Raw genomic sequence first — 56,773 nt, 5'->3', positions numbered from 1 at the left:
TGGAAGGTGGAGAAGTGACCCTGGAAGAGTCAAACACCTTCACACATACTCTGAAACAGCATCAGCCTTTTACCTTTGCCGGTGACAAGGTGGTAAAAGCGAAGCTGACAGAAGGGCAGATGTCGATGGATTTCAATATCATGACCCGACGGGATGTCTGCCAGGCGAAAGTCAGAGTTGCCGACCGTACGTTTACGACTTTTGGTTCGCGCGGCGGCGTGGTATTTGTTATCAGCGGTGCCTGGCAACTGGGCGATAAGCTACTGACCGCCGATCAAGGTGCAAGCTGGCACGACGGTAAACACACCTTACGACTGCTGGAGCGCGAGGGAAAACTGCTGTTCAGCGAGATTAACTGGATGCCGGGCCATTCTCCGGACGCAGTTCAATAATGTCATATTGACCAGACAGAACAGGCCGGCAGAGAATTTTGTAGCCATCATGGTCAAAGCCGGCCGGCATACGCGCCAGGGTAGCCGCCTCATCCAGCGTTGAAACGGCTCCCAGCCACAGCCAGTTGTTGATGATATGGTACTGTGTCATTTCAGCGCGGGTTTCCTGCAGCGCAATGGCATTGCTCCATGGCCAGCAAATCACTCTCACTCTTTCCAGCGCCTCTAACAGACGCAAATGATGGGCTTCATGACTCTCTTTCCCGCAGCACGCTCCGGCGCATCGCTTAAGCGCGGAGCGAAAACAGGCGCGCCCGCGACTCAGGGGTTCCAGCCCCAGCAGGCCGTAGCACAGCTGCTGTTCATCCGCGAGGCTTTGCAACGCTTGTAGCGCTGCGCGACGATTGGCAAACAGGCCAAACAGATTGGGGGCATGGGAGAAATCAATATCTCGTGCGTAGACAACCTGAACAGTTCGGTCGGTAAGCTGCAAGGCGCAAAGCTGGCGATTGCGCCGCAGTCGTTTATTAAACAACGGCTGTTGTTCTTTGATCAATCGCGCTTCCAGCAGCAGGGCACCAATTTCTCCCGCGGTACAAATCCAGCTAATGCGTTTGGCCTGACGCAGCATTGCTGCTTCGTTTGCGGTACGCAGGTGTGCCATCACGCGGCTGCGAATATTGACGCTTTTACCAATATAGAGCGGCATAGTGTCGCTTTCACTGTGAAACAGATAGACGCCTGGCACGGCGGGAAGCGCACTCAAAAATGGACGCAGGTGCTCAGGATATTCATAGATTGCCGCTGCCTCAAATGTCAGGCGCGGGGCTGATTGACGCCGTACCACTTCTCACTCCGGATGCTGGTTATCCATCCAGTATAACAGTTTGGAACCGATTAAAAAAGCGGCATCAGATCAGGAGGAGGGACCGGACAGCGGTGATCCCAGTGCTATCCGGCAATATGTGACTAAAAGAATTACGCTTTTTTCCAGAAGTCATCAAACACCGTAATCGGTGTGCGACGTTTATGCTCGGTCTTCAGATACCAGCCTTCAATTTTTTTCGCGACGTCGGCAGTCAGCGTTTTTCCCTCCAGATAATCGTCGATGTTGTCATAGGTGACGCCTAATGCGGCTTCATCCGGCAGAGAAGGACGATCGTCTTCGAGATCGGCGGTTGGTGCTTTCTTATATAAATGTTCCGGGCAACCCAGCGCGGCAAGCAACTGCTTACCCTGACGCTTGTTCAAACGGAAAATAGGGTTAATGTCAGTACCGCCATCGCCGTATTTGGTGAAAAATCCGGTGATAGCTTCTGCTGCATGATCGGTTCCCACGACAACGCCGCTGGTCATACCGGCGATACTGTACTGAGCCTTCATACGTTCGCGGGCTTTTTCATTGCCACGGACAAAATCGCTCAGTTCAATACCCGCTTCACGCAGGGCCAGTTCACTGGCCAGTACCGCACCCTTAATATTGACGGTGAGTACGCGGTCCGGTTGGATAAAGGCGATGGCATCCTGACAGTCCTGTTCATCAGCCTGAACGCCATATGGCAGACGTACGGCAATAAACTGCAGCGCGTCATTCCCCGTTTCTTCGCGAAGCTCGGAAATAGCCATCTGGCATAGTTTTCCCGCGAGCGTTGAGTCCTGCCCGCCGCTAATCCCTAATACCAGTGATTTCAGAAAGGGGTAGGTCTGCAGATAAGATTTAAGGAAATCCACGCTGCGGCGAATTTCTTCTTCTGCATTGATGTGCGGTTTTGCGCCAAGCGCCTGGATTATCTCTTGCTGCAGAGTCATTTAACCCCCTATGGAAAATAAAATGATCAAAAAAATGATGTGTTAAAATTATCGCGTTGAGGCCCAAACGACAAGGGATGCGAGCATCATTTTGTTTTAATAGAATTTTCCGAAACTGCCTAAGTATCATCTGATTGCTTGAAAAATGCGTTGTTGTGCTCCAGGCTTATATAACACGCTGAAATACAAGAGGACGGAATATGAACAAGAACCTAACAGGAATTCTGAGTGCAGCGGCTGTTTTGACTATGCTGGCAGGGTGTACGGCTTACGATCGTACCAAAGACCAATTTGTTCAGCCCGTGGTGAAAGATGTGAAGAAAGGGATGAGCCGGGCGCAGGTGGCGCAGATTGCCGGTAAACCTTCTTCTGAAGTCAGCATGATTCATGCGCGAGGGACATGCCAGACCTACATCCTGGGTCAACGAGATGGTAAAGCTGAAACCTATTTTGTTGCTTTAGATGACACCGGACATGTGATTAACTCCGGTTACCAGACCTGCGCAGAGTACGACACCGACCCGCAGGCGGCGAAGAAGTAACAACTGCTTATTGCCTGAGCATTCAGACGAACCGGCCATCGTGCCGGTTTTTTTGTGCCGAACGATCTTATTTATTGCCGCGAATTATTTGCCCGAAATGTGAGGGGGGTCATAACGATAGGTCAAGGAGAGACAATTTAGTTGGTCAAGGAAATACCATCCACTGGTGCAATCCCGTATACTCATTTCAGCCACCTAAAAAAGTAATTTAGCTGACGCAAGTTACCCAGAGCATGGATGCAGGTTATGGCTTGCGGAGTGTCTGGTTGACAGATAATCGCATATGAGGATCGTTTTAATGGAAAAGAAACACATTTATCTGTTTTGTTCTGCGGGCATGTCGACTTCATTGTTGGTTTCGAAGATGCGTGCTCAGGCCGAAAAATACGAAGTGCCGGTTATTATTGAAGCGTTTCCTGAAACGCTGGCCGGAGAAAAAGGTCCAACGGCCGATGTCGTGTTATTAGGTCCACAAATTGCTTATATGTTGCCCGAAATTCAGCGTTTGTTACCCAACAAGCCTGTGGAAGTGATTGACTCGCTGCTGTATGGCAAAGTCGATGGTTTAGGCGTGCTTAAGGCTGCTGTTGCAGCAATTAAAAAAGCCGCAGCAAATTAATTATTTTATTTTAATTTTTCCCGTCAAAGAGTTATTTCATTAACATTCACCGCAATTTTTAATTGCGGTATTTAAGGGTATTTTTCTATGAGTAACGCTATTGCTTCACTTGAAAAGGTACTCCTTCCTTTTGCTGTAAAAATTGGAAAGCAGCCACACGTTAATGCAATCAAGAACGGTTTTATTCGTTTAATGCCGTTAACCCTCGCAGGGGCCATGTTTGTATTAATCAATAACGTTTTCCTGAGCTTTGGGGAGGGGTCGTTTTTTTATTCAATGGGCATTCGACTTGATGCTTCAACTATTGAAACGCTGAATAGCTTGAAAGGCATTGGTGGAAACGTCTATAACGGTACGCTGGGTATCATGTCATTGATGGCACCGTTCTTTATCGGCATGGCGCTGGCAGAAGAACGTAAAGTCGACTCACTGGCTGCCGGGCTGTTATCTGTCGCCGCGTTTATGACCGTAACACCTTATAGCGTGGGTGAAGCCTATGCCGTTGGTGCGAACTGGCTCGGCGGTGCCAATATTATTTCCGGTATCATTATCGGCCTCGCGGTCGCGGAAATGTTCACCTTTGTGGTTCGTCGCAATTGGGTCATTAAATTACCTGATAGCGTACCGACATCTGTATCGCGCTCTTTCTCTGCGCTGATTCCTGGCTTCCTTATCCTCTCCATTATGGGGATCATCGCCTGGGCATTGAACACCTGGGGTACGAACTTCCACCAGATCATTATGGACTCCATTTCAACTCCGCTGGCGTCGTTGGGCAGCGTGGTGGGCTGGGCCTACGTGATTTTTGTTCCGCTGCTGTGGTTCTTTGGTATTCACGGTTCACTGGCGCTGACTGCGCTGGACAGCGGTATCATGACGCCATGGGCGCTGGAAAACATCTCTATCTACCAACAGTTTGGTTCCGTAGATGCCGCGCTGGAAGCCGGTAAGACGTTCCACGTCTGGGCGAAACCGATGCTCGACTCCTATATTTTCCTTGGAGGTAGCGGGGCAACGCTGGGTCTGATTATCGCTATCTTCCTGGCATCGCGTCGTCCTGACTATCGTCAGGTTGCTAAACTGGCACTGCCATCAGGTCTGTTCCAGATTAACGAACCTATCCTGTTCGGTCTGCCGATCATCATGAACCCGGTGATGTTTATCCCGTTCATCCTGGTTCAGCCGATTCTGGCGGCGATTACGCTGGCAGCTTATTACTCAGGCATTATTCCACCGATTACCAACATTGCACCGTGGACCATGCCAACCGGTTTGGGCGCGTTCTTTAACACCAACGGTAGTGTCGCTGCTCTGCTGGTCGCGCTGTTCAACCTCGGTATTGCAACGCTGGTTTACCTGCCGTTCGTGGTGGTAGCTAACAAAGCGCAGAATGTTATTGACCAAGAAGAAAGCGAAGAAGATATCGCTAACGCATTGAAATTCTAAATTTGATCCGGCATGGCTTTACGGTCATGCCGGACTGAACCAGAGAAAAAAAGTATGTTGGATATCGAGAATATCGTCGACACGCAGTCCGAAGCAGAAGAACTTGAAGAAGTGGTGATGGGCCTCATCATCAACTCCGGTCAGGCGCGTAGCCTGGCGTACGGCGCACTTAAAATGGCCAAGCAAGGTGATTTCGAGTCGGCCAAGGCGATGATGGACCAGTCTCGTCTGGCGCTGAACGAAGCGCACCTCGTGCAAACGAAACTGATTGAAGGCGATCAGGGCGAAGGTAAAATGAAAGTTAGCCTGGTGCTTGTCCACGCGCAGGACCACCTGATGACATCAATGCTGGCGCGTGAGCTGGTGACTGAACTGATTGAACTTCACGAAAAGCTGAAATAGCGAGGAGTGCATAATGCAGCTACAGATTAACGCACCGGAAATCAAAACTGTTTATGAACAGCAACTGTTTAATGGCAAAAATTTCCATGTGTTCATCTATAACAAAACTGAGAGTATCAGCGGGCTGCATCAGCATGACTACTATGAATTTACCCTGGTTTTAACCGGGCGCTATTATCAGGAAATCAACGGTAAACGCGTACTGCTCGAACGTGGAGACTTTGTCTTTATCCCGTTGGGATCGCACCACCAAAGTTTTTATGATTTTGGTGCGACAAGGATCCTTAACGTCGGTATCAGTAAACGTTTTTTTGAACAGCACTATCACCCGCTACTGCCATTTTGTTTCGTTGCATCGCAGGTCTATCGGGCGAATAACTCGTTTCTTACCTATATTGAAACGGTTATTGCATCACTTAACTTTCGCGAGAGCGGACTGGATGAATTTGTAGAAGTGGTCACCTTCTATATTATTAATCGGTTACGTCATCATCGCGAAGAGCAGGTGTTGGATGATATTCCGCAGTGGCTTAAAACCACCGTCGAGACCATGCACGACAAACGGCAGTTTAGCGAGAACGCGCTGGAAAATATGGTACACCTGTCCGCGAAATCCCAGGAGTATCTGACCCGTGCAACCCAGCGTTATTACAGCAAAACGCCGATGCAGATTATTAATGAAATCCGCATTAACTTTGCTAAAAAACAGCTGGAAATGACGAACTATTCTGTAACGGATATTGCTTACGAGTCTGGCTACAGTAGTCCAAGCCTGTTTATTAAAACGTTTAAAAAGCTGACGTCGTTTACACCGAATAGCTACCGTAAGAAATTAACTGAATTTAATCAGTAGAAATTATTTGCCAATAACCCATTTTTTATAGCTTGCCCAAAATAGCGTCGGGACAGCCACGCTATACCTGACATACGGGTTGAGCATAATACACGTCAGTGTTTTGACACTGAAGGGAGAAAGTATGAGCCAGAAATTAAAAGTCGTCACTATCGGTGGCGGGAGCAGCTACACCCCTGAATTACTTGAAGGCTTTATTAAGCGCTATCATGAATTACCGGTTTCTGAATTGTGGCTGGTTGATGTCGACGGTGGAAAAGAGAAACTGGACATTATTTTTGACCTATGCCAGCGCATGATCGATAAAGCCGGCGTGCCGATGAAGTTGTTTAAAACGCTGGATCGCCGTGAAGCACTGAAAGATGCTGATTTCGTTACCACCCAGCTGCGTGTAGGGCAGCTGCAAGCCCGTGAAAAGGATGAACGCATTCCGCTGAGCCACGGGTATCTGGGGCAGGAAACCAACGGCGCTGGCGGGTTGTTCAAAGGTCTGCGTACCATTCCGGTTATCTTTGATATTGTTAAAGATGTGGAAGAACTGTGCCCGAATGCGTGGGTGATCAACTTCACTAACCCAGCCGGGATGGTGACTGAGGCGGTTTATCGCCATACGAATTTCAAGAAATTCATCGGCGTATGTAATATTCCGATCGGCATGAAAATGTTCATCAGCGACGTGCTGGCGCTGAAAGAGAGCGATGACTTATCTATCGACCTGTTTGGTCTGAACCATATGGTCTTCATTAAGGATGTTCTGGTCAACGGTGTGTCACGCTTTGATGAACTGCTGGACGGCGTTGCTTCGGGTCAGTTGAAAGCCTCTGGCGTGAAGAACATCTTCGACCTGCCGTTCAGCGAAGGATTGATTCGTTCGCTGAAGCTGCTGCCGTGCTCGTATCTGCTGTACTACTTCAAGCCAAAAGAGATGCTGGCGATCGAAATGGGCGAGTACTATAAGGGTGGCGCACGTGCTCAGGTAGTACAAAAAGTTGAAAAACAACTGTTTGAGCTCTACAAAAATCCTGAGCTAAACGTTAAACCGAAAGAGCTGGAGCAGCGCGGCGGGGCCTATTACTCCGATGCGGCCTGTGAAGTGATCAATGCCATCTACAATGACAAACAGACCGAGCACTATGTCAACGTTCCTCACCATGGGCATGTTGATAACATTCCTGCGGACTGGGCGGTTGAGATGACCTGCACGCTGGGACGTAACGGTGCTACGCCGCATCCTCGGATCACCCATTTTGATGAGAAAGTGCTCGGCCTTATCTACACCATTAAAGGCTTTGAGGTTGCGGCGAGCAACGCAGCGTTGAGCGGTGAGTTGAATGATGTGCTGCTGGCGCTGAACCTGAGCCCGCTGGTGCATTCTGACAGCGATGCCGAAATTCTGGCGCGTGAGCTAATTCTGGCACATGAAAAATGGCTGCCAAACTTCGCCGGGTGCATTGAGAAACTCAAAAGCGAACAACACTAACCGAGGTCGGCTATGGAACGCGTACTGATTGTGAATGCGGATGATTTTGGCCTGAGTAAAGGACAAAACTACGGCATTGTTGAAGCTTGTCGCAATGGTGTTGTCACCTCGACCACGGCGCTGGTTAACGGTGCGGCAATTGACCATGCGGTACAACTGAGTCGCGACATACCTGAACTTGCCGTCGGAATGCACTTTGTTCTGACACTGGGCAGGCCGTTGACGGCAATGCCAGGCCTTACTCGTGACGGTGTACTGGGGAAATGGATCTGGCAGATGGCGGAGGAAGACACTCTGCCGCTGGATGAAATTTCTCAGGAACTGGCCGCACAGTATCAGCGTTTTATTGACCTGTTCGGGCGGGAGCCGACGCATCTGGATAGCCATCACCATGTGCATATGTTCCCGCAAATTTTCCCTATCGTAGCAGGGTTTGCTGCCCAGAAGGGGATTGCGTTGCGTATCGATCGTCAGGCGGTATTCCAGGCGTCTGACTTACCGGAAACCTTACGGACTTCCCAGGGATTCAGCAGCGAGTTTTACGGTGAGGCGATTTCTGAAGCTCTGTTTTTGCAGATGCTTGATGCGTCAGCCGATCGCGGAGAATCCTCGCTGGAAGTGATGTGTCATCCGGCTTTTATCGATGACATTATTCGTCAAAGTGCCTACTGTTACCCCCGCTTAACTGAGCTCGACGTGCTGACGTCTTCGTCACTGAAATATGCTATTGCGGAGCGCGGTTATCGTCTTGGCAGTTTTCTGAACGTGTAATTCCTGAGTTTGCGGCGCTTAATGCGCCGCATTTTTTTAGGCCGGAATCGTGTCTATTTTTCCGGCGCGTGACCAGACGCGGTGCGCGGTCATCAGCGTCAGCAGGGTATCCATGAACTGTGTGTCTGCACTGTCCGCTTCCACCACGCCTTCTTCTCTTTCCTTTTTGATATTCAACGTTGCTTTAAACTGACGAGCATCGCCAGCCAGGGCGATAGGTTTTAAGTGTTTATACGCTTCGAGTAAGTAATATCGGGCATCATCGTTCGTAACGATATCCGCGAGATTGCCGCACGGAACGATAACCGCATCGACCGTCAGGGTAGATCCATCATCGGCAACTACATTCCCCATCCGGGAATAGAGTAGTTTGGCATGAACACCTTCGGCCTGTAGGGCTTGCATGATGGCGAGCAGATCGGCCGATTTCACCTGGTTATTAAGTAAAATGGCGACCATGCGGCCAGTTATCATTGATGGAATTCGGTTCATAGTTGGCCGGATTGGTATCGATGTCCATGCAATGCATGCCGTCACGCTGGAAATTATGATACGGACAGGTTGGGCGATTAATTGGGATTTCATGGAAGTTGGGCCCGCCCAGGCGACTGATCTGGGTATCGGTATAGGAGAACAAGCGGCCCTGCAACAAGGGATCGTTAGTAAAATCGATGCCCGGGACGATGTGTCCGGGATGAAAAGCCACTTGCTCATTTTCGGCGAAAAAATTGTCCGGATTGCGGTTTAGCACCATTTTACCGACGAGTTGTACCGGAACCAGTTCTTCAGGTATCAATTTCGTTGGATCGAGCAGGTCAAAATCGAACTTGAATTCGTCCTCTTCGGGAATGAGCTGTAGCCCCAGTTCATATTCCGGATAATCGCCCGCTTCAATCGCTTCCCACAGTTCGCGGCGATGAAAGTCGGGAGCCCGACCTCAGCGGCGCAGGTACAGGCCGATGACGTAAAGCGCGATGAACCAGGCAAACAGCGCACGCAAGGCAGGACGTCAGGAGGCAAAATCGGCTAAGATAGTGGTTTTCTGATTTTTAGAATTTGTCTTTAGTGAAGCAACTGATTATGAAACCTCTTCGCCAACAAAATCGTCCGGTTATCAGCTATGTTCCTCGCGTGGAGCCCGCTCCACCAGAGCATGCGATTAAAATGGATGCGTTTCGTGACGTATGGATACTGCGCGGAAAATATGTCGCTTTTGTCTTAATGGGGGAGGCGTTTCAACGTTCGCCCGCATTTACGGTCCCGGAATCAGCGCAGCGCTGGGCTAATCAGATTCGTCAGGAAAATGAACTGAGCTATTAATGGATATAAAAAAACCGCCGGAGCAGACACTCCGGCGTTTTTTTGTTTTTTAGCTGACAGACTTAGCGATGCGCCAGTTCGGCGTTATCGTCGCTGTCCAGAATTGTTTTATCGGTCTGCTTCAGCCATTGACTGGTCAGCGTACCGGCAGTCATGGAACCGCTCACATTCAGCGCGGTACGACCCATATCGATCAGCGGTTCAACGGAGATCAACAGCGCAACCAGCGTGACCGGCAGACCCATGGCAGGCAGGACGATCAGCGCGGCAAACGTTGCACCGCCGCCCACACCCGCGACGCCTGCAGAACTCACGGTCACGATACCAACCAGCGTGGCAATCCACATTGGGTCCAGCGGGTTGATTCCAACGGTCGGCGCGACCATTACTGCCAGCATTGCCGGGTACAGACCCGCACAACCGTTCTGGCCAATCGTGGCGCCAAAAGAGGCGGCGAAAGAGGCGATGGATTCAGGCACGCCCAGACGACGGGTTTGCGCTTCAACGTTCAGCGGAATTGAGGCTGCGCTGGAACGGCTGGTGAAGGCGAAAGTCAGCACCGGCCACACCTTACGGAAGTATTTCAGCGGGCTAACGCCGTTAATACCCAAGAGGATCCCGTGAACCACGAACATAATGCCCAGACCGAGATAAGAGGCCACGACGAAGCTACCCAGCTTAATGATATCCTGAAGGTTGGAACCGGCAACCACTTTGGTCATCAGCGCCAGAACACCGTACGGCGTCAACTGCATCACCAGACGAACCAGCTTCATCACCCAGCTTTGCAGGGTATCGATAGCCACCAGAACGCGCTCGCCTTTTGGTGCATCATCCTTCAGCAGTTTAAGTGCGGCTACACCCAGGAATGCTGCGAAGATAACTACGCTGATAATCGACGTCGGGTTGGCGCCAGTCAGATCGGCAAACGGGTTTTTCGGAATAAACGACAGCACCAGTTGCGGAACGCTGAGGTCAGCCACTTTGCCAACATAGTTGGTTTCAATCGCGTTCAGACGGGCCGTCTCGGCACCACCTTGCACCAGACCTTCGGCGGTCAGGCCGAACAGGTTGGTCACCAGAACCCCGACCAGTGCGGCAATCAGCGTGGTAAACAGTAGCGTTCCGATGGTCAGGAAGCTGATTTTACCTAACTGAGAGGCATTGTGCAGACGCGCAACGGCGCTGAGAATAGATGCAAATACCAGCGGCATAACAATCATCTGCAGCAACTGGACATAACCGTTGCCGACAATGTTGAACCACTGTACGGAATCTTTAAGAACCTGGCTGTCGGAACCATAAATGGTGTGCAGGGCAAGGCCGAACACGACACCCATGATCAGACCGACCAGTACTTTTTTGGCCAGACTCCACTGTTTGTGACGGGCTTGCGCCAGCACGAACAGCAGCACTACGAACACGATAATGTTCGCGATTAATGGAAAGTTCATCCCCGTTCTCCTGATCTTATTATACGTATCACCGTTTAAAGGTGATTCTGTTGGCGCAAGATTAGCAGAACTGTGACTTGCCTCTTATATTCAAATGGAATTGTTTATACCGAAAATGACTTTTTGGCTGATTTATTAGTCAATCTGATGCGTTATGAAACGATTGAACTGCATTTGTAGCGTATTAATCATCTGCGAAGACCAGCGTACCGCGCTGTTCTCTTGTACGGTCTGCGGCATCCAGATTGCCCATGCGAACAGTGCCATGCACAGAAACCGTTCCAGTTGGTTGCCTTTTTGCGGCACGAGGATGGGCAGACGAAAACGCCAGCGGCAGGGCCAAAGCAGGGGAACGCCCGCCGGGGTCAGCATATCGGCCAGAATATGGCTGAGATAACCGAGAACCATACCTTGTAAGGCATCAGCCGGTATTATCCAGGTGTCTGGGACTTTCAGGTAAAACGTGGTCAGCAGGGCAAAGACTGCAAGCAGGCTATGCGTAAACCCGCGATGACCAAATGCCCGGGCAATGGGTTTTGATATCCACTTCAGACGCTGCCCCAGCAGGGATTTGGGATGATCAATATCCGGCAGCAGGCACGTTAAAATGGCGGAAGGAACAATATGCCACCAGTCACCCTGCGCAAGAACGGGCGTTAGCTCGGCATTCTTGGCAAATACCGCACAGGCAATAGAAAAAAGAAGGTGGCCTTCCGCCGTCATGATAAAACCCAATAAACTGTCGATTCATACAGTATAGGGGTTTTATACAGTAGGCGGAAGAGGTGACGTTGTAACCCTTTGTCACAAGTGCGCCATTACCGCGCCAGCCAACCGCCATCCACGGCTAGCGTATAGCCATGAATATAGTCAGAGGCGGAACTTGCGAGGAATACGACCGGGCCTTTCAGATCATTTGGCGTGCCCCAGCGCCCTGCGGGAACGCGATCGATAATCTCCTGATTGCGCTCGCTGTCTGCGCGCAACTGCTGGGTATTATTGGTCGCCATATAGCCGGGTGCGATAGCATTGACATTAATTCCTTTGGCCGCCCATTCATTGGCGAGCAGGCGAGTGATGCCGAGCACGCCGCTTTTTGATGCTGTATAGGAAGGGACGCGGATTCCGCCCTGAAAAGAGAGCATCGAGGCAATGTTAATAATTTTTCCGCCATTGCCCTGAGCCAGAAACTGGCGCGCCACGGCCTGTGACAGAAAGAAAACAGATTTGAGATTCAGATTCATCACGTCATCCCAATCCTTTTCGCTGAAGTCCAGCGCATCCTGACGGCGTATGGTTCCCGCATTGTTGACCAGAATATCGATCCGGCCAAACGCCGACACCGATTGTGTCACGATGCTGGTGAGAGCATCTTGTTGGCTGAGGTCGGCCTGAATAGCCATAAAACGTCGACCGAGGGCGTTAATTTTCTCTGCGGTTTCATGTGGTATTTTACGATTCACGCCGACTACATCGCAGCCCGCTTCAGCCAGTGCCACTGCCATACCCTGCCCAAGGCCGGTGTCACATCCAGTGACGATGGCTACTTTACCTTCGAGACGAAAAGCTTCCTGAGTCATGTTTACCTCAACTATTTATGTCATTAACGCTTGCTCTATAGGGCAAGAATAGGAGAGGTTAAACAGAAATTCAATTAAAAATGAAACGGTGTTTTAAAAATAAAAAAGCTGAGGGGGCGGGCAATACGATCATTGCCCGTTACAGGATTAGCCGCGCAGATGAGCGGCAGTAAGTTCGGTGAGCGAGGTTAGTTTGACGTCGGCAAGAACGAAGCGGGGATCGTCCTGATTCTCATGCGCTGGTACGACGATGGAACGCATACGGGCGGCTTTCGAAGCAATCATGCCGTTTACCGAGTCTTCCAGTGCTACGCAGTTTAACGGGTCAATGCCCAGTTTTGTGGCGCAATCGAGATAAACCTGCGGGTGCGGTTTGCTGTAGGGCAGTTTTTCTGCGGAAGCCAGAGCGTCGAAGCTGCTGCGCAGATCAAACATGGTCAGCACTTTTTCCAGCATATGCAGCGGCGAGGCGGATGCCAGTCCTACTTTGATTCCCTGAGATTTGCACAACGCCACGGCTTCACGCACACCCGGCAGCAGTGGTTTTGTTTCTTCTACTAACGCAATGGCCCGGGTGATGATGCGCTCGGTGACCTCCTGACGTGAGGGACCGTTCCACGGTTGCTGCGCAAACCACAAATCGACCACCATATCGATGCGTAAGCCAAGAGTATCGGGAAGTTCATGGCGGCGGGAGATATCAACGCCTAAACTTGCTATCACATCCAGTTCAGCCTGATCCCAAAGCGGTTCAGAATCGACCAGTAACCCATCCATATCGAAAATTGCAGCAAGAATTTGACGCGGGGTTGACATTACAACCTCTCCTTTACGGTGATAAAAGGGATTAAGAGCCAGTCATAACAGGCTCTGAGCGTTCATTATGGCTAATTCAGCAGTATACCGCCTTTAAAGATCAGGCGAAAACGGTTATCAACGGGTAAACTTAGGCCAAAATGACACGTCTTTATCAAGGGGAACTCATGACGTATCAACAAGCTGGACGCATTGCCGTCTTGAAAAGGCTGGCGGGATGGGTAATTTTCATTCCCGCGCTGATTTCAACACTGGTTTCTGTACTGAAGTTTATGTATGCGCACAGCGAAAAGCAGGAAGGAATTAACGCGGTCATGCTCGATTTTGCTCACGTGATGATCGATATGATGCGGGTTAATACACCTTTTCTTAACGTGTTCTGGTATAACTCGCCAACGCCCGATTTTCAAAGTGGACTGAATCTTGTTTTTTGGTTGATATTCATCCTGATTTTTATCGGTCTGGCGTTGCAGGATTCAGGCGCCAGAATGAGCCGCCAGGCACGTTTCTTACGCGAGGGCGTTGAAGATCAGCTGATTCTGGAACAGGCAAAAGGCAGTGAAGGATTATCCCGCGAGCAACTTGAGTCGCGAATTGTGGTACCGCACCATACGATCTTCTTACAAATTTTCCCGCTTTATATTTTGCCGGTGATCGTTATCGTGATCGGCTACTTCTTCTTCTCATTGCTGGGCTTTTTGTAAGTGCCGCTCTATCGGGCCTGCCACGTTACGAAACGGCAGGCCTGATAAGCAACGCGGTACGTAGTTAAGCAGCGAGTAATCTATCCAGCGCTTTCTGCGCCACAACCAGATGCTGTCCTCCGAACAGAATTGCTCGATTTAGCAGCGTATAGAGCTGGTAGATTGGCTGCCTGTCAAGAAAGTCCAGCGGTAGTGGTGAGACAGACTGGTAACCGTCATAAATTTGCGGCGGCTGATCGGTATGCAACGGCAGCATTGCCAGGTCGCACTCTCTGTCCCCCCAGTAGCAGGCAGGGTCAAAGATGTACGGACCGTTAGGACCGAGGGCGCAGTTCCCGGACCACAAATCACCGTGCAGGAGAGACGGCTGCGGCTGATGAGAAGAGAGACGTTGCTGGACATGTTCGACGATGGCATCAATATTGCCAAACGCAATGCCTTTTTCAGCGGCGAGTTCCAGTTGCCAGCCTATACGCTGCTCGGCGAAAAAGGTTGACCAGCGACGTTGCCAGGTGTTGGGCTGCGGCGTGGTAGAGAGCGCGTTATCGAAGTCGAGACCAAACTGAGGCTGGTCGCTCCATTCGTGCAAATGCGCAAGCTGTTGACCGAGGATAAACGCGTTATGCGCATCAAGCGGACGGGGAGGGAGGAAATCCATCACCAGAAAGCTGTAATCTCTGTCTGCGCCTACTGCCCAGACTTTCGGTACAGATACAGTTTGACTGCGGGAAAGTAGCTCCAGCTGATCGGCTTCTGCCGTAAAGCCGGTTAACAGCTCTCTTTCATCGCATTTGACGAAAAAATCCCGCCCCGCATAGCGTAAATGCCATGCGGCGTGAATCTCTCCGCCGGGCAGTTCATTACGCAGTTCGATTTCGCCTTCACCTAATTGCTCGCTTAAAAGACGACTGATAGCCTGCCACATGATGTCTCTCCCCATGTTGTCTGCCAGATCATAAGGTTAGCGCAAGAATGCGGTTAAAAAACACGAACTGACGCACACCACGGACGCGTCATCGCTGGAAAGGCACTTAATGTTTGTCGCTCTTTTTCACCCCGTACCGTTGTGGAGACGTCTGACTGCACATGATTCACTTCTTTGTAATCACGTGATTTTTTTATCATAGTCGCATAACACCCATGCTGACAGTTTTGCGCGAGAATCCCCTTTCTCTTCAAAAGAGGGATGGTGTCATTACTGATTGAGATACGAATAAATTTTTTGCGTGTCGTCCAAAGAGCACAGGCGCGTACCCTGATTTAGCGTTGCTGCGCTACCTGCGGCGACGCCGTAACGGACAATATCCTCAAAAGGTGCATTCTCAGCCAGTTTAAGCGTCATGGCCCCGACCATACTGTCGCCCGCGCCTACGGTGCTTTGACTTTTCACCGGTGGCGGAACCACCTGAACGCAGGTATCTCGATCTACGCCCAGCGCCCCTTGCGGCCCAAGCGAGACCACAACGCGGTGCGCTTTTCCGCTATGTACGATTTCCTGTGCGGCCTTGCGCACATCATCGGGCTGTGTCAGTTCTCGATTTACCAGCGCACTCAGTTCTTTGAGGTTAGGTTTGACCAGTTCGATATTGCCGATGGCTAACGCCGCCGTCAGTGCTTCACCTGAACTGTCGACAATACAGCGGATCCCCTGTTTTTGTGCGGTGGTAATTAGTCGGGTCAACTTCTCAAGCTGTACGCCGGGCGGCAAACTACCGCTGATGACCAGCAATGCACCAGCTTCAATTTCCAGCACCTGATCCTGAAGTTGGTAGAACTCGTCATTGGTCAGCGCAGCGCCAGGCATGACAAAACGATACTGTTCGCCGCTGGACTCAACGTGGACATGAAGATTTTGTCGGGTCCAATCTTTGGCTTCGACGGTGGATACGGGAACATTTTCGTCGGCGAGCAATGCAACAAGATGCTCTCCGGTTGCACCCCCCGCGGGGAAAATCGCCGTTGCGGTTCCGCCAAGATGGGCAATTGCGCGAGCGACGTTGATGCCGCCGCCGCCGGGTTCAAAAACCGGCGAGGTACAACGAAGCTTACCTTCCGGATAAATTTGCGGGGTGATTGTTGCGCTATCGAGAGAGGGCGCAAGTGTTAACGTATAGATACGTACCATCTTTACCTCCTGTTAGGCTGTCCTCAGTCTGGCACTTAACCTCCCGAAAGTGAAGTAATTAACAACATGATTTTTCATATCTTTATTTAAAATTATCGTCATAAAGTTATATAAATAAAATAAAGGTTTAGGAACGCTCTTATTCAAAAAATGAAATAAGAATTTATTGCTATGTTATTCGAGTCTTTTTATAATTTGTTACCTTTCAAGGGTCTTTTGTCATTGATCCATATGAAAGTTTCCGAGACCGTAATGGTCTCTTTTTTTGTTGTACGGACTCTTAATAAATGAAGCTTTTGAAGACAGTGCCCGCAGCATTGCTGCTGACGGGAGGCCTGCTTGCGTCAATGCATGCTGCCGCCGATGATTCCGTTTTTACTGTCATGGATGACCCTTCCAGCGCGAAAAAACCCTTTGAAGGTAACCTGAACGCGGGATATCTCGCCCAGTCAGGCAACACAAAAAGTTCTTCTTTAACCGCAGATACCACCATGACCTGGTACGGCCAAACGACCGCATGGTCTCTGTGGGGAAATGCCAGTAATACCTCCTCAAATGATGAACGTTCATCGGAGAAATATGCCGTAGGTGGCCGTAGTCGTTACAACATGACCGACTATGACTATCTCTTTGGACAGGCAAGCTGGTTGACCGACCGCTACAACGGCTACCGCGAGCGTGACGTGCTGACCGCGGGTTATGGTCGTCAGTTCCTCAACGGGCCTGTGCACAGCTTCCGTTTCGAATTCGGTCCAGGCGTGCGCTATGACGAGCACACGGATGGCACCACCGAAACACAGCCGTTGGGCTATGCGTCCGGGGCCTATGCATGGCAGATGACGGACAATACCAAGTTTACTCAGGGTGTGTCGGTATTCGGCGCTGACGATACAACGCTCAACTCTGAAACGGCCTTGAACGTTGCCATCAACGAACACTTTGGGTTAAAGGTGGCTTACAACGTCACCTGGAACTCTGAACCACCGGCAACAGCGCCGGAACATACCGATCGTCGTACTACTGTTTCACTCGGCTACCGGATGTAATGACAAACCGGGTCAAATAATTGGCCCGGCTTTTATCTATTAAAGTTAAGGTTATTTAATAGATAATCTGTGTTTTATTTTTAGTACTTATCAATAACGCGCTATTTTTCAGACGAATTCGATTTAATTGATAAATAAACGAAACTGGAATAGCGGGTGAGCGTCATTTAACCCCAGATCATCGCTGCCCAACGTAGCATTAGCATTGCTGCACAAATAACGAGCAGGATCACAACCATCTTCCAGTGTTTCTTTGCAAAGCGATTTGTTGGCATTGTTCTTTTCCTGCTCAGATTAGATGACTTTCTGCAAGTGTAACAAAGACGTCAGGGTGTCAGTGAATTGATTTACATCATAGAGCGCGCGTTGATTGTTGCTTTGATCGGCTCGAAATGCCGTGTACACTGTGAAACGGTGTTATCAAAAAGCGGGTGTAGGTCCAGTGTAGCCATTGAGGCAATCAGTGACATATTTCGCAGAGTGAAGCGGGAATCAGCCCACACCTTTTCTGCCAAGATCAGCCCAAAGAGATTTATCACCTTTCAGTATTGTTATCGCTCCAACGGGAGTGGCAGTTACAGGGGGCGCGGTTTCTGTACAATCCGTTGGAGCAACATCATATCATGGTCTTATCTTTAGATATCATAATAATAAGGGCGATAATCGCCCCTATATTTAAAATAATTCTGGATGCTTTTCCTTCAGTTTTTTCCCAAACTCAATGGCACCTTCTAATGTGAAATGGCTTATGTCAAAGTATAGATATTTACCATCATCTGAAAGAATCTTGCATCCCATCTTATCTCCGCACTGAATAGATAAGGTGTCTATATATTCAAATGATGGCAACCCACCTTTCATGTAATCCATAATTGATGAGTTAATTTTAATCCTGTCAGACTTGTAAAAGCGTGAGGAAAAATCATTTATTGCAGATATTGAGTTAATCCCAGCTTTAGATGCGTGATTAATTATTTCCATTGGCTGTTCAGTAAACTGCATTTTTGGTCCAAATACATATATCTTGGCTTTAGTTAACTCGCTTATCTTTTTAATTGCGTAGAGCATGCCGAATAGATCGCCCCTTCCAAAGTCATCATGCATTATCACAACATCTGCATCTTTTATATCCTTTGTTGTCAGGACGCTGGAAAATACCTCTTTGCACTTTTCAACATAAGGCATGTCGTTGGGGGGATATCCGAAATTTGAGCATAGATTTGTAGTTCTGACATATGTTATATCTCCCTTCATACCGTTCTCAGTCAGAGCATAAGTCAAATCGATACCATGAGAGTTACCTATAATTACTATCTTCTTGTCACCTGTTTTAGGAACTGGATGGGGTTTGTCGCTATCGACCCAATATCGATTCATCTGCTCTTTGAGTTGCTCAGATGTCATAGTTGCAAACTGAAATCTTGATGGTAACCCATTCATATTAAGCACAGACCATGAGGCTCCGAGCACCACGCATAATGGTATTGCTATATATGCCAGTTCTGTTCTCTTGTGGTTCACATCAATACTAGACAGGGCTTTTCTTACAGGATTCTCGACAAGGTAGAATGATGCAGCGCCAAGAAGTACAGAGGAAATAATTGCAATAATTGAATATTCCATCCCTGAAATATTATTTATCGACATATAGACTGCAATAGGCCAATGGACGAGATAAATCGAATATGAAATCTTACCAATCCACTGAAAGATGACGTTATCAAGAATTACGTTATCTTTATCTCCTGCATAAATAATAAGGAAAGTGGATGCAACTGGTATCAATGCAAGCTCACCAGGCCATTGCATGGCGCTATTTAACAGATATACTCCTGCTAAGGCGGCGATAAGGGAAAAGTATTTTACTGGAGACTTGAGGCCATCTCTTACAATGCCGGGCAAAAGGAATGCTAAGCCACCTACCATCATTTCCCATGCGCGGCTGGATAGAAGATAAAACGCTGCACCTTGATCTGTTTTTGATAAATAAACAGATGAGACGAAAGATGCTAGAGCCAGTGCGCTTATCACATACTTAACACTTTTTTGCCCAAAGGCTTTGATGATACCCATTATGATGATTGGGTACACCATGTAGAATTGCCATTCTACAGATAGTGACCAAGTGTGAAGAAGCCATTTCTCTTTTGCTGACGTATCAAAGTAATTAATGCTGTCGTAATACTCTACGTTTGAGAAGAACAGCAGGCTGCTTCTTATGTGGCGAGCGAGAAATTCATAATCTGCAGGCAGAAGGGCGCAGTAACCCACAACCAGAAGCACTAATGAAACAAAAAGCAGAGCGGGGATTATTCTTCTTGCCCTGTCCAGATAGAAACCTAATAATGAAAAATTGCCTGATGATACTTTGGAAAAGATTATTCCGGTCATAAGGTAACCAGATATAACAAAGAATATATCTACACCAGAAAAACCGCCAGAGAATCCAGGTACAGAAAAATGATAAAGAACAACTGCCAGGACGGCTATTGCCCTTAGTCCGCCAATATCCTTTCTAAATTTTAACATTTATATAATCACTTATGTTTTCAATGCGCTGAATGTTACCACCAGAAACATGCTGATCAACCACTAACTGATAATTCCATCCGCCACTGCATCGACTCCTTGGTTGTCAACAAATCATGAGACAAAAACTGAACACACAAAGCTTTGCATCGATTTGCAAGGCTTTACTTCTGCTTCTCTTAGTCGATCATGATCATCGTTGCAAGCCAATTTGAATCAATGTTAAACAGAGTGGTGCAATCACCACTTTTTTAGTGTTACCATCACTTTACCGGGTGAGGGGCTGAAGGTGTCAGTTTTTCATTTGTGTACCAGATTGTGTACCAATTTAGCGATTGTTGGTTAGATGGTTGCGCAACTTACTGTAAATAAACAAATTTTCTCTTTGTATGTGATCTTACGTGTGGGTCACCACTGCAAATAAGGATATAACATGCCTGTTATTACTCTTCCTGATGGCAGCCAACGCCATTACGACCACGCTGTAAGCCCCATGGATGTTGCGCTGGACATCGGTCCAGGTCTGGCGAAAGCCACTATTGCTGGCCGTGTTGACGGTGAGCTGGTAGATGCTTCCGATCTGATTGAGCATGATGCGAAGCTCTCCATCATCACCGCGAAGGATGAAGAAGGTCTGGAGATCATTCGTCACTCCTGTGCGCACCTGTTAGGGCACGCGATCAAACAACTCTGGCCGCACACCAAAATGGCGATCGGACCGGTTGTTGATAACGGTTTTTACTACGATATCGATCTTGACCGTACGTTAACCCAGGAAGACGTCGACGCGCTTGAGAAGCGGATGCACGAGCTCGCTGAGAAAAACTACGATGTCATTAAGAAGAAAGTCAGCTGGTACGAAGCGCGTGAAACCTTCGTGAAGCGTGGCGAGACCTATAAAGTCTCCATTCTTGATGAAAACATTGCCCATGATGACAAGCCTGGCTTGTACCATCATGAAGAATATGTCGATATGTGCCGTGGCCCGCACGTGCCGAATATGCGTTTCTGCCATCACTTCAAACTGATGAAGACCGCAGGGGCATACTGGCGTGGCGACAGCAATAACAAGATGCTGCAGCGTATTTATGGTACTGCATGGGCAGATAAAAAAGCCCTGAATGCCTACCTGCAACGTCTGGAAGAAGCGGCCAAACGCGATCACCGTAAAATCGGTAAACAGCTTGACCTGTATCATATGCAGGAAGAAGCACCGGGTATGGTGTTCTGGCACAACGATGGCTGGACTATCTTCCGTGAACTGGAAGTATTCGTTCGCTCAAAACTGAAAGAATACCAGTATCAGGAAGTGAAAGGTCCGTTCATGATGGACCGCGTGCTGTGGGAAAAAACAGGTCACTGGGACAACTACAAAGATGCGATGTTCACCACCTCTTCTGAGAACCGTGAATACTGCATTAAGCCAATGAACTGCCCTGGCCACGTACAGATCTTTAATCAGGGTCTGAAATCCTATCGCGATCTGCCGCTGCGTATGGCTGAGTTTGGTAGCTGCCACCGTAATGAACCGTCAGGTGCGCTGCATGGCCTGATGCGTGTTCGTGGCTTCACTCAAGATGATGCGCATATCTTCTGTACTGAAGAGCAGATTCGTGATGAAGTTAACGCGTGCATTCGTATGGTCTACGATATGTACAGCACCTTTGGCTTCGAGAAAATCGTCGTCAAACTGTCCACTCGCCCCGAAAAACGTATCGGTAGCGATGAAATGTGGGACCGTGCTGAAGCTGACCTGGCCGTTGCGCTGGAAGAAAACAACATCCCGTTTGAGTTCCAACTGGGTGAGGGCGCGTTCTACGGTCCGAAAATTGAATTTACCCTGTATGACTGCCTCGATCGTGCATGGCAGTGCGGTACTGTACAGCTGGACTTCTCCCTGCCGTCCCGTTTAAGCGCCTCTTACGTTGGCGAAAACAACGAACGTCAGGTGCCGGTTATGATTCACCGTGCAATTCTTGGGTCGATGGAACGTTTCATCGGTATCCTGACCGAAGAGTTCGCTGGCTTCTTCCCGACCTGGCTTGCGCCGGTTCAGGTTGTGGTCATGAACATCACCGATTCTCAGTCTGAATACGTTAACGAATTAACGCAGAAACTACAAAATGCGGGTATTCGTGTAAAAGCAGACTTGAGAAATGAGAAGATTGGCTTTAAAATCCGCGAGCACACTTTACGTCGTGTCCCTTACATGTTGGTCTGTGGCGACAAAGAGGTAGAAGCAGGCAAAGTAGCCGTGCGCACCCGTCGTGGCAAAGACTTGGGCAGCCTGGACGTAAATGAAGTGATTGAGAAGCTGCAACAAGAGATTCGCAGCCGCAGTCTTCAACAACTGGAGGAATAAGGTATTAAAGGCGGAAAACGAGTTCAAACGGCACGTCCGAATCGTATCAATGGCGAGATTCGCGCCCTGGAAGTTCGCTTAACAGGTCTGGAAGGCGAAGCTTTGGGTATTGTGAGTCTGAGAGAAGCGATCGAAAAAGCTGAAGAAGCTGGAGTAGATTTAGTTGAAATCAGCCCTAACGCCGAACCGCCAGTTTGTCGTATTATGGACTACGGCAAGTTCCTTTATGAAAAGAGTAAGTCTTCTAAGGAACAGAAGAAAAAGCAAAAAGTTATCCAGGTTAAGGAAATTAAATTCCGTCCTGGCACCGACGATGGCGATTACCAGGTAAAACTCCGCAGCCTGGTACGCTTTCTGGAAGATGGCGATAAGGCTAAGATCACACTGCGTTTTCGCGGTCGTGAGATGGCCCACCAACAGATCGGTATGGAAGTGCTCAACCGCGTCCGTGACGATCTGAGTGAACTGGCAGTAGTCGAATCCTTCCCTACGAAGATCGAAGGCCGCCAGATGATCATGGTGCTCGCTCCTAAGAAGAAACAGTAAGGCCTTCAAGTAGCAATGTCTGTGGAGCCTACGGGTTCCACAGCCGTTGTTCGCCTACGTTTCGTTTATTAACAATGCGAAGTGGAAGTTATTAAAATGCCAAAAATTAAGACCGTACGCGGTGCTGCTAAGCGTTTCAAAAAAACCGGTGGTGGTGGATTTAAGCGTAAGCACGCAAACCTGCGTCATATTCTGACCAAAAAATCTACTAAGCGTAAACGTCACCTGCGTCCAAAAGGCCTCGTGTCTAAAGGCGATCTGGGTCTGGTTATCGCGTGCCTGCCGTACGCATAAGCCGTTAACGTTTAATTCATTTTTTTACTAAGAATATAGATACAGGAGAGCACATATGGCTCGCGTAAAACGTGGTGTAGTTGCCCGTGCACGTCACAAGAAAATTTTGAAACAAGCTAAAGGCTACTACGGTGCGCGTTCTCGCGTATACCGCGTTGCCTTCCAGGCTGTTATCAAAGCTGGTCAGTACGCTTATCGTGACCGTCGTCAGAAAAAGCGTCAGTTCCGTCAACTGTGGATTGCGCGTATCAACGCAGCAGCACGTCAGAACGGTATTTCTTACAGCAAATTCATCAACGGCCTGAAAAAAGCCTCTGTTGAAATCGACCGTAAGATCCTGGCTGACATCGCAGTATTCGACAAAGTAGCGTTCACCGCTCTGGTCGAAAAAGCGAAAGCAGCTCTGGCATAAGCCGGTGAAAAGAGGGAGCCTGGCTCCCTCTCTTTTATTTGCAGTACAATCAATTAGTTGACAATTTATCCGTAAGCCTTTTCAATAAAGGTTGTCCGGTTTTTACCACACAAGGTAAGCAAGCATGAATGCTGCTATTTTCCGCTTCTTCTTTTACTTTAGCACCTGAAATCAGGAGGCTTGCGCGTGAAAGAAGAAACGGAAAACAGCGCCTAAAAGCCTCCCTGGTGGAGGCTTTTTTTATACGCGTCATCCTTCAAGTTGTCTCTGTATTGGCTGCATTAGCTCTTTTGCTGCGTTGATACAACTTGAATGATTTTGCGTATATATGAGCGACTAGTGAATATCGCAACATAACGAGGAAAACCATGTCACATCTCGCAGAGCTGGTTGCCAGTGCAACGGCCGCCATTAACCAGGCTTCAGATGTTGCCGCGTTAGACAATGTCCGCGTCGAATATTTGGGCAAGAAAGGGCACCTGACCCTTCAGATGACAACCCTGCGCGAACTGCCGCCAGAAGAGCGCCCGGCAGCAGGTGCGGTGATAAACGAAGCCAAAGAGCAGGTGCAGCAAGCGCTGAACGCGCGTAAGGCCGAATTAGAAAGTGCTGCCCTGAATGCCCGTCTGGCAGAAGAAACTATCGATATCTCCCTGCCAGGGCGTCGTATCGAAAACGGCGGTCTGCATCCTGTAACGCGTACAATTGACAGGATTGAAAGTTTCTTTGGTGAGCTGGGCTTTACCGTGGCGACTGGTCCGGAAATCGAAGATGACTATCATAACTTCGATGCGCTGAACATTCCTGGCCATCATCCGGCGCGCGCTGACCACGACACTTTCTGGTTTGACGCGACGCGTTTGCTGCGTACGCAGACTTCCGGCGTGCAGATCCGCACCATGAAGGAAAAACAGCCGCCGATCCGTATTATCGCCCCGGGCCGTGTATATCGTAACGATTACGATCAGACTCACACCCCGATGTTCCATCAGATGGAAGGGCTGATTGTTGATACCAACATCAACTTCACCAACCTGAAAGGCACGCTGCACGATTTCCTGCGCAACTTCTTTGAAGAAGACTTGCAGGTTCGTTTCCGTCCTTCCTACTTCCCGTTCACTGAACCTTCTGCGGAAGTAGACGTGATGGGCAAAAACGGTAAGTGGCTGGAAGTGCTGGGTTGCGGGATGGTTCACCCGAACGTGCTGCGTAATGTTGGCATCGATCCGGAAATCTACTCGGGCTTTGCATTTGGTATGGGGATGGAGCGTCTGACCATGCTGCGTTACGGTGTTACCGATCTGCGTTCTTTCTTCGAAAACGATCTGCGTTTCCTCAAACAGTTTAAATAAAGGCAGGATAAAACAATGAAATTCAGTGAACTGTGGTTACGCGAATGGGTAAACCCGGCGATTGACAGTGATGCTCTGTCAAACCAAATCACGATGGCGGGTCTGGAAGTTGACGGTGTGGAACCTGTTTCCGGCGCGTTCAACGGCGTTGTGGTGGGTGAAGTGGTTGAATGTGGCCAGCACCCGAACGCTGACAAACTGCGTGTCACCAAAGTGAATGTAGGCGGCGACCGTCTGCTGGATATCGTCTGCGGTGCGCCAAACTGCCGTCAGGGGTTGAAAGTGGCTGTGGCAACCGTTGGTGCCGTTCTGCCGGGCGATTTCAAAATCAAAGCCGCGAAACTGCGCGGTGAGCCGTCTGAAGGTATGCTGTGCTCATTCTCTGAGCTGGGTATTTCCGACGATCATAACGGTATTATCGAACTGCCGGCCGATGCGCCAATTGGCACCGATATCCGTGAATACCTTAAGCTTGACGACAATACTATCGAAATCAGCGTCACGCCGAACCGCGCCGACTGCTTAGGCATTATCGGTGTCGCACGTGATGTTGCTGTGCTGAACAAAGCTCCGCTGGTTGAGCCGGAAATCGCGCCTGTAGCGGCAACCATTAGCGACGTCCTGCCGATTCAGGTTGAAGCCGTGGAAGCCTGTCCACGCTATCTGGGCCGCGTGGTTAAAGGCATCAATGTTAAAGCGCCGACCCCGCTGTGGATGAAAGAAAAACTGCGTCGTTGCGGTATTCGTTCAATCGATGCCGTGGTTGACGTGACTAACTATGTGCTGCTCGAACTGGGCCAGCCGATGCACGCATTCGACAAAGACCGCATTGAAGGCGGAATTGTTGTCCGTATGGCAAAAGAGGGTGAGACCCTGGTATTGCTGGATGGCAGCGAAGCGAAGCTGAATGCGGATACGCTGGTGATTGCGGACCATAACAAAGCGCTGGCGATGGGCGGCATCTTTGGTGGCGAACATTCCGGCGTGAATGATGAAACGCAAAACGTCCTGCTGGAATGTGCATTCTTCAGCCCGCTGTCTATTACCGGTCGCGCACGTCGTCACGGTCTGCACACCGATGCTTCTCACCGCTATGAGCGTGGTGTCGATCCGGCTCTGCAACATAAGGCCATGGAACGTGCAACGCGCCTGCTGATCGATATCTGCGGCGGCGAAGCGGGTCCAGTCATTGACGTGACGAACGAAGACACGCTGCCAAAACGCGCAACCATTACGCTTCGTCGTAGCAAACTGGATCGTCTGATCGGACACCATATTGCGGATGAGCAGGTGAGCGACATTCTGCGTCGTCTGGGTTGTGACGTGACGGAAGGGCAGGATGAGTGGAAAGCGGTCGCGCCGAGCTGGCGTTTCGATATGGAAATTGAAGAAGACCTGGTCGAAGAAGTCGCCCGCGTATACGGTTATGACAATATCCCGAACACGCCGATTCAGGCGGGTCTTATCATGGGTACGCATCGTGAAGCGGATTTGTCGCTGAAACGTGTAAAAACCATGCTGAATGACAAAGGCTACCAGGAAGTAATTACCTACAGCTTCGTCGATCCGAAAGTCCAGTCGCTGCTGCACCCGGGTGAAGAAGCACTGCTGTTGCCAAGCCCAATCTCTATTGATATGTCGGCTATGCGTTTGTCCCTGTGGACCGGCTTGCTGTCTACGGTAGTGTATAACCAGAACCGTCAGCAGAACCGCGTACGTATTTTTGAAACGGGTTTACGTTTCGTACCGGATACACAGGCCAATCTCGGGATCCGTCAGGATCTGATGCTGGCGGGCGTGATCTGCGGTAACCGTCATGATGAACACTGGAATCTGGCAAAAGAGACCGTTGATTTCTATGATCTGAAAGGCGATCTGGAAGCGGTTCTCGACCTGACCGGCAAACTGGCAGACATTCAGTTCAAAGCTGAAGCGAATCCAGCACTGCATCCGGGTCAGTCTGCGGCGATTTATCTGAAAGGTGAACGTATTGGTTTCATTGGGGTTGTTCATCCTGAACTGGAACGTAAACTGGATCTGAACGGTCGCACTCTGGTGTTTGAACTGGAGTGGAATAAGCTCGCAGACCGCGTGGTGCCTCAGGCGCGTGAAGTTTCTCGCTTCCCGGCGAACCGTCGCGACATCGCGGTTGTTGTGGCCGAAAACGTTCCCGCTGCGGATATTTTATCCGAGTGTAAGAAAGTTGGCGTAAATCAGGTAGTTGGCGTAAACTTATTTGACGTGTACCGCGGTAAGGGTGTTGCGGAGGGTTATAAGAGCCTCGCTATCAGCCTGATCCTTCAGGATACCAGCCGTACACTTGAAGAAGAGGAGATTGCCGCTACCGTCGCCAAATGTGTAGAGGCATTAAAAGAGCGATTCCAGACATCATTGAGGGATTGAACCTATGGCGCTTACAAAAGCTGAAATGTCAGAATATCTGTTTGATAAGCTTGGGCTTAGCAAGCGGGATGCCAAAGAACTGGTCGAGCTGTTTTTCGAAGAGATCCGTCGTGCTCTGGAAAATGGTGAGCAGGTAAAACTCTCTGGTTTTGGTAACTTCGATCTGCGTGATAAGAATCAACGTCCGGGCCGTAACCCGAAAACGGGCGAAGATATTCCCATTACAGCACGGCGCGTGGTGACCTTCAGACCCGGACAGAAGTTAAAAAGCCGGGTCGAAAACGCAACGCCCAAAGAAGAGTGATTTAACGATCCGTTAAGTCACTTGCTCTGCCATCAAAGCGGCAGCGCAAACCATGATATATAACTAAAAAGGCCGCTCTGCGGCCTTTTTCCTTTTCACTACCGAATCAGCACCGTAGAATCACCTTCATCTCTTTTCAGCAGAATGGAAAACATGCTGACTTTCGCCCATCAACAGCAGCGTCGAAATGTGCGCTGGATACTGTCACTGTCAGTACTTATGCTACTGGCAACGATTCTAAGCTTGTGCGCAGGAGAACAATGGATCGCTCCCGGCGACTGGTTCAGCGCCCGCGGCGATCTGTTCGTCTGGCAAATCCGACTTCCCCGTACCCTTGCCGTTTTGCTGGTAGGCGCTGCGTTGGCCTTATCAGGCGCAGTGATGCAAGCTCTCTTTGAAAATCCGCTCGCCGAGCCGGGATTATTAGGCGTGTCTAACGGCGCGGGAGTCGGGCTCATCGCGGCGGTGCTGCTGGGGCAGGGGCAACTTCCCGGCTGGGCATTGGGCCTTTGCGCCATTGCCGGGGCGCTGATTATCACGCTCATACTGCTACGTTTCGCCCGCCGCCATTTGTCTACCAGCCGTCTGCTGCTGGCAGGGGTGGCGCTGGGGATTATCTGTAGCGCGCTGATGACATGGGCCATCTACTTCTCCACCTCATTTGACTTACGACAGCTGATGTACTGGATGATGGGGGGCTTCGGTGGCGTAGACTGGCATCAGGCCTGGCTCATGATAGCGTTGATTCCGGTACTGGTGTGGATCTGCTGTCAGTCGCAGCCGATGAATATGCTGGCATTAGGAGAGACGTCTGCTCGTCAGCTGGGGCTGCCCCTATGGTTCTGGCGCAACCTGCTGGTGGTCGCCACGGGCTGGATGGTCGGCGTGAGCGTGGCTCTGGCAGGGGCGATTGGTTTTATTGGGCTTGTGATCCCGCATATTTTGCGACTGTGCGGCCTCACCGATCACCGTGTTTTATTGCCAGGTTGTGCGTTGGCTGGTGCAATCGCATTACTGTTTGCTGATGTTGTCGCGCGTCTGGTGCTGGCCTCGGCTGAGTTACCTATCGGCGTGGTGACGGCCACCATGGGCGCACCGGTATTTATCTGGCTATTGTTAAAAGCCGCGCGCTAGAACGCGTTGGTTCGGTCTATGATTAAACACTGAAAATCCACCTGTTGTTCTGGAGATGCTATGCAAAACACTATCCTCGATACAGAAGTGACGACCATCGACGGCGAGGTTACCTCACTGCAGCCGTATTCCGGAAATGTGCTGTTAATCGTCAACGTTGCTTCAAAATGTGGACTGACGCCGCAGTACGAGCAACTGGAGAATCTGCAGAAAACCTGGCACCAACAGGGCTTCAGCGTTCTTGGTTTCCCTTGCAATCAGTTTCTGGGCCAGGAGCCGGGCAGCGAAGAGGAAATAAAAACTTACTGCAGTACCACCTGGGGCGTAACTTTCCCGATGTTCAGCAAAATTGACGTCAACGGCGAGGGACGCCATCCGCTGTATCAGAAGCTGATTGATGCCGCGCCAACGGCCGTTGCACCTGCGGACAGTGGGTTCTATGAGCGAATGGCGAGCAAAGGTCGTGCGCCGCTCTACCCGGACGATATTCTGTGGAATTTCGAGAAGTTTTTAGTGGGGCGCGATGGAAAAGTGCTGCAACGATTCTCACCGGATATGACGCCTGAGGATCCCATTCTGGTGCAAACCATCAAGCAGGCGCTGGCAAACTAATGTCTCGATTGATGCAGCTACAGGACGTCGCGGAATCGACCCGTCTTGGCCCGCTTTCTGGTGAGATAAAAGCAGGAGAGATCCTGCATTTAGTGGGACCAAACGGTGCCGGAAAAAGTACGCTGTTGGCGCGTATGGCGGGTCTGACGAACGGAGAGGGCAGCATCACTTTTGGTGATATGCCGTTGGAGGAATGGCCGGCTGCCAGGCTGGCGCAATATCGTGCCTATCTTGCGCAACAGCAAAATCCCCCGTTTGCGATGCCGGTCTGGCATTTTCTGACGCTGCATCAACCCGACAAAGCACGTACCGATCTGTTACAGGAGGTCGCCGATGCGCTCGGCCTGGGAGATAAACTGGGGCGCGGCGTGAACCAACTCTCCGGCGGTGAGTGGCAGCGTGTGCGCCTGGCTGCGGTTATCCTGCAGATTTGCCCACAAGCGAATCCATTAGGTCAGCTTTTACTCCTGGATGAGCCGATGAACAGTCTGGACGTCGCGCAACAAAACGCACTGGATCGATTGTTGAGTCAGCTGTGTTTGCAGGGCATAGCGATTGTGATGAGCAGTCACGACCTTAATCACACCTTACGCCATGCGCATAAAGCCTGGCTACTCAAACGCGGGAAACTGCTTGCCAGTGGTTCTCGAGATGCGGTACTGACGCCGGCTAATCTGTCTGCGGCCTATGGCGTCAACTTCCGACGTTTGGATATTGAAGGGCACAGAATGCTCATATCAACCACTTAAGTTAAATGGGTTCTTGAAAATCATATAATTTCCACGCTAAATTGGTATAAAAATAAAATTCAGAGGATTCGTACTGAATGCGCTTTTGGCTCCTTTTAATCACAGCATTGTTTTTGGCGGGCTGCAGCAGCCATCGTGCGCCTGCGCCAAATGCCCGCTTGTCGGATTCAATCGCCGTTATCGCCGGTCTTAATGATCAGCTACAAACCTGGCATGGCACACCCTATCGTTATGGCGGTATGAGTCGTAGCGGGGTGGATTGTTCTGGATTTGTTTTGATGACGATGCGCGATAAATTCGATCTGCAACTCCCACGCGATACGCGTACGCAATCAAAGATTGGTACCGAAATTGATAAAGACGATTTGCTGCCCGGCGATCTGGTTTTCTTTAAAACCGGGTCTGGGGAAAGCGGTCTGCATGTCGGTATTTACGATACCAATAATCAATTTATTCATGCTTCAACCAGCCGTGGAGTGATGCGCTCGTCTCTGGATAACGTTTACTGGCGTAAAAACTTTTGGCAGGCGCGACGTATTTAATCCCCACAACTCCGAGGCTGCCATCGAGTGGCAGCCTCGACATCACCGTTTGAAAGTTAACTTTTATTTCTGCTTTGGGTTAGACAATACCCATGAACATTAAGAGCGTATCTTGCTAAAAATATGATTTATTCCGAGATATTAAAAAGTGCAAAGCTGGATATTCGCTTATAATCAGGATAAGCTAAAAAAAAGGATTCGATTTACCGGCTAAAAAGGGAAAAATGAAAGGGCCTCTACTTGCATCAGCAGTAACGTATTTCTTCATCCTTTGCTACAGGATGCCGGATAACACCCATGCAGCGGGGCTGGCACGATGATTGTTTCACTGGATAATCTTTACCATTCTGAGTTCTCTTTTCTTCCTGCGAGAAGCGAAAAAGGCGATCTTGAATTCGTCGACATCATCACCAATTTCGCCAGTGCACATGGGGATGTGCGTATACCCACCGAGCTGGTCCTACCTCGGATGTCAGACGACGAACAATGTCGTTTATTTGTAGAAAAACTAGAATTAATCGAAACGTGCCAACATTTTTTTATTCAGCGAAAAGTATTTGCCTGGATTAATTTAACGCCAGCAATTGCTAATACTTTATTATCAGATACTGAACTTGCTTCACAAGTTGAACGATTTTCATTTCTGGAGCTGACTATTAATGAAAGCTATCCGGAGTTAAACAAAGGTAAAGATAATCCAACATTGGCCGCACTTGCTGCGCGATTTCCATTAGTCCTGACAAACTATGGTGCTGGCGGTATATCAACCCGGGCAATTTTTGACGGCCTGTTCAAACGCGTCGTTCTGGATAAAAACTTTGTTCAACAAAGGATTGCACATATTTCGTTTGAACCGTTTATGCGGGCTATTCTGGTGCAACTATCTCCCAGTTGTGAGTCAATAATCATTAGCGGAATTGATACACAAGAGATGCTGGAGCGCGTTTTGCCTGTGGGATTCAGTGCCATGCAGGGAGGATTGTGGCCTGCAGTGCCTCCTGCGCAGATAATTTCGCTTGCTAAGATATAACCCTTTTATTTGCTGGTGTTTAACAGGCTATTAACAGTCTACACTAGAGGCAGGAGGCCCTATGACCCTGTCTTTTACCACTCGCTGGCGTGATGAACTACCAGCAACTTATACCGCGCTTTCACCCACCCCTTTGAAAAATGCGCGCCTTATCTGGCATAACGATGCGCTGGCGGAGCAATTAGCTATTCCTGCGGCGCTATTTGATATTCCAACTGGTGCGGGCGTTTGGGGAGGCGAATCGCTGCTTCCCGGAATGTCGCCTTTAGCCCAGGTTTATAGTGGGCATCAGTTCGGCGTCTGGGCTGGTCAGCTTGGCGACGGACGTGGGATCCTGCTGGGCGAACAACAGCTTGCGGATGGTTCAACGTTTGACTGGCACCTGAAAGGCGCCGGACTCACGCCGTATTCCCGCATGGGTGATGGGCGCGCCGTGCTGCGCTCGACCATTCGCGAAAGCCTGGCCAGTGAAGCGATGCACTACCTGGGAATACCGACTACGCGGGCATTGTCGATTGTCACCAGCGACACGCCGGTGTATCGCGAAACGGTCGAAGCGGGGGCGATGCTTATCCGCGTGGCGCAAAGCCATATGCGGTTTGGCCATTTTGAGCATTTTTACTATCGCCGGGAGCCGGAAAAAGTGCGCCAGTTGGCTGACTTTGCGATTCGCCATTACTGGCCGCAATGGCAGGAAGACGCCGATAAATATCAGCTGTGGTTTAACGATGTTGTCACGCGTACTGCGACGTTAATCGCTGACTGGCAGGCGGTAGGATTTGCGCATGGTGTTATGAACACGGACAACATGTCGATTCTGGGTCTGACGATGGATTACGGTCCATTCGGTTTTCTTGATGATTACGTGCCCGATTATATCTGCAACCACTCTGACAACCAGGGGCGATACAGTTTCGATAATCAACCGGCCGCCGCGTTGTGGAACCTGCAACGTCTGGCGCAAACCCTGTCGCCGTTTATCCCGGTCGAGGCGCTCAATGATGCGCTGGACAGTTACCAGCTGGCGCTGTTAACTCGCTACGGTCAGCGGATGCGGCAAAAGCTCGGCTTCTTTAGCGAGCAGACAGACGATAACGAACTGCTTAGCGAGCTGTTTAGTCTGATGTCGCGGGAAAGAAGCGACTATACGCGAACGTTTCGCATGCTCAGCCAAACGGAACAACACAGTGCGCAATCTCCGTTGCGCGATGAGTTTATCGACCGCGCAGCGTTTGACGACTGGTTCACGCGGTATCGCTCGCGCCTTCAGCAAGACAATATTGCCGATGCTGTCAGACAAACCCAGATGAAGGCGGCTAACCCGGCGATGGTATTACGTAACTGGCTGGCGCAACGGGCGATTAGTCAGGCAGAACAGGGGGATTACGCCGAGCTGCATCGGTTGCACCAGGCGTTGCGTACCCCGTTTGCCGATCGTGATGATGACTATGTCAGCCGTCCACCTGACTGGGGCAAACGGCTGGAAGTGAGTTGTTCAAGCTAAGGGGCCAGAAATACCTGCGGGGAGGCGTTGGCCGGATGCTGGCCAACGTGTACCTGAGCACCGTACCAGCGCTTCAGGTCATCGGCTTGTAACACAGTTTCCGGTGTTCCCTGCGATACCAGCCTGCCGTTGTGCAGCAGCACTATTCTGTCTGCCCACAGTGCGGCGAGGTTCAGATCGTGAAGCACAATGCACACATGCAGCTCTCCCGAAGAGGTAAGCGTTTTTAGCATGCGCAACAGATGCTGCTGGTGGTAAAGATCCAGCGCGGAGGTCGGTTCATCAAGGAATAACCAACCGCGAGGCGCACCGTCGCACCAGAGTTGTGCCAGCGCACGGGCTAACTGTACTCGCTGTTGCTCGCCGCCGGAAAGCGCGGCGTATTGCCGACCCGCCAACGGTGTGCATCCGGTCATTTCCATCACCTGAGCGATAAGCCGGGGCTCCTGCTGTTGGGTCCACGGCGCGCGGCCCATCGCGATGACGGCCTCTACCGGCCAGTCGAATCCCAACAGTGTTTGCTGGCGCATCACTGCCCGATGCCGCGACAGGGTCTGGGTAGACCATTCATGCAGCGGTTTGCCCGCCAGCACGCAGCGCCCGCTAGCGGGCTGCAGAAAACCGGTCAGCAGGCGTAGCAGGGTGGATTTTCCCGCACCGTTTGGGCCGATGAGCGCAACCAGTTCACCTCTTGTAAGGGCGAGCGATACGTCGTCAATCACCGGTCTGCCAGCTACGTGATAATGAAGCCTTTCGGCGATGAAATGTTCAGCCATGCGCTCCTCGCTGACGAAAAATAAGCCATAAAAACCACGGTGCACCGAGAAGACTGGTCAACAGACCGACCGGCATCTCCGCAGGCGCAACCGCCGTACGAGCCAGGGTGTCGGCAATCAGCAATAAAAACGCGCCCGCCAGCACGGAACCCGGAATAACGGCCCGATGGTCTGAGCCGAGCCACATACGTATTAAATGTGGGATTACCAACCCGATAAAGCCAATCACCCCGCTTACCGCCACGGCTGAGGCAACCAGTAATGCGCTACAAAGCAGCAAAATACGCTGGATTGTACGTACATCAACGCCGAGATAATGCGCCTCTTCCTCACCCAGTTGCAGAAGATTCAGCGCCGGAGCAAGCCGCCAGATGATCAGCACTGTCGGGATTGTCAGCGAAGTGACAGCCAACAGCGTGGACCACTGTGCGGCCCCCAGACTTCCCATTCCCCATAGCGACAGCTGGCGCAGTTGCGCATCATTACTGACCCACGACAGTACGCCAACCGCCGCCCCGCAGAGCGCGTTGATGGCAATGCCGACCAGCAGCAGGCGGGAGAGCGAACCGTCGCGCTGTTGGCTGAGGATAAAAATCACTACAGTTGCCGCCAACGCGCCGAAAAAAGCGGCCAGCATTGGAGCATACAACATCATCAGCGCGGGCAAAGAGACAGGCAGCACCACCCACAGGGCCACAGCGCAGGCAGCGCCGCTGCTTATTCCCAGTAATCCAGGGTCTGCAAGCGGATTGCGAAACAGCCCCTGCATCACGCAGCCAGCGAGCGCCAGAGAGCCGCCAATCACCAGTGCCAGCAGGACGCGGGGAAGACGAATTGTGAGCCAGATTTGACGCAGTGCCTCATCGCCATCACGCCAGAGCAGACTTACCGGCAGGCGCAACGCGCCAAAACCGGTAGCCAGAATCGTCATTGCAACCAGCATCAATGCCAACATCCACAACGAACAGGTGATCCGCCGGGACATCAGGGCAATTGCTCTGCTTTAGCACGAAGCTGCAAAATAGCCTGTGGCGTGCGAACGCTGAAGCCCAACAGCGCCATATCGTCAACCTGCAATACCTGTTTATTCCTTCCGGCAGGTGTTTGCGCAAGTCCCGGTAGCGCCCACAGGTTATCTTCGCCACCCATCGCCTTAACGCCGTCCTGCGAAATCACCACCAGATCGGGCTGGCTGGCAATGACGCCTTCTTGTGACAGCGGCTGATAGCGATTAACGCCCTGCATCGCGTTGCGTAGACCTGCGGCACGAATCGCCGCATCGGCTCCGGTTTGCTGGCCCGCCGCCATCGCGGTCATCCCGCCATGATTGAGAATAAACAGCACACGTTTATTAAGTTCAGACGACGGGAGCGTCGCCAGTTCCTGACGTAACGTTGCGCGCAGAGTTTCTCCGTCGGCCTCCCGATGAGTAGCCTCAGCGATAACCCGAACTTTTTCATCAATCGCGTTAAGATCGTTGCTTGCTGGGATCGTGACAACCCTGACGTTGCTCTGCTCAAGCTGTTTTAGCGCTAAAGAGGGCTGTGCCTGCGCGCTGGCAAGGACCAGCGTAGGGCGGGTAGCCAGGATCCCTTCGGCGTTGAGCTGGCGCAAATAACCAACATCAGGTAACGCGGTTGCCGCAACAGGCCACTGGCTGGTGCTGTCTCTCGCCACAAGGGAGGGTTGTGCTCCCAGTGCGTAGACAATCTCGGTGACATCGCCACCGAGCGCAACAACCCGTTCCTCGGGCGCAGCCAGCGCCGCGAAGGGCAGCAGCGCGATCAGGGCCAGCAGTTTTTTCATGCGGCCAGTCCTTTCGGCGTCAGTGCGTCAATCTGTTCGCGCCATTGCGTCTGCTCCGGCTCGCCTTCCGTACGTTGACCATACAGCTGGGCGATTTGCGTGCCGTCGGCAGCAAACAGCTCCAGACTGGTGACGTGACCATCGGCGGTCGGTTTACGCGTCACCCACGTTTCTGCCACGCTCTCTTCCAGTAGATGCAGGGTAAAGGTTGGGTTGAAGATGTTCAGCCAGCCTTTCATCGGTACCAGTTTTTCAATCACGCCGGTAAATATCTGTACACAGCCGCGATTACCCACAAAAACCATAATTTCGTTGCCATCCTGACGCGCGGTGTCGAGTAATTGCGCCAGTGCGCTATTAGAAACCTTACAGGCCAGATCGTCGCCAACCAGATTAAACGCCTGTTGGCGGGTGAGATCGTGGCGTTTCAGCAGACCGAAGAACTGATGGACATCAGTCATCGCTCGCCACTCTTGATCAACGGTCTGTGCGTCGACAGTGACGGCGGCAGGCACAGAATTGTTGACGGGTTGCAGCACCAGCGGCGGGTTTTCTGCAAAGATGAAACGGGTCAGCAACGCCGCCCATTCCTCAACGAGGGTATTTTGTGTGGTATAGACCTTCAGCAGTGCGTCTCCCTGATGGTCAAAGAATTGAATGCTCTGACGCTCGCCGTGGGCGGTGGTCTCACTGATATGAAAAGCGCTTGCCCACTGATTTAAGAACAGACGCAGGTCGAGTGCACGCGGATTAAGAACCAGCCCGGCATGGCCGTTAAGGTGCTGATTGGTAAAAGCGCCAACCTGTTCATGCACCGCATATTCGTTGCGGCAAATGCATTTGGTTTCACCAACCGCTTCCAGTGCGCCGAGGATTTCGCGGACTTCGCCACGTAAGCGCCAGGCGTCATGGCCGACGCGCGCAAAGGTCAGTTCGGCTTCGCTAATATTCATCAATCCTGCAATGTCACGTGCGTATTTTCCGGGATTTTCTTTCTTCAGTTCCAGCCAGCGTGTGTAATGATTCATTGTCTCTTCCTTCCAGATTGCGGCCCCGGCGAACCGGGGAAAAGTGATTACCACTGATAACTCACGAAAATTTTGCCATTACGACCATCCTGCGGAATGCCTTGCGGCGACCAGTACTCTTTGTCAAAGGCGTTGCCCAGTACCAGCGTGGTGGTCATGCCTTTCAGCGCTTGTTGGCCCTGATAGCTCACGTAAAAATCGTTTACCGCATAGCCAGGCTGTTTAGCGTAGGTGCTGCTGATATGCGTTGAACGGTCAGCAAATGTCCCGATCCAGCCTACGGAGAAACCGCTGTGCGCAACCGGCACATTCAGTTTGCTGGTGACGGTGTCCGGATTAATGCTGGAAATGTATTCACCTGTGTCAGTATCTTTGCCGCGTGTGCGGTTATAGGCCATGTCGAGGCTGAACAGGTCGGCGGTATATTTCGCCATCACGTCCCAACCCCAGATTTTGGCATTGGGAACGTTATAGGACATGGTTGTCGCAGCGGCGAAGTCGACGCTGGTGGAGATGTAATCTTTTGCTTTGGTGTCGAAATAGCTGGCTTTAAATTCGAGCGCATCGCTCGCCATCAGCAGATCGTCAAAGCGCAGGCCAAATCCGTATTCCTGTGTTTCGTTGGTTTCCGGGCGCAGGTTAGGGTTTGGCACCCAGTAGTTAGTGTAGAAACGACCAATCGAGAAGTGTTTCGCATCGTTATACATTTCGCCCATGGTTGGCGCACGGAAGGCCTGAGCGTATGAACCGAACAGCATCAGCCAGTCGGATGGCGTAACGGTGAGTCCGGCGCGGGACGACCATTTGTCAGCATCAACATCTTCATAGCCGTCGCTGCTGCCGCGATAAGAGTCATAACGGGTACCGCCCAGCAGCGTAACCGGCAGGTCACGCAGGGTGATTTCATCCTGTAGCCAGCCGGAGCTGAAATCGATCTTTGCCTCCGGGAAACCGGTGGTTGAACCACCCGGTTGTTGTTCCTGGCGATAGTATTCACCGCCGTAGGTCAACAGGTGAGATGCAAAAGAGTCGGTAAACAGGCGGCTGCGGTTGTCGATCTTCCCGCCTTTGGTGGTTTGCTTGCGAAATTCGCCAGTGTTATCTGCGTTCTGAGCATTAATGCGCGCTTCGGACCAGTAGACACGGGCATCCGCGTTCAGCCAGTCATTGTCTGCCGGAGCGAGCGAGTAGGTCAGTTGCGCATCACGCTGGATCGTTGAACGGTTGGTCATCGGGTTGCTGGCATCCGCCACACTGGTCTGCGGGTTTTTAGGTTCCCGGGCGTCATTGTTGTAGTAACGCAGCGAGCCGGCCAACGTCTGGGCGCTGTCAATTTTCCAGCTACCTTTCGCCAGCATATTGTTAATTGCTTCATCATTCGGCGCAGTAGTACCGTCACTCTGGCGTAAATCACCGCGATCGCGGCTGGACCAGGCAAGCAGTCCGTCCAGCGTATCGGTACGGCCATACGTGCTGGCACCCATACCGAGGCTGTGATCGCCGGTTGCCGCGGTACCGAACACGCGGTAACCGCTGTTTTGTCCGGCTTCCAGCAGATCTTTGGCATCCGCAGTGTCATAGGCGATCACGCCGCCCAGCGCGCCGCTACCGTACAGTAGTGCGGAAGGGCCACGTACGACTTCGATACGTTTGATAAGCGCCGGGTCGAGGAAGGTGCTGTTCAGGTGTCCGGTGTCAGTTCCCTGACGAACGCCGTCAACCAGTACCAGAACGCCACGTCGATCGTAGCCGCGCAGATTCACGTCCTGGCCGTTGGTACGACCCGTACCATCGAGGGTCAGACCCGGAACCGTCCGCAACAGATCGGCTGCCGAACTGGCGGTCTGGTTTTCCGGGGCGGTGGCATCAATCACGCTGACCATCATCGGCGCTTCAAAGGCGCTACGAGCATTGCCGGTGGCGGTAACGGTCATATCCTCGACCGCCGCATAGGCGACGGCGGGCAGGTTACTGACAATCGCCAGCGCCAACAGCGACGGGCGCAGGGAAGCGGTGTGCAGGTAAGGCATAGCAACTCTCCATTAGGAAATCGAAAAGCGCTGGCTGCCTGGGTATGTGACCTGGGTGGCTGGCGAAATGTGTTGTTTATTTAGTCAGAATGAGTTTTCCGGCTTGCGTCTGGCGCAGCAGGTAGTGCTGACCATCATGTTCTATGATCACGCGTCCTTCGTTACCCAGCAGGGTTTTACTGTCAATTCGTCGCTCGTTTGGCGCGACGGAAGGCGTTGTTGTGTCTTTTGTAGGCGTAGCCGTTGTGTTATCCATACGTGACATAGTGTTTAAAAATAACAATCAATGTAACAATGATAATCATTATCATCAAACTGCAAATTTGCGGCAAGCGTTTTTGTGAAATAATTGTGACGAGAACGTTTTTTGCACAACAAGCGGGGAAAAACAAAGGATTAGCACCGGGCAAAGTGATATTGCCCGGTGAAGAGCATTAAAAACGGCTATCAACCGCAGAAGCGAGTTTTTCAACCAACAGTTCAGTATCTTCCCAGTTCAGGCACGGGTCGGTAATGGACTGACCGTAAACCAACGGCTGGCCGCTAACGATTTTTTGAGTACCTTCACGCAAGAAACTCTCCGCCATGATCCCGGCAATTGCCGTCGAGCCGTTACGAATTTGCTGGCACACATCATCACAAACGTCCAACTGACGACGATGCTGCTTCTGGCAATTGCCGTGGCTAAAATCGACCACCAGATGCTCAGGCAGGGAAAATTCGTGCAGGGTATCGCAGGCGGCGGCAATATCTTCAGCATAATAATTCGGCTTTTTACCGCCACGCATGATGATATGCCCGTAAGGGTTACCGCTGGTCTGATAAATGGTCATCTGACCGGTTTTATCCGGCGAGAGGAACATGTGACTGGCGCGGGAGGCGCGAATCGCATCGACGGCGATGCGCGTGTTGCCATCCGTTCCGTTCTTAAAACCGACCGGGCAGGAGAGCGCGGAGGCCATTTCACGATGGATCTGACTTTCGGTGGTGCGCGCGCCAATAGCTCCCCAACTGATTAAATCGGCAATAAACTGGCCGGTCACCATGTCGAGGAATTCAGTCGCCGTGGGGACGCCCAGTTCGTTGACCTGCAACAGCAGTTTTCGCGCCAGTTCAATACCGTGGTTTACACGATAACTGCCGTTCAAATCCGGGTCGGAAATCAGGCCTTTCCAGCCCACGACGGTGCGTGGCTTTTCAAAATAGGTACGCATCACGATTTCCAGACGCGCCTGGTGCTTTTTGCGCAGCGCCTGTAATCGTGTCGCGTATTCCATCGCGGCATCAAGATCGTGAATCGAGCAGGGACCTACGATCACCAGTAAACGGGGGTCTTCACCATTTAAAATTTTTTCTATCCGACGTCGGGAGTCCGTAACATGACGGGCGACGGAGGATGAAACAGGATGCCGTTGCGCAAGCTCTGCTGGAGTGACCAGGTTGTCAATACGCGCAGTACGGAGTTCATCGGTTCTGTTCATTACTTGTCTCAGAAATTTGTTGCTTCAACGGCAGGACTACCGGGAAGTGATGTACATCACAATATCACACTCATCCTGCCTGGTGGCGAGCATAATAACAAAAAATCGAACCAATGCACTAGCATTCTAGTACATGCGGCGATTCAGTCCCATGATATCGAGGATCTTGGTAGCAATCTCTTCTACCGAATAATTGGTACTGTTCAGCCAGGGGATCTGGTTTTTCCGGTACAGCGCTTCTACCTCAGCAACTTCCATTCGGCACTGTCGCAGCGAGGCGTAACGGCTGTTCTCACGGCGCTCTTCGCGGATGGCCGCCAGGCGCTCAGGGTCGATAGTCAGACCGAACAGCTTATGCTGCAACGGCTTCAGAGAGGCGGGCAGCACCAAATTATCCATATCATCGGCAATAAAGGGGTAGTTGGCGGCGCGGATACCAAACTGCATGGCCAGATACAAACTGGTTGGGGTTTTGCCGCAACGAGAAACGCCGAGCAGGATCACCTGGGCCTGATCGAGGTTGCGCAACGAAATACCGTCGTCGTGGGCGAGGGTGTAGTCAATGGCGGCAATGCGCGCGTCGTACTTGTTGAGGTTACCGGGATTCAGACCGTGCGTGCGATGGGCGATAGGTGTAGGGTCGAGCTTCATCTCGTGTTGTAGTGGGGCAACCAGCGCCTGCACAATATCCTGACAAAATCCCTCACTTTGCAGAATGATTGAGCGAATTTCTGGCAGGACGATGGAGTAAAACACCAAAGGGCGCACACCAGTTTGTTGGTAGATCGCGTCAATCTGGTCTTTAACCGCGCGCGCACGACTCTCATTTTCCACAAACGGCAGCGTAATGCTGCTGATCGTGACCGGGAATTGCGACATCACCGCGTGACCCAAGACCTCGGCGGTGATGGCCGTACCATCAGAAATATAAAATACGTGACGATCAACAGCATTATCCATTTTGCTCATCCTGGGCAGACATAATTCTCTGAAAGCATAAATTAAAATTCGCCAGAAGCGAATATTGCTGCATCTTTTTTATAAAATGAAACGGTATTTTTATAATTAATGAAAAGTACATTTCATTTTTCGGAACAAATGTTTATACCGGTAGTTTTTGTGGAGATCCCCTGTGGCTCGCGGGTTTGCGCAAATGTGGAAACAATCTGAAAAAATAAAAAATAAAGTTGCTTGAACGATTCACCGTTTTTTTCGCTGGAGTAAATATGCAAAGATAATTACGCAAAATTGAGTTTCCTAACCTCGTTCAAATATAAGGATTGTTCGATGTCCAACAATGGCTCGTCACCGCTGGTGCTTTGGTATAACCAACTCGGCATGAATGATGTAGACAGAGTTGGGGGCAAAAATGCCTCCCTGGGTGAAATGATTACTAACCTTTCAGGTATGGGTGTTTCCGTACCGAATGGTTTTGCAACGACCGCCGACGCGTTTAACCAGTTTCTGGACCAGAGCGGTGTAAACCAGCGCATTTATGAGCTGCTGGATAAAACGGATATTGACGATGTCACCGAGCTTGCAAAAGCCGGCGCGCAGATCCGCCAGTGGATTATCGACACTCCTTTCCAGCCGGAGCTGGAAAATGCCGTCCGCGATGCCTACGCGCAGCTGTCAGCGGACGATGCCCATGCCTCTTTTGCTGTGCGATCTTCCGCAACCGCAGAAGATATGCCAGATGCGTCATTTGCCGGTCAGCAGGAAACCTTCCTCAACGTCCAGGGATTTGATGCCGTGCTGGTTGCCATCAAACACGTATTTGCCTCGCTGTTTAACGACCGTGCGATCTCTTATCGTGTCCACCAGGGTTATGACCATCGTGGCGTAGCGCTCTCTGCGGGTGTGCAGCGGATGGTGCGTTCTGACCTCGCGTCTTCCGGCGTCATGTTCTCCATCGATACCGAATCCGGTTTCGATCAGGTGGTGTTTATCACGTCTGCATGGGGCCTGGGCGAGATGGTCGTGCAGGGGGCCGTTAACCCGGATGAATTCTACGTGCATAAACCGACGCTGGCGGCTAACCGTCCGGCTATCGTTCGTCGCACCATGGGTTCGAAAAAAATCCGCATGATCTACGCGCCGACTCAGGAACACGGTAAGCAAGTAACGATCGAAGATGTGCCGCAGGAACAACGCGACATTTTCTCCCTGACTAACGAAGAAGTGCAGGAACTGGCCAAGCAGGCGGTGCAGATCGAGAAGCACTACGGCCGTCCGATGGATATCGAATGGGCGAAAGACGGTCATACCGGTAAGCTGTTCATTGTGCAGGCGCGCCCTGAAACCGTGCGTTCTCGTGGCCAGGTGATGGAGCGTTATACGCTGCATGCGCAGGGTAAAATTATTGCTGAAGGTCGTGCCATCGGTCACCGCATTGGCGCGGGTCCGGTTAAAGTCATCCAAGACATCAGCGAAATGAACCGTATCGAACCAGGCGACGTACTGGTTACCGACATGACCGACCCGGACTGGGAACCGATCATGAAGAAAGCAGCGGCGATTGTCACCAACCGTGGCGGTCGTACCTGTCACGCGGCAATCATTGCCCGTGAACTGGGGATCCCAGCCGTGGTGGGCTGTGGCGATGCGACCGAGCGCATGAAAGATGGTGAGAAGGTTACTGTCTCTTGTGCCGAAGGCGACACCGGTTATGTTTACGCTGACATGCTCGACTTTAGCGTGAAGAGTTCCAGCGTGGAGACCATGCCGGATCTGCCGTTGAAGGTGATGATGAACGTCGGTAACCCGGACCGCGCTTTCGACTTCGCCTGCCTGCCAAACGAAGGTGTCGGTCTGGCGCGTCTGGAATTTATCATCAACCGCATGATTGGCGTACACCCGCGTGCACTGCTGGAGTTTGATGACCAGACGCCTGAGCTGCAAAATGAAATCCGCGCCATGATGAAAGGTTTCGATTCTCCGCGTGAATTCTACGTTGGTCGTCTGACGGAAGGGATCGCGACGCTGGGGGCGGCGTTTTATCCTAAACGCGTCATCGTGCGTATGTCTGACTTTAAGTCCAACGAATATGCCAACCTGGTCGGCGGTGAGCGTTATGAACCGCATGAAGAGAACCCGATGCTGGGCTTCCGTGGGGCGGGCCGTTATGTTGCCGATAGCTTCCGCGACTGCTTCGCGCTGGAATGTGACGCAGTAAAACGTGTCCGTAACGACATGGGCCTGACTAACGTTGAAGTGATGGTACCGTTTGTACGTACCGTTGCCCAGGCGAAAGCGGTGGTGGAAGAGCTGGCACGCCAGGGGCTGAAACGCGGTGAGAACGGACTGAAGATCATCATGATGTGTGAGATCCCGTCTAACGCCTTGCTGGCCGAGCAGTTCCTCGAGTACTTCGACGGCTTCTCCATCGGCTCAAACGACATGACGCAGTTGGCGCTGGGTCTGGATCGTGACTCTGGTGTAGTTTCTGAACTGTTTGATGAGCGTAACGACGCGGTGAAAGCCTTGCTGTCGATGGCGATTCGCGCAGCCAAGAAACAAGGCAAATACGTGGGTATCTGCGGTCAGGGTCCCTCTGACCACGAAGACTTCGCGGCCTGGTTGATGGAAGAGGGGATCGACAGCCTGTCGCTGAACCCGGATACCGTCGTGCAGACCTGGCTGAGCCTGGCTGAACTGAACAAGTAACATCATGCCGGATGGTGGCGTAAGCGCCTTATCCGGCCTACGGTGAGTATCATTCGTGGGCCGGATAAGATGCGGCAGCATCGTCATCCGGATATTCTATCCTTCCACGCTTAAGCCTGATGCAATATTGTCAGTACAGTGCGCAGATCGATCACTGCGATTTGCCCTGGAGCAGATGCTTTTTTCACCGCACCGAACGTGGCTGCTGAACCAAAAACCTCGCCAGCTAAACGAGAAATCACCCCGTTTTTTGCCATCGACATCGTGATAATTGGACGATCGGCATAGCGTTCATGCATTTCCAGCGTCGCGCTGAGCAGCGTCAGCACATCCGTTTTGCATTGCGGCATCAGCGCAATTTTGGGGATATCGGCGTCCAGTTCCTGCATTTTACGCAGACGCTGAACAATCTCCTCAGCGGCCGGCGTTTTATGAAAATCATGATTCGACATAATAACCAGGACGTTTTTGGCGTGAGCTTGCTCAACGGTTGCTTTAACCTGCGCATCACCAGTGAATAGCTCGAGATCGATCATATCCACCAGGCCACAGTCTATCGCTGCACGGTTTAGTGCGAAATAGTCTTCGGCAGGTAAGGCCTGCTCGCCGCCTTCCTGCGCAGTACGGAAGGTAAAAAGTAACGGCTTGTCAGGCAGAATCTCGCGGATGGCGCGCGCAGCGTCCAGTACTGCGTCAATGGATGCGACATCGGCAAAATGGTCAACGCGCCATTCCAGAATATCGAAATCCGCTTCGCGATAGGTCAGCGCTTCACTTTTTACCATTGCGATGTCTTTAGCCATCAGTGAGACAATGATCTTCGGTGCACCCTTGCCAATTACGACATTTCTTACAGTTACGGTTTTCATTGATTACCTTATAAATATTGGCTGATATCTGTCCGTCAGCCCCCTGAGCCTTCAACAATATCACGGTTTTGTGCTTGATATCGAAACCACTTTTTTTAATTGGTACAGACCGTTGAATGGTGGGAAAGTTAAGAAAGGAGAGTACGGCGATTAGAATGGTACGAAGGACAAAAAAAAGCCCACCGTGGGAGATGGGCAAAGACTACACACAGCAATTCGTTGTTTCACTCAGGGGATTTCCATGCTTATAAATCAATGTGTTGATCTAAAGCCATGGGCTAATAGTAGGCATACTGTTTTTTTACGTCGATCAGATTCATCTCAATAGTTTAAAAACTGTAAAGAATTTGCGACACAAATGAGTATTGAAAGAAGGACGGCGTTGGGTCTAATCCCGTAAGAGGGAGGGATTGATTAGTATTGTTAAACAATCAGGCGGCGTTGCCGCCTGATGTTGGATTACTTATTGCGTTCGATTTCAGCAATTTCTTCGAGGATTTCATCCGGATTGGTACCTGGCGCAGGGGCTTCATTTACCCACGCGGAGAACAGACGCCAGGAAACGGCCAGTACTACTGGACCTATAAACAGACCAATCATGCCGAAGGCAATCAATCCGCCGATGACTCCGGAGAGAATCAGGAGCAGTGGCAAATCGGCACCCATGCGAATCAGCATCGGTCGAATCACGTTATCCAGTGTTCCGACCACGCCGCTCCACACCAGCAGCACGGTGCCCCAGGTTGAATCCCCCGTCCAGTATAGCCAGATAATGGCCGGAATCAGTACCGGTAGCGGCCCCAGTTGCACCAGACATGACAGGATCATCAATACCGCCAGCAGTGTGGCATACGGCACACCGGTTACCGCCAGACCAATACCCCCGAGCACTGCCTGTACCAGAGCGGTGACCACAACGCCTAATGCGACGGCGCGAATGGCTTGTGCTGCTAGCAGAATGGCAGCATCTCCACGTTTTGAGGCAAGACGGCAGGCGAAGTGACGAATACCTAATGCGACTTGTTCACCGCGCCAGTACAACAGGGCACTGAACAGCAGCATCAGGCCACAGTGCATCATAAAGCGGCCGATATGCGCGGCCTGACCGACGAACCAGGTTGTGGTGGTGCCGATATAAGGACGAACCTTGGCCATAATCGCCGAACCGCCCATATCCAGTAAGCTGTGCCATGCGCCATACATTTTGGCACCCACCAGTGGAATGCTGTTCAACCATGCCAGATCCGGTAGCGTCATATCACCTGCGGTTACGGCATGGATCAGCGGCCCACTGCCATCGACGATGCTGTTAACCAGCAGCGCGATGGGGATGATGAACAACAGCACCAGCAACAGCGTCATCACCAGTACGGCAAGTGAACGGCGTCCCCAGAGCAATTTTTGTAAGCGTAGCAGGATAGGCCAGGTTGCAATGACAATCGTGCCTGCCCAGGCAAAACCGAGGATAAAGGGCTGAACAATCCAGAGACAGGCCACAATCAGGATGGCTAAAAACAGCACCGATAGCAGCACTTGTGCAATATCCCTGGGCTGACGGAAATTTACCATAAATACTTTTCACCTTTGTCTTTGCGCCAGAACGTTGACGCGACGTGAATACTTAAATGACACCCTGTAATGATGAGCAATTTCAGCGGTTTTGAACAGGCGGATTCTGCCTGTAAATCTGCTGAGCGTATTAGAAAAAAATGTGATACAACAAACAAAGCAACACGCAAACGATTAAATTCACAACACAGACCGCAGGAAAGGGTCACTATAATGATTCCACAAATTTCTCAGGCACCAGGTGTCGTTCAACTGGTGCTCAACTTTTTGCAGGCGCTGGAGCAGCAAGGATTTACGGGCGATACGGCAACGAGCTATGCCGATCGTCTGACAATGTCGACGGATAACAGTATTTATCAGCTGCTACCTGATGCTGTCGTTTTCCCTCGTTCAACCGCAGATGTGGCGCTAATCGCCCGTCTGGCGGCAGAACCGCTTTTCTCGTCGTTGATTTTTACCCCGCGCGGCGGCGGCACCGGGACCAACGGTCAGGCGCTGAACCAGGGCATTATTGTTGATATGTCCCGCTATATGAGCCGCATTATTGAAATCAACCCGCAAGAAGGTTGGGTGCGGGTAGAAGCCGGGGTGATAAAAGATCAGCTCAACCAGTTTCTGAAGCCTTACGGCTATTTCTTTGCCCCGGAATTATCCACCAGTAACCGGGCAACGCTCGGCGGGATGATCAACACCGATGCGTCCGGGCAAGGATCGTTGGTTTACGGTAAAACTTCCGATCATGTGTTGGGCATCCGTGCGGTGCTGATGGGCGGCGATATTCTTGATACTCAGCCAATGCCGATCGAGCTTGCCGAAATGCTGGGGAAAAGCAATACCACCATTGGCCGCATCTATAAGACCGTTTATGAACGTTGTCGCGATAACCGACAACTGATCATGGATAAATTCCCGAAACTTAATCGCTTCCTGACCGGGTACGATCTACGGCACGTCTTTAACGATGAGATGACCGAATTTGATTTAACCCGCATTCTCACCGGCTCTGAAGGTACGCTGGCGTTTATCACCGAAGCCCGTCTGGATATCACGCCGCTGCCAAAAGTCAGACAACTGGTTAACGTCAAGTACGACTCTTTCGACTCGGCGTTGCGTAATGCCCCGGTGATGGTGGAAGCGCGCGCGCTGTCAGTAGAAACCGTCGACTCCAAAGTGCTTAATCTGGCGCGGGAAGATATTGTCTGGCACTCGGTCAGTGAATTGATTACCGATGTTCCTGATAAAGAGATGTTGGGCCTGAATATCGTCGAATTTGCGGGTGACGATGAAGCATTGATCGATGCTCAGGTTAGTGCGCTGTGTGAACGTCTGGATGGGTTAATTGCCCGTCAGGAAGCGGGTGTCATTGGTTGGCAACTGTGTACTGAACTCGCGGGCGTAGAGCGTATTTACGCCATGCGTAAAAAAGCCGTCGGTTTGCTGGGGAATGCGAAAGGTGCCGCTAAGCCGATACCGTTTGCCGAGGACACCTGTGTTCCACCAGAACATCTGGCTGACTATATTGCCGAGTTCCGTGCGCTGCTTGATAGCCATGGCCTGAGCTATGGCATGTTTGGTCACGTAGACGCAGGCGTGCTTCACGTCAGACCGGCGTTGGATATGTGTGACCCGCAGCAGGAAGTGCTGATGAAACGCATTTCTGATGATGTTGTGGCGCTGACGGCGAAATATGGCGGTTTGCTGTGGGGCGAGCATGGGAAAGGTTTTCGTGCAGAATACAGCCCGGCGTTCTTCGGCGAGGAGCTGTATCGCGAACTGCGCAAAGTGAAATCGGTGTTTGATCCGCAAAACCGGCTGAATCCTGGGAAAATTTGTCCACCGGAAGGCGTAGATGCGCCGATGATGAAAGTGGACGCGGTGAAACGCGGAACGTATGACCGTCAGATCCCTCTGGCCGTACGCCAGGAGTGGCGTGGGGCAATGGAGTGTAACGGCAACGGGTTATGCTTTAATTTCGATGCGAAAAGTCCCATGTGTCCGTCGATGAAAATCAGCCTCAACCGTATTCATTCGCCAAAAGGGCGAGCCACGTTGGTGCGTGAATGGCTGCGTTTGTTAGCGGATCGCGGGATCGACCCAATACAGCTGGAAAAAGAGCTACCGGAAAAACGCGCCAGTTTACGTGCGCTGATTGCCCGTACCCGCAACAGTTGGCATGCGCGCAAGGGTGAATACGATTTCTCGCACGAAGTAAAAGAGGCAATGTCCGGCTGTCTGGCATGTAAAGCATGTTCAACACAGTGTCCAATTAAAATTGATGTACCGGAGTTCCGTTCGCGCTTCCTCCAGCTGTACCACACGCGTTATCTGCGCCCGTTGCGCGATCACATGGTGGCGACCGTTGAGAGCTATGCGCCGTTAATGGCACGAGCGCCCAAAACGTTTAACTTCTTCATCAACCAGCCGCTGGTGCGAAACCTGGCTAAAAAGCACATTGGAATGGTTGATTTACCGCTGTTGTCTGCACCGTCGCTGCAACGCCAACTGGTGGGGCATCGTTCCGCCAATATGACGTTGGAACAGCTCGAATTACTCAGCCTTGAGCAAAAAGCGCGTACGGTGCTGGTGGTGCAGGACCCTTTCACCAGCTATTACGATGCGCAGGTGGTTGCTGACTTTATACGTCTGGTAGAGAAGCTGGGCATGCAGCCGGTACTGCTGCCGTTTTCACCAAACGGCAAGGCGCAGCACATTAAAGGCTTCTTAAACCGTTTTGCCAAAACGGCGAAAAAGACATCCGAGTTTCTTAACCGGGTAGCGAAGCTGAATATTCCGATGGTGGGTGTTGATCCGGCGCTGGTGCTTTGTTATCGCGATGAATACAAGCTGGCGCTGGGCGAACAACGGGGTGATTTCCATGTGTTGCTAGCCAACGAATGGTTATCGAAAGCTGTGGAAGCACAGCAGCCAGTCGCTGTTGGCGGTGAACCGTGGTACTTCTTTGGCCACTGTACCGAAGTGACGGCTTTGCCAGGCGCGCCTGCGCAGTGGGCGGCTATTTTTGCCCGTTTTGGCGCAAAGCTGGAGAACGTCAGCGTGGGATGCTGTGGTATGGCTGGCACCTACGGCCACGAAGTAAAGAATCACCAAAACTCATTGGGGATCTATGAGCTATCATGGCACCAGGCAATGCAACGATTGCCGCGTAACCGTTGTCTGGCTACCGGATACTCCTGTCGCAGCCAGGTAAAACGCGTTGAAGGTACGGGCGTTCGCCACCCATTACAGGCACTGCTGGAGATTATAGGATGATCTGGAAACGTGAAGTCACACTCGAGGCGCTCAATGCCATGGGTGAAGGAAATATGGTTGGGTTGCTCGATATTCGTTTTGTGCACATTGGTGACGATACGCTGGAAGCTACAATGCCGGTGGACCATCGCACCAAACAACCCTTTGGGTTGCTGCACGGCGGCGCATCCGTGGTGCTGGCGGAAAGTATTGGTTCGGTAGCGGGATACCTGTGTACTCAGGGTGAGCAGAAAGTGGTGGGCCTGGAGATCAACGCCAACCATATCCGTTCTGTGCGGGAAGGGCACGTCAGGGGCGTATGTCGCGCGTTACATACCGGCTCTCGTCACCAGGTTTGGCAAATAGAGATCTTCGATGAGCAGGGACGATTGTGCTGTACGTCGCGTCTGACGACCGCAATTTTGTGATGCATATTGCTTTTGGTCATTATCTGCACAGGGAATGGTGTTATACTGTGCAGGTTTTGAACACAAGCGAGGATGATATGTCTACCCAATTAGACCCTGCCCAACTGGCAATAGAATTTTTACGTCGTGATAAAACCGATCTTTCACCGGCTCAGTACCTGAAAAGGCTGAAACAGCTCGAGCTGGAGTTTGCTGATTTACTGGCGCTCTCCTCGATGGAACTGAAAGAAGAGATCTATTTTGCCTGGCGCATGGGCGTTCATTGATTCCGGTATGCTTATCGTAACGAAACCCCGACACGTGTTCGGGGTTATTTTTGCCTTAAATCTTCATTACCACTTCATCTCACCGCTGTTAACCTTCGCACTTAGTTCAAGCGAGCTTGCGTCCGCCAGACCTGGCCATGCTGCCGTCATGGTTTTAATCACATAATCCGATCCTTTCTTCGCCCCTAACGCCTGCTCAAACGACTGCAAATAGTCCTGGGTGAAGCGAATAGCTTTATCGCCGGTAGGGCGTTCGCCAATGTAATGACCCGGGACCACCTGAGTGGGCTGTAAGCTCTGCATTTCGCTCAGTACGTTACGCCATGCACTACGCTGTTCTTCAGATTGTGTATCCGCCGTCCAGACGTGAATACCTGAAGCCACGCCTGTGCCGCCAATAATGGCCCGATTCGCCGGGATCCAGATATACGCTGCATAATCGTTGGAGTGACGCAGTTCCAGCGGTTCGCTATCAACCGTGAACTGCGTTTGCGTCGTCGCCTGCGGAACGGTGAGCGATGTTGGCGCGCCGTCCTTCATTTGCGGGCCCCAGAACTGCAGCTTGGCCTCTTTGGTGGCGCGGATATGGTCTACCACCTGCGGTGTTGCCAGAACTTTTACCTGTGGAAAAGCGTTGACGATGGGTTGCAGACCGAAATAGAAATCCGGATCGCCGGAAGTGATCACGATAGCCTTCAGCGTTTTACCGCTGGCGCGAATCATCTGCACCAGCTGTTCGCCATCTTTGGTGCTGAACTGGGCGTCAAACAGAATCGCCTCTTTGGGACCAGATACCAGCGTCGAAGAGACCGGGAAAATACCCTTCTCCTGCGGATTATAGACGTCCAGCTGTAGCGGTGCGGCGAAAGCTGAAGACGCAAACAGAGGTAACAGCAGGGCCAGAGATTTAACTTTCATACCAGGTAACCTTATGCAGGGAATTGTCTTTTGATAGTTCCCGTATTTTAAGCATATTCGTATCTGTTAGAATTCCCTCATTAGGACATGCTGAGTTTCATAAAACGATCGGATGGGATGCAATGGACAGAGTGATGGCGGCAACGGTATTTAACCATATCTGTGATTTGGGCAGTCTGAGCGCCGCTGCACGTGCATTGGGGCTTTCCCGTCCGATGGTCAGTCGTTACCTCGACGAGATGGAAAAATGGGCAGGCGCAAGGCTTATCCATCGCTCATCGCGTCGCTTGACGATCACGCCAGCGGGTGAAGAGGCATTACTGAAAACGCGTTCTCTGGCGCAACTTTCGCTGGATATTGGTGCCGCCAGTGGCGCGCAAATTCCCTCCGGCACGCTACGTGTGGCCTGCGCCCATTTTACCGCCATGCATATTCTTGCTCCGGTTCTGCCGGCGTTTATGGAGCAATATCCGCAATTACGTATTGAGGTGGAGATCAATAATCAACCGGTAAGCCTTGTGGGGGAACGCATCGATGTGGCGATCCGCATAACGGATAATCCCGAGCCTGGGACCATCGCCCGCCGGTTGGGCGACTGTAAATCGGTACTTTGCGCGTCCGCAGATTATCTGCATCAACATGGCACGCCTGAGACAGTCGACGATCTCACTCGGCACAATTGCCTGTACTACAGCGGTTTTGCCGGACAATCCTGGCACTTTTTGGATGCCCAGGGGCAGTCTGTCTCGGTTGCAATCAAAGGGAATTTAAGTGCAGGGATCTCTTCGCTGCTCTGCGAGTCGGCGGTGGCAGGAATGGGGATCGCGTTGGTGCCAGAGCTGGAGGCGCGGGAAGGGCTGGCGCAGGGAGCGTTAATTCGATTACTGCCAGAACTTCAACCTAAATGCTTGCCAATTTATGGTTTATACCTTTCTCGGGAGCATCAGCCTGCGGGGCTACGTTTGCTGCTGGATGCGCTTAGTGGGGCGGCGCAATGCTAAAAAGGTAGCTAAACGTGCTCATAAAATAGTCAAACCGCAATTTGTGTTAAAAAAAACTTATCGGTGTATGAGATTCTTCTTATCGCCCCTTCAAGAGCTAAGCCATCGTGAGTGCCGGAGATAAGCGCCGGATGGGGCCGGAACCCTTAAGCCTGCCAGCAAGCAGACTTAAGGGTTTTTTGTTGTTTGTCAATTAGCTGGGGTCGATTCCATTATCATTGACACGGAAAATATAAAAATCCCATTCAGTTCGCGCAGGCTTTTTTACTTTCCGGCGATATAGCAGGGGTATTCGCGGATGTGCCATGGCATAGTAACTCTGTCATAACGTCGTTAATTGTTATCGCGTGCAGCAACGGACTGTACTTTCCACTCGCCATTTTCATTAACCATACAATCAATAACCGTGTGAGGTTTTTTTTTGCCGAACGTTATATTGACGTTTACGCAGACAGGATCCCAGTCATATGAGGATATGGCCACATTCTCTGTCCAGTCGTCACCGATATATTGTGATTTTAGAAAAAAATCAGCAGAATAGAAAACCTCATCATCATACTTTGGATCTTGTGTTCGCCTTAGTTTCTGCATTGTTGATGCAGTAACGTATTTATCGATATCCTTACCGTCGGTAATCGGGAAATTATTATTGTTAATTTGGTTCACGTACCACTTATTAAATGCAACGGCCTGGTTAACAGGATCGTTGGTATTATTTGCCATAGCAGATGATGCCACCAGTAGCAAAAGCAGTAATTTTTTCATGTCACTTGTGCCTGTATATAGTAACAGTGGGCTGGATTTTTCTGTACTGCGGCCCAGGGTATAAACTGCGCTGTACGAAATCGGAGTACCAGGTTCCCGTCCCATCGTAAATACAGGCGTGCCCATACTGGTTTGGACCTGGTAAAGCATCAATAACCGCTATATCGCCCTCTATTGGGGTGCCGTATGATTTGCTGAATCCTGCTTTTTCTAGTGACCTTGCAAAACTGTTGGCGTTAGCACCTTCAATTTTGACGCCGCCAGCGCGAATTGCTGCAGCTACTGCTCGAGCGCAATAACCCTGGCTTTTTTGATGCGCGTGACTTCGCGCATACGAGACCGCATCATGTTTATTCCATGACATAATCTTCCCTTGGTAATAGAATGAATCATAAAATAATAATACTCAGACATTTAATTCGAAATTGTATTTTATGGTGAGATTTAATTAATCAACATATGTAATGCCAATATTGATTATCGAATTGATAATTAAAGCGTATAGCAATATATTGAATTAGCAATTAGTCCTGCAAATCCCAAAGTTAATCTTATTTACGTAATGTCTACTGTTAAAATCAAACTGGCTTGTAAATTATGACGTTTAAAATCGGGAACACGCCTCGCATAACCTCCATTTTAGGATTTGGGGGGCAAAATCGCGCTGAGGGCTCAATTTGGGGCGTTAAATAGTCTGTACTTATCTATCACGAGAAAAGACTAAGTTACTGATTATATAATAATCACATGATTTCATTAAATTTTCAAAACCTATCTCTTAAATAGACATTATCTATACATCTTTTGATGTTTGACCTGCCTGAACGATGAGATTTCTATAATCCATTATTAATCAATGTATTGAACAAATAATTCCATTCCTGTAAACCCTCGCTGCAGGGTCTATGCTTAGTAAAAGTAACCAAAAAGGGCGGTTAACCCGAATGCCCCTGCTGTTGAGGGGTTGAAGTGATAATCATTATCACTAACATATTGTTATAGCTTCAAAGCGAGTGACTCGAGGTAACCCTATGGAATTGCATTCAGGAACATTTAACCCGGACGATTTTGCCTGGCGTGGACTGACGTTAACGCCAGCAGCGGCGGCGCATATCCGTGAACTGGTGGCACAGCAACCCGACATGTTGGGCGTACGCCTGGGCGTGAAGCAAACGGGATGCGCGGGATTCGGCTACGTGCTGGATACCGTCCGCGAGGCCCAAAAAGACGATCTGTTGTTTGAAACGGATGGCGCCAGACTGTATGTGCCTTTACAGGCGATGCCGTTCATCGACGGCACAGAAGTCGATTTTGTTCGCGAAGGATTAAATCAGTTATTTAAATTTCATAACCCGAAAGCCCAGAACGAATGCGGCTGTGGCGAAAGTTTTGGGGTATAGGCGGTACTATGTCTCGTAATACTGAAGCAACTGACGATGTCAACACCTGGGCTGGCGGGCACCTTAATTACAAAGAGGGCTTCTTCACCCAACTGCAAACCGATGAGCTGGCGAAAGGGATCAACGAAGAAGTCGTGCGTGCGATTTCGGCAAAACGTAATGAACCCGACTGGATGCTGGAATTCCGCCTGAATGCCTTTCAAGCGTGGCAAACCATGGAAGAGCCGCACTGGCTAAAAGCGCACTACGACAAGCTGAATTATCAGGAGTATAGCTATTATTCCGCACCGTCCTGCGGTAACTGCGATGAAACCTGCGCGTCTGAGCCGGGAGCGGTGCAGCAAACGGGGGCGAATGCGTTTTTAAGTAAAGAGGTCGAGGATGCCTTTGAACAGCTTGGCGTACCGGTCCGTGAAGGCAAAGAGGTGGCGGTTGATGCTATTTTTGACTCGGTATCGGTGGCGACCACCTATCGCGACAAACTGGCGGAACAGGGCATTATTTTCTGTTCGTTCGGTGAGGCGATTCACGATCATCCTGAGCTGGTAAAACAATATCTGGGCACGGTGGTTCCAGGTAATGACAACTTCTTTGCCGCGCTGAATGCAGCGGTGGCATCTGACGGCACGTTTATTTATGTACCGAAAGGCGTGCGTTGCCCCATGGAGCTGTCGACCTATTTCCGTATCAATGCGGAGAAAACCGGGCAGTTTGAACGCACTATTCTGGTCGCGGATGAGGGCAGCTACGTCAGCTATATCGAAGGCTGTTCGGCTCCGGTGCGCGACAGCTACCAGCTGCATGCGGCGGTGGTAGAAGTCATCATCCACAAAAATGCTGAAGTGAAATACTCGACGGTGCAAAACTGGTTCCCCGGGGATGGTAACACCGGCGGCATTTTGAACTTCGTCACCAAGCGCGCTCTGTGCGAAGGTGAAAACAGCAAAATGTCGTGGACGCAGTCGGAAACCGGCTCGGCCATTACCTGGAAATACCCAAGTTGCATTTTGCGTGGCGACAACTCTATCGGCGAATTCTACTCCGTGGCCCTGACCAGTGGTCATCAGCAGGCCGATACAGGCACCAAGATGATCCACATCGGTAAAAACACCAAATCGACCATTATCTCGAAAGGGATCTCCGCCGGACACAGCCAGAACAGCTATCGCGGTTTAGTGAAAATCATGCCGACCGCCACCAACGCCCGCAACTATACCCAATGTGACTCGATGCTGATCGGGGCGGATTGCGGAGCGCACACATTCCCATATGTGGAGTGTCGTAACAACAGCGCCCAGCTCGAGCACGAAGCCACGACGTCGCGCATTGGTGAAGATCAGCTGTTTTACTGCCTGCAGCGCGGTATCAGCGAAGAGGATGCCATTTCGATGATCGTGAATGGTTTCTGTAAAGACGTGTTCTCTGAACTGCCGCTGGAATTTGCCGTGGAAGCGCAAAAACTTCTCGCCATAAGTCTTGAACACAGCGTCGGTTAAAATTTAAGGAAAGCACATGTTAAGCATCAAAGATTTACAGGTCAGTGTGGAAGATAAGGCGATCCTGCGTGGGCTGAGTCTTGAAATTCGCCCCGGAGAAGTGCACGCCATTATGGGGCCAAATGGTTCCGGGAAAAGTACGCTTTCCGCCACCCTGGCCGGACGTGATGACTATGAAGTCACCGGCGGGACGGTAGAATTCAACGGTAAGGATTTACTGGAACTGTCACCGGAAGACCGGGCCGGTGAAGGGATCTTTATGGCATTCCAGTATCCGGTGGAAATCCCCGGCGTCAGTAATCAGTTTTTCCTGCAAACGGCACTGAATGCGGTGCGCACCTACCGTGGCGAAGAGTCACTGGACAGGTTTGACTTCCAGGATCTGATGGAAGAAAAAATTGCGTTGCTGAAGATGCCGGAAGATTTGCTCACGCGTTCGGTCAACGTTGGTTTCTCCGGCGGTGAGAAAAAGCGTAATGACATTTTGCAAATGGCGGTGCTGGAGCCTCAGCTGTGTATTCTGGATGAGTCGGACTCCGGGCTGGATATTGATGCGCTGAAAATCGTCGCCGACGGCGTGAACTCGCTACGCGACGGGCAACGCTCATTCATTATCGTCACCCATTATCAACGCATCCTGGACTATATCAAACCTGATTATGTTCACGTTCTCTACCAGGGGCGAATAGTGAAGTCCGGTGATTTTACGCTGGTCAAACAACTTGAGGAGCAAGGTTATGGCTGGCTTAGCGAACAGCAGTAACGTGCTGCAACAGTGGCACCATCTGTTTGAAACGCAAGGTGAGACGCGCTCGCAACATGCCCAGCAGCATCTGCAGCAGATGCTGCGTCTGGGGCTGCCAACGCGTAAGCATGAGGACTGGAAATACACG

The 56,773-nt window shown here is 51.0% G+C and carries 57 protein-coding genes, 1 other RNA gene, 1 pseudogene and 1 other annotated feature (2 of these 60 only partly in view); of the genes and pseudogenes, 34 read left to right on the top strand and 25 right to left on the bottom strand.

Annotated elements, in window-relative coordinates; all coding sequences use genetic code 11:
- Positions 1-392: the 3' portion of an environmental stress-induced protein Ves gene (gene ves, locus OGX67_RS17775; protein ID WP_003030626.1), read on the top strand. 184 nt of this gene lie to the left of the window's left edge; the window shows 392 of its 576 coding nt (coding positions 185-576); its start codon lies off the left edge, out of view; its stop codon occupies positions 390-392.
- On the opposite strand, the gene cho is transcribed toward ves, so the two are convergent.
- On the bottom strand, positions 352-1,239 hold the full coding sequence (gene cho / locus OGX67_RS17770) for an excinuclease Cho (RefSeq protein ID WP_003030624.1): 888 nt from the start codon (positions 1,237-1,239) through the stop codon (positions 352-354). The two genes, ves and cho, sit on opposite strands and share 41 nt — an antisense overlap.
- A 131-nt stretch (positions 1,240-1,370) precedes the next feature.
- Positions 1,371-2,201 (bottom strand): NAD(+) synthase, encoded by an 831-nt coding sequence (nadE, locus tag OGX67_RS17765; protein ID WP_257651426.1) that lies wholly within the window; start codon positions 2,199-2,201, stop codon positions 1,371-1,373.
- A 200-nt stretch (positions 2,202-2,401) separates the two neighbouring features.
- On the opposite strand from nadE, the gene osmE reads away from it, so the two are divergent.
- The 7 genes from osmE (at position 2,402) to chbG (ending at position 8,314) form a co-directional block, all read left to right on the top strand.
- Positions 2,402-2,743 (top strand): osmotically-inducible lipoprotein OsmE, encoded by a 342-nt coding sequence (osmE, locus tag OGX67_RS17760; RefSeq protein ID WP_003030621.1) that lies wholly within the window; start codon positions 2,402-2,404, stop codon positions 2,741-2,743.
- Between the two features lie 298 nt (positions 2,744-3,041).
- Positions 3,042-3,362: a PTS N,N'-diacetylchitobiose transporter subunit IIB gene (gene chbB, locus OGX67_RS17755; RefSeq protein ID WP_003840900.1), complete on the top strand. Its 321-nt coding sequence runs from the start codon at positions 3,042-3,044 to the stop codon at positions 3,360-3,362.
- Between the two features lie 87 nt (positions 3,363-3,449).
- Positions 3,450-4,808, top strand: coding sequence for a PTS N,N'-diacetylchitobiose transporter subunit IIC (gene chbC, locus OGX67_RS17750; protein ID WP_003030619.1), 1,359 nt, complete (start codon positions 3,450-3,452; stop codon positions 4,806-4,808).
- Between the two features lie 54 nt (positions 4,809-4,862).
- A complete protein-coding gene (chbA, locus tag OGX67_RS17745) occupies positions 4,863-5,210 on the top strand; it encodes a PTS N,N'-diacetylchitobiose transporter subunit IIA (protein ID WP_003030618.1) in 348 nt (115 codons plus the stop codon).
- A gap of 10 nt (positions 5,211-5,220) precedes the next feature.
- Positions 5,221-6,063: a transcriptional regulator ChbR gene (gene chbR / locus OGX67_RS17740; RefSeq protein WP_085951046.1), complete on the top strand. Its 843-nt coding sequence runs from the start codon at positions 5,221-5,223 to the stop codon at positions 6,061-6,063.
- 124 nt (positions 6,064-6,187) lie between these two features.
- A complete protein-coding gene (locus OGX67_RS17735; protein WP_003840902.1) occupies positions 6,188-7,543 on the top strand; it encodes a 6-phospho-beta-glucosidase in 1,356 nt (451 codons plus the stop codon).
- A 12-nt stretch (positions 7,544-7,555) separates the two neighbouring features.
- Positions 7,556-8,314: a chitin disaccharide deacetylase gene (chbG, locus tag OGX67_RS17730; RefSeq protein WP_044700002.1), complete on the top strand. Its 759-nt coding sequence runs from the start codon at positions 7,556-7,558 to the stop codon at positions 8,312-8,314.
- Positions 8,315-8,350: 36 nt separating this feature from the next.
- Here the strand turns inward: chbG and OGX67_RS17725 are convergent.
- Positions 8,351-9,251 (bottom strand): annotated as a pseudogene (locus tag OGX67_RS17725) (catalase); the annotation flags it as partial.
- A gap of 119 nt (positions 9,252-9,370) precedes the next feature.
- Here OGX67_RS17725 and cedA point away from each other — a divergent pair.
- The gene (gene cedA, locus OGX67_RS17720) at positions 9,371-9,634 is read left to right on the top strand and encodes a cell division activator CedA (protein WP_257651427.1); all 264 of its coding nucleotides are present in this window, start codon (positions 9,371-9,373) and stop codon (positions 9,632-9,634) included.
- Between the two features lie 62 nt (positions 9,635-9,696).
- Here the strand turns inward: cedA and tcyP are convergent, their stop codons facing one another.
- The 4 genes from tcyP to hxpB all read right to left on the bottom strand — a co-directional run bounded on the left by tcyP (position 9,697) and on the right by hxpB (position 13,484).
- Positions 9,697-11,088, bottom strand: a complete 1,392-nt coding sequence (gene tcyP / locus OGX67_RS17715; RefSeq protein WP_003030608.1) for a cystine/sulfocysteine:cation symporter — start codon at positions 11,086-11,088, stop codon at positions 9,697-9,699.
- Between the two features lie 135 nt (positions 11,089-11,223).
- The gene (locus tag OGX67_RS17710; protein ID WP_086551139.1) at positions 11,224-11,823 is read right to left on the bottom strand and encodes a metal-dependent hydrolase; all 600 of its coding nucleotides are present in this window, start codon (positions 11,821-11,823) and stop codon (positions 11,224-11,226) included.
- An 83-nt stretch (positions 11,824-11,906) separates the two neighbouring features.
- Positions 11,907-12,668, bottom strand: coding sequence for a 2-dehydro-3-deoxy-D-gluconate 5-dehydrogenase KduD (kduD, locus tag OGX67_RS17705; RefSeq protein WP_257651428.1), 762 nt, complete (start codon positions 12,666-12,668; stop codon positions 11,907-11,909).
- A 147-nt stretch (positions 12,669-12,815) separates the two neighbouring features.
- A complete protein-coding gene (gene hxpB, locus OGX67_RS17700; RefSeq protein WP_003030602.1) occupies positions 12,816-13,484 on the bottom strand; it encodes a hexitol phosphatase HxpB in 669 nt (222 codons plus the stop codon).
- A gap of 167 nt (positions 13,485-13,651) precedes the next feature.
- On the opposite strand from hxpB, the gene OGX67_RS17695 reads away from it, so the two are divergent.
- Positions 13,652-14,188: a YniB family protein gene (locus tag OGX67_RS17695; RefSeq protein WP_003030600.1), complete on the top strand. Its 537-nt coding sequence runs from the start codon at positions 13,652-13,654 to the stop codon at positions 14,186-14,188.
- A gap of 64 nt (positions 14,189-14,252) precedes the next feature.
- On the opposite strand, the gene OGX67_RS17690 is transcribed toward OGX67_RS17695, so the two are convergent.
- Complete coding sequence (locus OGX67_RS17690; protein WP_003030598.1) at positions 14,253-15,113, bottom strand: fructosamine kinase family protein; 861 nt, start codon at positions 15,111-15,113, stop codon at positions 14,253-14,255.
- A gap of 270 nt (positions 15,114-15,383) precedes the next feature.
- Entirely contained in the window at positions 15,384-16,313 is a 930-nt protein-coding gene (gene pfkB / locus OGX67_RS17685) for a 6-phosphofructokinase II (protein ID WP_257651429.1), read from the bottom strand.
- A 287-nt stretch (positions 16,314-16,600) separates the two neighbouring features.
- Between pfkB and OGX67_RS17680 the strand changes: the two genes are divergently transcribed.
- On the top strand, positions 16,601-17,359 hold the full coding sequence (locus OGX67_RS17680; RefSeq protein WP_003840911.1) for a DUF481 domain-containing protein: 759 nt from the start codon (positions 16,601-16,603) through the stop codon (positions 17,357-17,359).
- 167 nt (positions 17,360-17,526) lie between these two features.
- Here OGX67_RS17680 and yniD read toward each other — a convergent pair whose 3' ends face one another.
- Together yniD and OGX67_RS17670 are read right to left on the bottom strand one after the other, a co-directional pair.
- The gene (gene yniD, locus OGX67_RS17675) at positions 17,527-17,634 is read right to left on the bottom strand and encodes a small membrane protein YniD (protein WP_003030590.1); all 108 of its coding nucleotides are present in this window, start codon (positions 17,632-17,634) and stop codon (positions 17,527-17,529) included.
- Positions 17,635-18,034: 400 nt separating this feature from the next.
- Positions 18,035-19,888, bottom strand: coding sequence for an acyltransferase family protein (locus tag OGX67_RS17670; protein ID WP_286526915.1), 1,854 nt, complete (start codon positions 19,886-19,888; stop codon positions 18,035-18,037).
- Between the two features lie 433 nt (positions 19,889-20,321).
- Between OGX67_RS17670 and thrS the strand changes: the two genes are divergently transcribed.
- The 14 genes from thrS to selO all read left to right on the top strand — a co-directional run bounded on the left by thrS (position 20,322) and on the right by selO (position 33,132).
- Positions 20,322-22,250, top strand: a complete 1,929-nt coding sequence (gene thrS / locus OGX67_RS17665) for a threonine--tRNA ligase (protein ID WP_003832572.1) — start codon at positions 20,322-20,324, stop codon at positions 22,248-22,250.
- A gap of 3 nt (positions 22,251-22,253) precedes the next feature.
- Positions 22,254-22,796 (top strand): translation initiation factor IF-3, encoded by a 543-nt coding sequence (gene infC / locus OGX67_RS17660; protein ID WP_048997935.1) that lies wholly within the window; start codon positions 22,254-22,256, stop codon positions 22,794-22,796.
- 96 nt (positions 22,797-22,892) lie between these two features.
- Positions 22,893-23,090: a 50S ribosomal protein L35 gene (gene rpmI, locus OGX67_RS17655; RefSeq protein WP_003030583.1), complete on the top strand. Its 198-nt coding sequence runs from the start codon at positions 22,893-22,895 to the stop codon at positions 23,088-23,090.
- Between the two features lie 55 nt (positions 23,091-23,145).
- On the top strand, positions 23,146-23,502 hold the full coding sequence (rplT, locus tag OGX67_RS17650) for a 50S ribosomal protein L20 (RefSeq protein ID WP_003030578.1): 357 nt from the start codon (positions 23,146-23,148) through the stop codon (positions 23,500-23,502).
- A 119-nt stretch (positions 23,503-23,621) separates the two neighbouring features.
- Positions 23,622-23,746, top strand: a sequence feature (Phe leader region).
- Positions 23,627-23,671 (top strand): pheST operon leader peptide PheM, encoded by a 45-nt coding sequence (gene pheM / locus OGX67_RS17645; RefSeq protein WP_001386830.1) that lies wholly within the window; start codon positions 23,627-23,629, stop codon positions 23,669-23,671. (Overlaps the previous feature by 45 nt.)
- Before the next feature lie 124 nt (positions 23,747-23,870).
- Positions 23,871-24,854, top strand: coding sequence for a phenylalanine--tRNA ligase subunit alpha (gene pheS, locus OGX67_RS17640; protein WP_003832580.1), 984 nt, complete (start codon positions 23,871-23,873; stop codon positions 24,852-24,854).
- A 15-nt stretch (positions 24,855-24,869) separates the two neighbouring features.
- Entirely contained in the window at positions 24,870-27,257 is a 2,388-nt protein-coding gene (gene pheT / locus OGX67_RS17635) for a phenylalanine--tRNA ligase subunit beta (RefSeq protein WP_286526913.1), read from the top strand.
- A 4-nt stretch (positions 27,258-27,261) separates the two neighbouring features.
- Positions 27,262-27,561 (top strand): integration host factor subunit alpha, encoded by a 300-nt coding sequence (gene ihfA, locus OGX67_RS17630; RefSeq protein ID WP_003030571.1) that lies wholly within the window; start codon positions 27,262-27,264, stop codon positions 27,559-27,561.
- Positions 27,562-27,714: 153 nt separating this feature from the next.
- The gene (btuC, locus tag OGX67_RS17625; RefSeq protein ID WP_049003453.1) at positions 27,715-28,695 is read left to right on the top strand and encodes a vitamin B12 ABC transporter permease BtuC; all 981 of its coding nucleotides are present in this window, start codon (positions 27,715-27,717) and stop codon (positions 28,693-28,695) included.
- 60 nt (positions 28,696-28,755) lie between these two features.
- Positions 28,756-29,307 (top strand): glutathione peroxidase, encoded by a 552-nt coding sequence (locus OGX67_RS17620; protein ID WP_003030569.1) that lies wholly within the window; start codon positions 28,756-28,758, stop codon positions 29,305-29,307.
- Entirely contained in the window at positions 29,307-30,056 is a 750-nt protein-coding gene (gene btuD, locus OGX67_RS17615; RefSeq protein ID WP_003030567.1) for a vitamin B12 ABC transporter ATP-binding protein BtuD, read from the top strand. Before OGX67_RS17620 ends, btuD begins: the two co-directional genes overlap by 1 nt.
- Before the next feature lie 77 nt (positions 30,057-30,133).
- The gene (locus tag OGX67_RS17610; RefSeq protein ID WP_003836644.1) at positions 30,134-30,598 is read left to right on the top strand and encodes an NlpC/P60 family protein; all 465 of its coding nucleotides are present in this window, start codon (positions 30,134-30,136) and stop codon (positions 30,596-30,598) included.
- A gap of 316 nt (positions 30,599-30,914) precedes the next feature.
- Entirely contained in the window at positions 30,915-31,628 is a 714-nt protein-coding gene (locus OGX67_RS17605) for an EAL domain-containing protein (RefSeq protein WP_204583644.1), read from the top strand.
- A gap of 61 nt (positions 31,629-31,689) precedes the next feature.
- Complete coding sequence (gene selO, locus OGX67_RS17600; RefSeq protein ID WP_048219024.1) at positions 31,690-33,132, top strand: protein adenylyltransferase SelO; 1,443 nt, start codon at positions 31,690-31,692, stop codon at positions 33,130-33,132.
- Here the strand turns inward: selO and OGX67_RS17595 are convergent.
- From OGX67_RS17595 to ppsR, 8 genes are all read right to left on the bottom strand, one after another.
- A complete protein-coding gene (locus OGX67_RS17595) occupies positions 33,129-33,908 on the bottom strand; it encodes a heme ABC transporter ATP-binding protein (protein ID WP_110248439.1) in 780 nt (259 codons plus the stop codon). The genes selO and OGX67_RS17595 overlap by 4 nt on opposite strands.
- On the bottom strand, positions 33,901-34,893 hold the full coding sequence (locus tag OGX67_RS17590; protein WP_008323854.1) for a FecCD family ABC transporter permease: 993 nt from the start codon (positions 34,891-34,893) through the stop codon (positions 33,901-33,903). Before OGX67_RS17590 ends, OGX67_RS17595 begins: the two co-directional genes overlap by 8 nt.
- Positions 34,893-35,714 (bottom strand): heme/hemin ABC transporter substrate-binding protein, encoded by an 822-nt coding sequence (locus OGX67_RS17585; RefSeq protein WP_003843463.1) that lies wholly within the window; start codon positions 35,712-35,714, stop codon positions 34,893-34,895. The genes OGX67_RS17590 and OGX67_RS17585 overlap by 1 nt, the downstream gene beginning before the upstream one ends.
- On the bottom strand, positions 35,711-36,742 hold the full coding sequence (gene chuS / locus OGX67_RS17580; protein ID WP_003030558.1) for a hematinate-forming heme oxygenase ChuS: 1,032 nt from the start codon (positions 36,740-36,742) through the stop codon (positions 35,711-35,713). Before chuS ends, OGX67_RS17585 begins: the two co-directional genes overlap by 4 nt.
- A gap of 47 nt (positions 36,743-36,789) precedes the next feature.
- On the bottom strand, positions 36,790-38,772 hold the full coding sequence (locus tag OGX67_RS17575; protein WP_257651431.1) for a TonB-dependent hemoglobin/transferrin/lactoferrin family receptor: 1,983 nt from the start codon (positions 38,770-38,772) through the stop codon (positions 36,790-36,792).
- A 76-nt stretch (positions 38,773-38,848) separates the two neighbouring features.
- Complete coding sequence (gene hemP, locus OGX67_RS17570) at positions 38,849-39,037, bottom strand: hemin uptake protein HemP (protein ID WP_032949142.1); 189 nt, start codon at positions 39,035-39,037, stop codon at positions 38,849-38,851.
- 169 nt (positions 39,038-39,206) lie between these two features.
- Positions 39,207-40,253, bottom strand: coding sequence for a 3-deoxy-7-phosphoheptulonate synthase AroH (gene aroH, locus OGX67_RS17565; protein WP_086551142.1), 1,047 nt, complete (start codon positions 40,251-40,253; stop codon positions 39,207-39,209).
- 126 nt (positions 40,254-40,379) lie between these two features.
- Positions 40,380-41,213, bottom strand: a complete 834-nt coding sequence (gene ppsR / locus OGX67_RS17560; RefSeq protein WP_003030553.1) for a posphoenolpyruvate synthetase regulatory kinase/phosphorylase PpsR — start codon at positions 41,211-41,213, stop codon at positions 40,380-40,382.
- A 327-nt stretch (positions 41,214-41,540) separates the two neighbouring features.
- Here ppsR and ppsA point away from each other — a divergent pair, with 327 nt between their 5' ends.
- Positions 41,541-43,919 carry a phosphoenolpyruvate synthase gene (ppsA, locus tag OGX67_RS17555; RefSeq protein ID WP_003030548.1) on the top strand — a complete coding sequence of 793 codons (2,379 nt, stop codon included), beginning with the start codon at positions 41,541-41,543 and terminating at the stop codon, positions 43,917-43,919.
- Positions 43,920-44,029: 110 nt separating this feature from the next.
- Here the strand turns inward: ppsA and aroD are convergent, their stop codons facing one another.
- The 3 genes from aroD to ydiK all read right to left on the bottom strand — a co-directional run bounded on the left by aroD (position 44,030) and on the right by ydiK (position 46,357).
- Positions 44,030-44,788, bottom strand: coding sequence for a type I 3-dehydroquinate dehydratase (aroD, locus tag OGX67_RS17550; protein ID WP_032949145.1), 759 nt, complete (start codon positions 44,786-44,788; stop codon positions 44,030-44,032).
- A 167-nt stretch (positions 44,789-44,955) separates the two neighbouring features.
- Positions 44,956-45,063, bottom strand: an RNA gene (gene rprA / locus OGX67_RS17545) — antisense sRNA RprA.
- A 184-nt stretch (positions 45,064-45,247) separates the two neighbouring features.
- Entirely contained in the window at positions 45,248-46,357 is a 1,110-nt protein-coding gene (gene ydiK, locus OGX67_RS17540) for an AI-2E family transporter YdiK (protein ID WP_003030544.1), read from the bottom strand.
- A 213-nt stretch (positions 46,358-46,570) separates the two neighbouring features.
- Here ydiK and ydiJ point away from each other — a divergent pair, with 213 nt between their 5' ends.
- The 3 genes from ydiJ (at position 46,571) to OGX67_RS17525 (ending at position 50,300) form a co-directional block, all read left to right on the top strand.
- Positions 46,571-49,627 (top strand): D-2-hydroxyglutarate dehydrogenase YdiJ, encoded by a 3,057-nt coding sequence (gene ydiJ, locus OGX67_RS17535; RefSeq protein ID WP_057064632.1) that lies wholly within the window; start codon positions 46,571-46,573, stop codon positions 49,625-49,627.
- On the top strand, positions 49,624-50,034 hold the full coding sequence (gene menI, locus OGX67_RS17530; RefSeq protein ID WP_257651432.1) for a 1,4-dihydroxy-2-naphthoyl-CoA hydrolase: 411 nt from the start codon (positions 49,624-49,626) through the stop codon (positions 50,032-50,034). Before ydiJ ends, menI begins: the two co-directional genes overlap by 4 nt.
- A 77-nt stretch (positions 50,035-50,111) precedes the next feature.
- Positions 50,112-50,300, top strand: coding sequence for a YdiH family protein (locus OGX67_RS17525; protein ID WP_003836591.1), 189 nt, complete (start codon positions 50,112-50,114; stop codon positions 50,298-50,300).
- A 66-nt stretch (positions 50,301-50,366) separates the two neighbouring features.
- Here OGX67_RS17525 and OGX67_RS17520 read toward each other — a convergent pair whose 3' ends face one another.
- The gene (locus OGX67_RS17520; protein ID WP_086551146.1) at positions 50,367-51,218 is read right to left on the bottom strand and encodes a Vmh family MBL fold metallo-hydrolase; all 852 of its coding nucleotides are present in this window, start codon (positions 51,216-51,218) and stop codon (positions 50,367-50,369) included.
- A 122-nt stretch (positions 51,219-51,340) separates the two neighbouring features.
- On the opposite strand from OGX67_RS17520, the gene OGX67_RS17515 reads away from it, so the two are divergent.
- Positions 51,341-52,219 carry a LysR family transcriptional regulator gene (locus OGX67_RS17515; protein ID WP_257651433.1) on the top strand — a complete coding sequence of 293 codons (879 nt, stop codon included), beginning with the start codon at positions 51,341-51,343 and terminating at the stop codon, positions 52,217-52,219.
- Between the two features lie 333 nt (positions 52,220-52,552).
- On the opposite strand, the gene OGX67_RS17510 is transcribed toward OGX67_RS17515, so the two are convergent.
- Positions 52,553-52,984, bottom strand: coding sequence for a DUF3828 domain-containing protein (locus OGX67_RS17510; RefSeq protein ID WP_086551148.1), 432 nt, complete (start codon positions 52,982-52,984; stop codon positions 52,553-52,555).
- A 1-nt stretch (position 52,985) separates the two neighbouring features.
- A complete protein-coding gene (locus tag OGX67_RS17505) occupies positions 52,986-53,348 on the bottom strand; it encodes a CHAP domain-containing protein (RefSeq protein ID WP_086551149.1) in 363 nt (120 codons plus the stop codon).
- Positions 53,349-54,015: 667 nt separating this feature from the next.
- Between OGX67_RS17505 and sufA the strand changes: the two genes are divergently transcribed.
- The 4 genes in view from sufA to sufD are tightly spaced (at most 16 nt apart) and all read left to right on the top strand, a layout consistent with a single transcriptional unit that may run on beyond the window.
- Positions 54,016-54,384, top strand: coding sequence for a Fe-S cluster assembly scaffold SufA (gene sufA, locus OGX67_RS17500; RefSeq protein WP_071697211.1), 369 nt, complete (start codon positions 54,016-54,018; stop codon positions 54,382-54,384).
- 8 nt (positions 54,385-54,392) lie between these two features.
- On the top strand, positions 54,393-55,880 hold the full coding sequence (sufB, locus tag OGX67_RS17495) for a Fe-S cluster assembly protein SufB (protein WP_204583636.1): 1,488 nt from the start codon (positions 54,393-54,395) through the stop codon (positions 55,878-55,880).
- 16 nt (positions 55,881-55,896) lie between these two features.
- Positions 55,897-56,643 (top strand): Fe-S cluster assembly ATPase SufC, encoded by a 747-nt coding sequence (sufC, locus tag OGX67_RS17490; RefSeq protein ID WP_003029383.1) that lies wholly within the window; start codon positions 55,897-55,899, stop codon positions 56,641-56,643.
- A protein-coding gene (sufD, locus tag OGX67_RS17485) for a Fe-S cluster assembly protein SufD (RefSeq protein WP_257651434.1) crosses the window boundary here: on the top strand, positions 56,618-56,773 show its 5' portion. 1,116 nt of this gene lie beyond the right edge of the window; 156 of the gene's 1,272 nt are visible here — the first part of the coding sequence; the start codon lies at positions 56,618-56,620; the stop codon falls past the right edge of the window. Before sufC ends, sufD begins: the two co-directional genes overlap by 26 nt.

It is taken from the genome of Citrobacter sp. Cf118, assembly GCF_030334095.1.
Taxonomy (GTDB): Bacteria; Pseudomonadota; Gammaproteobacteria; order Enterobacterales; family Enterobacteriaceae; genus Citrobacter; species Citrobacter freundii.
The sequence above is the reverse complement of the archived record's forward strand: the minus strand, read 5'-3'. Positions and strand labels throughout refer to the sequence as shown.

Excerpts from the sequence above, each read along its gene's own strand:
- nadE (WP_257651426.1), bottom strand. The coding sequence starts at position 2,201 with ATGACTCTGCAGCAAGAGATAATCCAGGCGCTTGGCGCAAAACCGCAC.
- osmE (WP_003030621.1), top strand. The coding sequence starts at position 2,402 with ATGAACAAGAACCTAACAGGAATTCTGAGTGCAGCGGCTGTTTTGACT.
- chbB (WP_003840900.1), top strand. The coding sequence starts at position 3,042 with ATGGAAAAGAAACACATTTATCTGTTTTGTTCTGCGGGCATGTCGACT.
- chbC (WP_003030619.1), top strand. The coding sequence starts at position 3,450 with ATGAGTAACGCTATTGCTTCACTTGAAAAGGTACTCCTTCCTTTTGCT.
- chbA (WP_003030618.1), top strand. The coding sequence starts at position 4,863 with ATGTTGGATATCGAGAATATCGTCGACACGCAGTCCGAAGCAGAAGAA.
- OGX67_RS17735 (WP_003840902.1), top strand. The coding sequence starts at position 6,188 with ATGAGCCAGAAATTAAAAGTCGTCACTATCGGTGGCGGGAGCAGCTAC.
- chbG (WP_044700002.1), top strand. The coding sequence starts at position 7,556 with ATGGAACGCGTACTGATTGTGAATGCGGATGATTTTGGCCTGAGTAAA.
- tcyP (WP_003030608.1), bottom strand. The coding sequence starts at position 11,088 with ATGAACTTTCCATTAATCGCGAACATTATCGTGTTCGTAGTGCTGCTG.
- kduD (WP_257651428.1), bottom strand. The coding sequence starts at position 12,668 with ATGACTCAGGAAGCTTTTCGTCTCGAAGGTAAAGTAGCCATCGTCACT.
- hxpB (WP_003030602.1), bottom strand. The coding sequence starts at position 13,484 with ATGTCAACCCCGCGTCAAATTCTTGCTGCAATTTTCGATATGGATGGG.
- OGX67_RS17695 (WP_003030600.1), top strand. The coding sequence starts at position 13,652 with ATGACGTATCAACAAGCTGGACGCATTGCCGTCTTGAAAAGGCTGGCG.
- OGX67_RS17690 (WP_003030598.1), bottom strand. The coding sequence starts at position 15,113 with ATGTGGCAGGCTATCAGTCGTCTTTTAAGCGAGCAATTAGGTGAAGGC.
- pfkB (WP_257651429.1), bottom strand. The coding sequence starts at position 16,313 with ATGGTACGTATCTATACGTTAACACTTGCGCCCTCTCTCGATAGCGCA.
- OGX67_RS17680 (WP_003840911.1), top strand. The coding sequence starts at position 16,601 with ATGAAGCTTTTGAAGACAGTGCCCGCAGCATTGCTGCTGACGGGAGGC.
- yniD (WP_003030590.1), bottom strand. The coding sequence starts at position 17,634 with ATGCCAACAAATCGCTTTGCAAAGAAACACTGGAAGATGGTTGTGATC.
- OGX67_RS17670 (WP_286526915.1), bottom strand. The coding sequence starts at position 19,888 with ATGTTAAAATTTAGAAAGGATATTGGCGGACTAAGGGCAATAGCCGTC.
- thrS (WP_003832572.1), top strand. The coding sequence starts at position 20,322 with ATGCCTGTTATTACTCTTCCTGATGGCAGCCAACGCCATTACGACCAC.
- rpmI (WP_003030583.1), top strand. The coding sequence starts at position 22,893 with ATGCCAAAAATTAAGACCGTACGCGGTGCTGCTAAGCGTTTCAAAAAA.
- rplT (WP_003030578.1), top strand. The coding sequence starts at position 23,146 with ATGGCTCGCGTAAAACGTGGTGTAGTTGCCCGTGCACGTCACAAGAAA.
- pheS (WP_003832580.1), top strand. The coding sequence starts at position 23,871 with ATGTCACATCTCGCAGAGCTGGTTGCCAGTGCAACGGCCGCCATTAAC.
- pheT (WP_286526913.1), top strand. The coding sequence starts at position 24,870 with ATGAAATTCAGTGAACTGTGGTTACGCGAATGGGTAAACCCGGCGATT.
- ihfA (WP_003030571.1), top strand. The coding sequence starts at position 27,262 with ATGGCGCTTACAAAAGCTGAAATGTCAGAATATCTGTTTGATAAGCTT.
- btuC (WP_049003453.1), top strand. The coding sequence starts at position 27,715 with ATGCTGACTTTCGCCCATCAACAGCAGCGTCGAAATGTGCGCTGGATA.
- OGX67_RS17620 (WP_003030569.1), top strand. The coding sequence starts at position 28,756 with ATGCAAAACACTATCCTCGATACAGAAGTGACGACCATCGACGGCGAG.
- btuD (WP_003030567.1), top strand. The coding sequence starts at position 29,307 with ATGTCTCGATTGATGCAGCTACAGGACGTCGCGGAATCGACCCGTCTT.
- OGX67_RS17610 (WP_003836644.1), top strand. The coding sequence starts at position 30,134 with ATGCGCTTTTGGCTCCTTTTAATCACAGCATTGTTTTTGGCGGGCTGC.
- OGX67_RS17605 (WP_204583644.1), top strand. The coding sequence starts at position 30,915 with ATGATTGTTTCACTGGATAATCTTTACCATTCTGAGTTCTCTTTTCTT.
- selO (WP_048219024.1), top strand. The coding sequence starts at position 31,690 with ATGACCCTGTCTTTTACCACTCGCTGGCGTGATGAACTACCAGCAACT.
- OGX67_RS17595 (WP_110248439.1), bottom strand. The coding sequence starts at position 33,908 with ATGGCTGAACATTTCATCGCCGAAAGGCTTCATTATCACGTAGCTGGC.
- OGX67_RS17590 (WP_008323854.1), bottom strand. The coding sequence starts at position 34,893 with ATGTCCCGGCGGATCACCTGTTCGTTGTGGATGTTGGCATTGATGCTG.
- OGX67_RS17585 (WP_003843463.1), bottom strand. The coding sequence starts at position 35,714 with ATGAAAAAACTGCTGGCCCTGATCGCGCTGCTGCCCTTCGCGGCGCTG.
- chuS (WP_003030558.1), bottom strand. The coding sequence starts at position 36,742 with ATGAATCATTACACACGCTGGCTGGAACTGAAGAAAGAAAATCCCGGA.
- OGX67_RS17575 (WP_257651431.1), bottom strand. The coding sequence starts at position 38,772 with ATGCCTTACCTGCACACCGCTTCCCTGCGCCCGTCGCTGTTGGCGCTG.
- hemP (WP_032949142.1), bottom strand. The coding sequence starts at position 39,037 with ATGTCACGTATGGATAACACAACGGCTACGCCTACAAAAGACACAACA.
- aroH (WP_086551142.1), bottom strand. The coding sequence starts at position 40,253 with ATGAACAGAACCGATGAACTCCGTACTGCGCGTATTGACAACCTGGTC.
- ppsR (WP_003030553.1), bottom strand. The coding sequence starts at position 41,213 with ATGGATAATGCTGTTGATCGTCACGTATTTTATATTTCTGATGGTACG.
- ppsA (WP_003030548.1), top strand. The coding sequence starts at position 41,541 with ATGTCCAACAATGGCTCGTCACCGCTGGTGCTTTGGTATAACCAACTC.
- aroD (WP_032949145.1), bottom strand. The coding sequence starts at position 44,788 with ATGAAAACCGTAACTGTAAGAAATGTCGTAATTGGCAAGGGTGCACCG.
- ydiK (WP_003030544.1), bottom strand. The coding sequence starts at position 46,357 with ATGGTAAATTTCCGTCAGCCCAGGGATATTGCACAAGTGCTGCTATCG.
- ydiJ (WP_057064632.1), top strand. The coding sequence starts at position 46,571 with ATGATTCCACAAATTTCTCAGGCACCAGGTGTCGTTCAACTGGTGCTC.
- menI (WP_257651432.1), top strand. The coding sequence starts at position 49,624 with ATGATCTGGAAACGTGAAGTCACACTCGAGGCGCTCAATGCCATGGGT.
- OGX67_RS17525 (WP_003836591.1), top strand. The coding sequence starts at position 50,112 with ATGTCTACCCAATTAGACCCTGCCCAACTGGCAATAGAATTTTTACGT.
- OGX67_RS17520 (WP_086551146.1), bottom strand. The coding sequence starts at position 51,218 with ATGAAAGTTAAATCTCTGGCCCTGCTGTTACCTCTGTTTGCGTCTTCA.
- OGX67_RS17515 (WP_257651433.1), top strand. The coding sequence starts at position 51,341 with ATGGACAGAGTGATGGCGGCAACGGTATTTAACCATATCTGTGATTTG.
- OGX67_RS17510 (WP_086551148.1), bottom strand. The coding sequence starts at position 52,984 with ATGAAAAAATTACTGCTTTTGCTACTGGTGGCATCATCTGCTATGGCA.
- OGX67_RS17505 (WP_086551149.1), bottom strand. The coding sequence starts at position 53,348 with ATGTCATGGAATAAACATGATGCGGTCTCGTATGCGCGAAGTCACGCG.
- sufA (WP_071697211.1), top strand. The coding sequence starts at position 54,016 with ATGGAATTGCATTCAGGAACATTTAACCCGGACGATTTTGCCTGGCGT.
- sufB (WP_204583636.1), top strand. The coding sequence starts at position 54,393 with ATGTCTCGTAATACTGAAGCAACTGACGATGTCAACACCTGGGCTGGC.
- sufC (WP_003029383.1), top strand. The coding sequence starts at position 55,897 with ATGTTAAGCATCAAAGATTTACAGGTCAGTGTGGAAGATAAGGCGATC.